Below are 56,683 nucleotides of genomic sequence, written 5' to 3'. Positions count from 1 at the left end.
ACGAGGCGGCGGGCGCCGAGCCCGTCTTCTTCGTGTGGAGCAGCGGGCTCCTGGAGACCCTGCGGGGCAACCTGCCGCAGATCCTGAACGAGAGCGTCTTCCGCACGCTGCTCAACAGGGTCACGCGTTACGCCACCGGCACCGTCTTCCGGGAGCCGGGACAGCGAGCCCTCGGGGCGGTGACCACCCCTTCCCCGAGGGCCGTAGCAGCCGAACTCGCCCAAGTACGAGCGGGGCAGGAGCCTTACGCGCGGCTGACCGCCCCGCATGAGGTGCCCCCGCTGAACGAGGTCGAGCAGAGGCAGATCGCCGCCGAGCTCTCGGCGGACACCGAACTGGCCGAGCGCACACGGGAGATCGTGAACTCGGTGACGCCCCAGGCCGGGGCCGAACCCACAGAGCCGGTCGCCGCGGCGCGAGACATCATCGGGGGGCGTGCCGCGGCGGCCACACTGATGTCACCGGACGTCGTGGCCGACCTCGCGGACAGGGCGGGCACGGGGGAACGTGCCCTGGTGAGCACCGCGTTGATCGTGCGCAAGACCGTGCGGGTCGTGGCGGCCGTCGTAGGCCGCTTCCGGCAGCGCAACGACCACGGGCTCTATCCGACGGTCGTCGAGGAGATCCTCCGCGAGTTCTACCTCGCCAACGTGGGCGCCGCGATCTGGGGCGCGATGAAGCGGCAGACCGCGGACACCTTCGCCGCAGCGGACGACGAGGTCCGCGCCGGACGGTACTTCCTGGACCGGTTCGCCGAGCTGCTCGCCGCCGGCACCCGCCCCCAGGTGACCGTCGTCGGCCACAGCGCGGGCGCCGTGTTCATCAGCAACCTCCTCGACGACCTCGTGCGCAGGCGCGCCGCGGAGAACGACCCCCTGCCCGCCGACTTCCGGCTGCGTGACGTGGTCCTCCTCGCGCCGGCCTGCACGGTGGCGCAGCTCGCGCCGGTCGTCCGCCGACAGGCCGAACTCTTCGACCGGTTCCGGATGTTCACCATGACCGACAGGGCGGAGCAGGCCGACCACCTCGTGCCGTTCCTGTACCCGAGGTCGCTGCTGTACTTCATCTCCGGAGTCCTGGAGCGCGGGCCGTCCGGGCAGTCCGTGGTCACGCCGATCGCGGGCATGCAGCGCTGGTACCTCGACTCCGCCGCCCCGGGACCCGGCTCCGACGACCTGCGGGGCTTCCTGCGGGCGGACTCCGCGCGCACGGTCTGGTCGCCGGGCCTGGACGCGGGGGCGCGCAGCCACACCGCGTTCGACGACGACCCGCAGGTCCTCGCGAGCGTGGCGGCGATGCTCGCGGACTGACGGCGCGAGGACTGAACGTAGGGGGAGAGTCCGATGAACGACCTGCACTACGCCGTGGTCGTAGGCATCAACCGTTATCCGGCCATCAGTGACCTTCAGGCCGCGCGGGGTGATGCGGTCCGGTTCCGGGACTGGCTCGTCGACCCCGAGGGAGGCGATGTGCCCGAAGGCAACGTCACGCTGGTCACCGCCACCGAGGAGCAGGAGCGCGTCGCCGACTTCATGAGCGCCGTACCGACCAGAGAGAACGTCGATCTGGCGCTCTACCGGGCGAACATCGCGGTCCAGCTGGCGATACAGGACCGGCCCGAGGAGGAGTGGGAGGCCGCGAGGCAGCGGACCCGTCTCTACTTCTTCCTCGCGGGGCACGGATTCCTGACGCCCCCGAACAGCACCGCCCTCCTGATGGCCAACGCCGCCTTCGACCTGCTCGGCAACCACCTCGCCGTGGGCCAGTACCTGGACTGGTACGAGTCGTCGTCGCCGTTCCGCGAGATCGTCTGCTTCGCGGACTGCTGCCGTACGAGCAGCGGCAACGGCTCCATGTTCCCCTTCGGGCCGCCCTTCACCTCGACAGCGGGGGCGCTGGAGAAGGTCGACTGCTTCGTCGGGTACGCCACCTCGCAAGGCGACCCGGCCTACGAGGAACAGAACGCCGAACCCGACCTGGCGCGCGGGCACTTCACGACCGCGCTCCTCGACGGCCTCGGCGGTCGCAGCGCCAACCGCAAGGGGCTCATCACCTCCGACAGCCTCGCGGACTACGTCGTACGGCATGTGGAGGACCGCACCAGGCACCTGCTGGTCCCGCAGCAGCCCAGGTTCGTCAAGGGCAGCGCTCCGATGGTCTTCGCCCGTGACGTGGAGAACGGCATGCCAGCCGTCACGCTGCGCTTCCCTGACGGATTCCGGGGCTGGGTGCAGCTGCGCGGCGGCGACCCCGACGAGCCACCGCTCAGGCTGCTCGTCGACGCCACGGAACGCGTCGAGAAGCTCGCCCCGGGCCTGTACCGGGCGACGCCGGAGAGCTTGACGGCGGACGACTTCCAGAACCGTGGATTCTTCGAGGTAATGACAGGCGGTGGGAATGGTGTCCAGCTCTGAAGAGCGGCGGCGCGTCCGGGAGGAGGCGGCGAAGGAGCGGCGGCGCGCCCGGGAGGAGACCGCGAAGCGCGTGCCGTTCGTCGTCATACCGGACACCCCGTCGGTCCTCGTCACCGTCACGGACTCCGCGTTCCACGAGGTGGCGCACGCGATGGGCACCATCGACACGACGCTGCCGCCCGGCATCTACCGCATCGAGCAGCGGTTCGGCGGCGAGGTGGAGAGCCGGTTCGTCGAGGTCGGCACCGAACCCTTCGTCGAGCGGCTCGCGCTGCCCCGCATGCCCACGGCCACACCGGTCGAGGGCACCCCCACGACCTGCGAGGACCACCGCGCCGCCGCGATGCGCTGGAGCGCGGAGGCGACGCACGGCGGGGGCCCGCCGACCCTGATGGTGCTCATCCGCAACCTGCGCCGGGGCTGGCAGCTCGACCCGTTCGCCCTGGAGGTCGCCGACGAGCACGGCGTGCCCGTGGACGGCGGCGCCGGGGGCTGGGAGCCCTCCGGAGGACAGGAGTGGTCGGCCTGGAGCGGCGAACTGCCGCCCGGCGGCTACCGGTTGAGGACACGCAGGCAGCCCGCCGACGGGTTGCGCCTCGCGCAGGCGCTGCACGTCCTTGACGGGTGGACGACCTTGGTGTTCGTGAGCAACGGACCGCAGGGCCCGCAGCCGCAGTTCGCCTCGATCCAGATGGTGCCCCAGGGCATCGGGTGGCAGCCGGCGGACCGCACCCTGGACCTCGCCCTGGAGGCCGCGCTCTCGGGGCTGCGGCAGGGGATCGACCTCGTGTCGACGCGGCAGCTGCACGGCCTGCTCGACGCACGGAGCGTCAACCCCTTCCTCGGCATCATCGGGGCCCATGCCCTGCTGCTGCACCCGACCCCCGATCTGGGGCGGATCCGCGGCATCCTGGACCGACTCGTCAAGTACGCCCCCGACCAGCCGGACATCGCCGCGCTGCGCACCCTGCTCGGTGAGCCGGTGCCGCCGGTCGCGTCACCGCCCATGCTCGCGGCCTCCTGCCGCCTCCTGGTCCGGGCGGACTCGGCCGACCCGGGCATCCTCCAGGACGGTTCGGTGGCCGAGAGCGCGGCGGAACACATGGTCGGGCGCGGCGTGTGGACGACCTGGCTTGAGCAGGAGCCCCGGCCGGGCATCGCGGCGCGGGGCGGCCTCGTCGCGCCGGTGGCGGGGGACGTCCTCGCGGCGAGGCGGTCCCGGCTCGTCGATCCGGTCGACAGGGTCCAGCGCTACGTGTGGGAGATCGCGAGTGTCGAGGACAAGAGCGTGGACGACGTACTGAGCAGCATGGAGGCCAAGGACCTGTCACGGATGACCGGCCTGCCGCACAAGGCGGTCGACAGGGCGATCGAGGAGCTCAGGAGGCCGCGAGGGGAGTGATGCAGGGGGAATGAAGGGGGGAAAGGGGGAACGCGGTGACGGCCCCGGGAGGCATCGCCTGCCGGGGCCGTCACCGTTACCGGCGTCCCCGTACCGCGCTCGGCACCCCCGTGACCGTGCGTGGCGGAACGTCGGTGGCCTGCCGACCGCGTCCCCCAACACGGCCGGCAGGGGTGGGTGGTACGACCTGCGGCCCGTGCGCCCCCGAGCGCGCACGGACAGACAGGCCGTCGGTGACGTGGTGGCGCGTCACCCGTTCTTGAGGAACCCTCGCTGCGGTCCCGTTCACCATGGCTGCCCCGCCTCCCCGTCGTGTCCGTCCGTCAGGTCAGCGCGCGCCGCACCATCGTGCGGAACTGCTCCGAGGGTTCGATGCCGAGCTCCGTGCGGAGCAGCCTGCGGAACGCCTTGAAGTGCCGTACCGCCTCCGCGAGGTTGTTCTCGGCGAGGTGCACCGTCACGACCGCACGGTGCGCGCTCTCGCGCAGCGGATCGATCCTGGTGCTCTCCAGGGCGGCCTCCAGGGCGGGGGCGTACTGCTCGCGCACGACGAGCCGCGCCGAAAGGGCTTCGAGCGCGTGCAGCCGCAGCTGATGCAACCGCTCGCGCTCGAACACCACCCAGTCCTGATGCCAGCCGGGCAGCAGCTCCCCCATGCCCATCAGTGAGGAGCACGCGGCCCCGGTCCCCTCAGCCGGGGCCGCGAGTATGCGATGTGCCGTGGTGGTGAAGTCCTGGATGTCCATCCGTACGCGCCGGCTGAGCGCGAGCACCCCGGGCCGGGGGCCGCCGACGGCCGAACTCGCCGCGTTGAGGCGCCAGATGGCGGTACGGAGGCAGGCCCGCGCACGCTCCTCGATGACGTCGGGCCACAGGGTCCCCGCGAGCACCGAACGTGTCGCGGGGCCGCGGAGCCCGAGGAGGGCGAGCAACTGCTGCCCGCTGGCGGACAGGTCGACCTGCCCGCCGCCGTCACCTTCGCCGCGGCTGAGGTGAAACCCCCCGAGCAGCCGCAGACGCAGGGCCGGTGGAGCGTCGCCGCATACCGCCGGACATTCCGTGACAGCCATCTGTGCACCCCCACTTGTGCATCACATCCCCTGACCAGCCAAGAAACTACGCCGGACAGCGGCAGGGGTGCCTCAGGGAACCGCCCAGGGATAACCCCGGTGTGCCAGGGCCCGGGCCTGGGGGCCTGCGACGGCCTACGACGACGTGCGCCGGTCCTGGGGGGCGAAGTGGTGCACGAGCCCGATGCGCGAGGTGATGCCGAGCTTCGTATAGGTGTGGCCCAGGTGGTACTCGATGGTCTTGACGCTCAGTGCGAGCGCGGTGGCGATCTGCCGGTTGGTGAAGCCCTGCGACGCCAGGCGCGCGACGGCGAGCTCCTGCGGGGTGAGCCCTTCGGCGGCGGAGTCCACGTCCGCCGGGTCGTGCGCGGGCCGCGGGGGCGCCGCACGCCCGCAGGCGTCCAACTCCCGTTCGCACCGCGCGAGATAGGGCCCGGCGTCCAGTTCGCGCATTGTCGTGTACGCCGCCTGCAGCTGCGCCACGGCTACCGAGCGGCGGCCGATCCTGCGCAGGAACGCCCCGTGGTCCAGCTGGACGCGGGCGCGGCCGAACGGGGACGGGATCTGCGCCGCCTGGTCGTGCGCGCGCAGGAACGACGCCTGGGCCCGGTCCGTCTCCCGGCGCGCGGCGTGCAGATTGCCCCGCACCCGGGCCGCGGCGGACAGCGCCGCGTGCTGCCCGCGTGCCTGCGCCCGCTCCTCGTAGGGCAGAAGGACCGCCTGAGCCTCGTCGAGATCGCCGAGCTGGATCAACGCGTCGACCAGGAGCTCACGCCAGGACACCACGCCCGGTTCGTTCACCCCGTCGTGCGAGGCGAAGTCCAGGAGCGGCCGCAGCGCATCCACCACCCGCTCGGGCTCCGCGCGGGCCTCGGCGAAGGCCCCGTGCGCCGACGCCGCGTAAGCGTAGGCCAGCGCGCTCTCGTCGCAGCCGGGCGCGTCCAGGGCGAGCCGCAGGTGCACCGACGCGCGGTCCCAGCTGCCGCGTGCCGAGAGGATCCAGCTGGCGATGGCGTGCGTGACGGGCTTCAGCCACGACTGCTCGGTGTCGTCGGCGATCGAGGCGGACGCCTCGGCGTGGATCAGTGCCTCGTCCCAGTCGCCGAGCCGGTGCAGGGTCTGGGCGAGCGCGGAGGCCGAGAGCAGCCGCAACGGCACCGTCCCCCTGCGGCAGTTGGCCACGGCACCCAGCAAGTCGGCGCGTGCGCCGAGGAGATCGTCCGACCACAGCCTCAACTGGCCGCGTGCCAGCAGCAGATCGATGTTCGCGGGCGGCACGAGGAGCGGATCGGGAAGGTCACCGGCGAGTTCGATGCCCTTCTTGGCGCACCCGCTGAGGCCCAGCGCGAGAAGGTGGTTGAAGCGCAGCATCCGGCTCGGCCCCTGGAGGGTGGAGAGCCGCTGGGCGCGCTCCGCCCACTGGGCGGCGTCGGAGGAACGCCCCCGCATCACGGCGGCGTAGCTCAGCTGCTCCGCCGCCCGCGCCGCGAGCGAGGGGTTGCTCTCGTGGTCGCACTGGTTCCAGGCGTCGACGAGCAGCGTCTGCGCCTGCTCCATGCGGCCCTGGACGCGGGCCACATATCCGCGTACGTACCCGCGCAGCGCCGGGTCCGCGCCGGCCGGAAGCCCCGCGGCGAGCTCGGCCGACTCGTGCACACGGCCGTCCAGCAGCAGCGCCTCGACCGCCTCGACGGCGAGCCGGTCGCGCTCCAGGTCGGTCGTCGCCACGCGGGAAGCGTGCCGCAGGTGGGTGCCGGCCACCGCCCACTGTCCGGTGGCGGCCTCGCGCCTCGCGCAGGCGGCGAGGGCGGCGGCGAGATGCTCGTCGGGGCCCGTGGCGGCGAGCACGCGGTGGCGCAGACTCGCGTATTCGTCGTCGACCAGGGCGGCGGCCCGCGTGTGCAGATCGGCGCGGTGCGCGGGGCCGATGTCCTGGTAGACGGCGGCATGGACGAGGGGGTGCGGGAAGGCGATCTCGGGTGCGGCCCCCGGCTGCGTCTCCTTCAACAGGCCTGCCTTGACGGCCCGTTCGAGCGCGGGCAGCGGTGCGGTGACGCGGGCGAGCGAGGCGGCCACGCTCAGCGGGCAGGAGAGCCCGAGCACGCTGACCGCCTGGACGAGCCGCAGCGCCTGGGGCCCGCACTCCGCGAGGTTGGCGAGCACCAGCATGGCGTACGAACGCGGCGCGGGCAGTGGTGTGGTGACGTCCCGCAGGACGTGCGCGGGCACTTGGTCCAGGAGGGCGCGGGCATGCAGTGGGTTGCCGTGCGTGTGGTCACGCAGGCGTACGGAAGCGGAGTGCGGGAGCCGGTCGCTGCCCATCTGCGCGCTGAGGGAGCCCAGTTCGTCCGGGGTCAGCCCGTGCAACGGGATGCGCCGGGTGCGGACGTCGGCGAGCAGCCTGCGGATGCCGTCCGGCAGTTGGGGCGCCTGCGGGTCCCGCGCCGTCACGATCGCGAGGACCTTGTCGACGCGCAGCCGCCGCAGCGCGAACGTCAGCGCGTTCAGCGACGCGGAGTCGGCCCAGTGGGCGTCGTCGAGCACCAGGATGACGGGGCCCTTGTCCTGCAGCTCGCTCAGCAGGTCGAGCAGACCGAAGCCGGCCGCGAGCGGCGGCAGGGTGCCGGGCGCCGAGCGGGGCGTGCGGACCAGCACACCCAGGCAGTCGGGCAGCGGGATCGGACTCTGCCCGACGAACTGGGCGAGCACCCCGCAGGGCAGCACGCTCTCGTTCTCCTCGCCGCTGGCCTGGAGCACACAGGCGTCGCCCGCCGTGTCCAGGAACCTGCGCACCAGCGCGGACTTGCCGATGCCGCCGGGCCCGTCGATCAGGACGAGCCGCGGCGCACCCTCGCGCGCGTGGCGGAACTCCTCCTGGAGCGCCGCGAGTTCGCGCGTACGACCGGAGAACGCCTCATGGGGCGCCGGTGCGTGGACATGGCCGTTCAGTATGTCGCCGGACGTCATCACCGCCCCCACATGTCGGCACCCGGTACGGGCGCCATGACTGTGACGGTGACCCGTGCCGGGCGCATGGCCCTGAACGTCCACAATGCTGCCGGAACTGTTCTCGGTACAAGCGGTTTCCCCACTCCCGAGGAGCCGGTTCACGCGAGGCGGCATCAGGCGCCACAGGAGTCATCACCTGCCGCGCAAGGGTGTTCTCCGGCTTCCGCGGACGCGGCGTCCGGGGGCGGTTCGAGCAGCGCGAGCAGTTCCAGCCAGCCGTGAAACGGCGTGCAGTGGCCCGTGTCCCCATCCTCGCAGCCCGTATCCACCACATTGCCGTGCACGCCCCCGGGGGAGCGGAACACCTCGATGACGTAGCGCACAACGTCCTCCCGAGGGCCGGTACAGGCCCCGAACCGTGACACATCGCGACAGCGCCACGGTATGAACCCCGGTCGGGGCCGCGCTTCGGGGAGTCACCTAGGGATGACCCCAGTCCCCAACCCTTGGCCAAGGCTGCCGCGGCAAGTGGGCTGGGCCGTGGGGCTCAGACCATCCGGTGGTACTGCTGGGGCGTGGCGACCTCGCCGCCGAGGTCGTTGGCGGCGTGGCGCGCCCACGAGGGGTTGCGCAGGAGTTCGCGGCCCAGGAGCACGGCGTCCGCCTCGGAGTTGGCGAGGATCTTCTCGGCCTGCCCGGGGTCGGTGATCATGCCGACGGCCGCCACGGGGAGCGACGTCTCCGCCTTCACCCGCGCCGCGAACGGGACCTGGTAGCCGGGGCCCGCCTCGATGCGCGCCCTCGGGGCGTTGCCTCCGGTGGAGACGTCCAGGAGGTCGACGCCGTGGGCGTGCAGTTCCTTCGCGAGGCGGACGGTGTCGTCGGCCGTCCAGCCCTCGCGCTCGTCCTCGGGGTTCTCCGTCAGCCAGTCGGTCGCGGAGATCCGGAAGAAGAGGGGCAGCTCCTCGGGCCATACGGCGCGGACGGCGTCGACGACTTCGAGGGCGAGCCGGGAGCGGTTCTCGAAGGAGCCGCCGTACTCGTCCGTGCGGTGATTGGAGAACGGCGAGAGGAACTCGCCGATGAGGTAGCCGTGGGCGCCGTGGATCTCGACCACCTGGAAGCCGGCGTCAAGCGCGCGCCGTGCCGCGGCCGCGAACTGGCCGACGACGTCGCGGATCTCCTCCGTGCTGAGTTCGTGCGGCAGGTGGTGGCCCTCGTCGAAGGGGAGCGCGCTGGGCGCGAGCGGCTGCCAGCCGTGGTCTTCCTGGCCGACGGGCCCGCCGCCCTTCCAGGGGCGGTCGGTGGACGCCTTGCGGCCCGCGTGGGCGAGCTGGATCCCCGGGGTGGTGCCGTGGGTCTTCAGGAAGCCGGTGACGCGGCGGAGCGCCTCGACCTGCGTGTCGTTCCATATCCCGAGGTCCGCGGGGCTGATGCGGCCCTCGGGGCTCACGGCCGTCGCCTCGACGAGGATCAGGCCGGTGCCGCCGGCGGCGCGCGCCGCGTAGTGGGCGAAGTGCCAGTCGTTCGCCACACCCGCGTTCGGCCCGAACACCTCGGCCGAGTACTGGCACATCGGCGCCATCCACACACGGTTGGGGATGGTCAGCGATCGCAGGGTGTAGGGCTCGAACAGCGCGCTCACGGCGGACTCCATTCGTCACGGACGTCGGTACGGCTCGTACGATAAACCTCGTAGTACGGCAGATGTCAAACTACGATGCCTCTCGTACTATGGAGGCCTTCGGGAAGACGTGAAGCCCCGACGTGAAGCCCGACGTGAGCCCCGACGAAGTGGAGCCGTCATGACGACCGCCGCACCGATCAGCAGCCGTGCGCTCGACCATCCGACGCCTGCGGAGATCCGCCTCGAGGGTGTGCTGCACGCGCTGTCGGACCCGATGCGCCTGCGGGTCGTGCGGCAACTGGCCGGGTGCGAGCCGGGCCTCGACGGACTCTCGTGCTCACAGATCGACCTGCCCGTCACGAAGTCCACGAGCACCCACCACTTCAGGGTGCTGCGCGAGAGCGGCGTGATCCAACAGATCTACCGCGGCACGGCAAAGCTGAACGGCTTGCGCCGCGAGGACCTGGACGCGCTGTTCCCGGGGCTCCTCGACAGTGTCCTCGCGGCGGCGAAGGCTCAGGCGGAGCGCACGAGCGCCCCTTAAGGGGCGCGGGGAACCGCGCGACAAGCCCCCACGCCCCGCAGTCAAGTCACTACGTGTCCGGCGCGGCCTCAGCGCGTGCCGCCGCGAGGAGCCCGGGCCAGTCGGCGATTTTCACCGGGCCACGGCCCAGCGCGGCGCCAAGCGCCGCCTCCGCCCGCTCGATCGCCTGCCAGCCCCGCCACTCGACGGGATGCAGCCCCGCCTCGCGCAGCGCCGGCAGCGGATCCTCGGGCACTCCCTTCCGTACGAGGGCGGGGGCATCCTCCAGGAGGGACAGCACCGTCTCCTTGGCGCACGGGCGGTTGGTCCCGATGACGCCCGTCGGCCCCCGCTTGATCCAGCCGGCCACGTACTCACCGGGGGAGGGGGCACCCTCGCGCAGCACCCGCCCCGCCGCGTGCGGCACCGTGCCGAGCCCGGGGTCGAACGGCAGCCCCTCGATGGGCACCCCGCGGTAGCCGACCGAGCGCAGGACCAGCTGCCCCGCGATGTCCTCGTACTGCTTGGAACCCGTCACCCCGCCGAGGCCGTCCGGCAGCGTCCGCTCGAACTGCACCCCGCCGACGCGCCCCGCGGCCTCCGTCACCGCCACCGGACGCAGGAAGAAGCGGAGCCGGATGCTGCGCGGCAGATTCCGCGCGGGGCGCTCGGCCCAGCCGCGCATCACCTCGACGTTGCGGCGGCCGACCGCGGGCAGGCCGGAGGGGTCGGCGTACGCGGGGTCGAGCGCCAACTCCGCGGGATCCACGATCACTTCGGTGTCCGGGAGCGAGCCGAGCTCGCGCAGCTCCTTGGTGGTGAAGCGCGCCTGCGAAGGGCCGCGCCGCCCCACCATGTGGACCTCGCGCACCCGGCTCTCGGCAAGCACGCCGAGCGCCGCCTCCGGCATGTCGGTGGGCTGCAGCTCGGCCACGCCGCGCGCCAGCATCCGGGCGACGTCCACCGCGACGTTCCCGACGCCGATGACCACGGCGGACTCCACGCCCCCGATGAATCCGTCGGCCGTCGCGTCCGGGTGCGCGCTGTACCAGGACACGAACTCCGTGGCCGAATGGCTTCCCGGCAGGTCCTCGCCCGGCACCCCCAGCTTGCGGTCCGCCGCCGCGCCCACGCAGTAGACCACCGCGTGGTAGAGGTCGAGCAGCCGCGCGGTGGGGAGGCCGCCGGGGCCGATCTCGATGCCGCCGAGGAAGCGGACGCTGTCGTGTTCGAGGACCGTGCGCAGGTTGTTCTGGAGGGACTTGATCTTCTCGTGGTCGGGCGCGACGCCGTAACGGACGAGGCCGTACGGGCAGGGGAGCCGGTCGATGACGTCGACGCGCACCCCCGGCACTAGGTCCTGCTGGACGAGGGACTGCGCGGTGTAGACCCCGCTCGGGCCCGATCCGACGACGGCGACCTGCAGCACGGCGGTGCTCCTTCCGCGAGGCGGCCTCGGGGGATGTCTTCAGCATCGCACCCCCGTGCGTGAAGGGGGAGACTCGGTGAGGGGCGCGTTGATCCGGGCGCCCCGCTCAGGAGCCGTCCGCCGCGCGGGCCCTGCGTGCCGTTCGTGACCTAATGCGATCGCACGGCTACCTTTTGATTGTGCTTGAGAGCCCCTTTCTTGGCGTTTCTGATCACTATCGACCGAATGCTGATGGCTCGCCCTCCTTCTCACCCCCAGCACCGCCTTCGTTCCATGTACGGCTGACCTTCGGTGACGGGGCCGCCATCGACGCGCGGGCCGTGGTGTCGGAGGGGCGGATCACCCTGGAGGGGCTGCACGCCCAGCCGCCGCACGCGGATGACGGCGCGACCGCGCCGGCCCGCCGCGACGCCCTGCGCCCGCAGGACCGGCCCGCCGTACGCCGCGCCCGCCCGTCCTGGCCGCGCGGACGCGAGGGGCGGCTGATGGTGGCTCAGGAGTACCGCGCGGCGCAGACCGAGGGGCGGGACCCCGTCCTCGCGGTGATGCAGGCGACCGGCCGCAGCCGCCGCCGGTCCCTCAAGCTCATCGCCTCCGCCCGGGACGCGGGAGCGCTGCCACCGCGCCACAACCGCCGCTAGGCACATGGTTGTGGCCGCTGGTTGTGGCCGCGCGACGCCGTGGTTTGACCTGCGGACCCCTCGCCGGTTTGGATGCCGCAGGTCAAAGTGAGTGTGTTCGAGCGCGCGGCAAGGGGTGGCACCGGGTATGGAGGCCAGGCGGTCCCTCGGGCGGCAGTTCGGATGGCTGTGGGCGGCCTACACGATCAGTGTGTTCGGCACGCGGCTCGCGTTCGACGCGTTCCCCCTGATCGCGATCCTGGCCCTGGACGCCGGTCCGACGGAGGTGTCGGTCCTCGCGGCGGCGGGGTTCGCGGTGGGCGCGGTGGTGGCGGTGCCGCTCGGGCCGTGGGTGGAGTTCCGCCGCAAGCGGTCGGTGATGATCGCGATGGACCTGGTCCGGTGCGCGGCGCTGCTCAGCGTCCCCGCCGCGTACGCGCTCGGTCTGCTCGGCTTCGGCCAGCTCCTGGCCGTGGCGGTCGTGGTCGGCGCGGCCGACATCGCCTTCAGCGCGGCGAGCGGTGCGTGCCTCAAGGCGCTCGTACGGAAGGAGGACCTGCTCGCCGCCAACGGCCGCCTGGAGTCCACGAGTTGGACCGCCCTGGTGATCGGGCCGCCGCTGGGCGGGGCCGTGATCGGGCTCTTCGGTCCGGTGATCACGGTGCTGGCCGACGCGGTCAGCTATCTGCTCTCGGCCCTGGGGGTCCGCGCGATCGGCGGCAAGGAGCCGCACCCCGTGCGCACCGTGCCGGCACCCCGCTTCCGGGCAGGTGATCTGCTCGACGGATGGCGCTACATCCTGGCGGGCCCTGCGCTGCGCCCGCTGTTCTTCAACACGGTTCTGAACAACGGCCTGATCATGGCGACCTCGCCCCTCCTGATCGTCCTGATGGTCGGCGAACTCGGCTTCGCGCCCTGGCAGTACGGCCTGGCGTTCGCCGTGCCCTGCGTCGGCGGCCTGATCGGCTCGCGGCTTGCCCGGCCGCTCGTCGAGCGGTTCGGGCGGCACAGGGTCCTGCTCACCGCAGGGACGCTGCGGGCGTGCTGGCTCCTCGGCCTCGCCTTCGTCGGCCCCGGTGTCGCCGGGCTCGTCCTCGTCATCGTCGTCGAGTTCGGCCTGATCACCTGCTCGGGCGTGTTCAACCCGGTGTTCGCGACCTACCGCCTCGACCACACCCCGGCGGACCGCGTCGCCCGCACCCTGTCCGCTTGGTCGGTCACCAGCAAGCTCTCCATCGCTGCCATGACCGCTCTGTGGGGCCTGCTGGCCGGCGTCACAGGACCGCGTACCGCGGTCGGGGTCGCCGGCGTCCTGATCCTTGCCACCCCCCTGCTGCTGCCGCGAAGGGACCACGAGCCGCACGACGAGCGGGACGCCGCGCGGACCGGCGGCTGACGCCCCGCGCCTCACATCTCGCGCATCCGGCTGATCTCCGTCGTCTGCTGCGCGATCACGTCGTTGGCCATCTCCTCGACCTGGATGTTGTTGCCGTCGGAGAGCACATCCGTGGCCATCGTGACCGCGCCGTTGTGGTGCGTGATCATCAGCTTCAGGAAGAGCTCGTCGAACGTCTTGCCCTTCGCGGCGCGCAGCTGCTTCAGCTGCCCCTCGGTGGCCATGCCCGGCATCGTCCCGTGGTCGTGAGCTGGCTGCTTCTTCGCACCGCCGTGGTTCTTCAACCAGCCCTTCATCGCGCCGATTTCGGGGCGCTGCGCGGCCGAGATGCGGTCGGCGAGGCGCTTGACCTTCGCGGAATCGGCGCGCTTCGGGGCGAGTTCGGTCATCTTCAGGGCCTGGCCGTGGTGCGTGATCATCATCTGGGTGTAGGTGAAGTCCGCCGAGTTGGGGGTGTTGTCGTCGGTTCTCTTCTTGGCCGCGTCCTCGGCGGACATCGTCGCGGCGCTCTCGCCCGGTTTGCCGGGAGCGATCACCGAAGGTCCGGGCGCGGTCTTCTTGTCCGGCTGTGAACCGGCGTCGGAGCCTCCTGAGTCGCAGGCGCCGAGCGCCAGAACGGCGGCCGTGAGGAACACGGTTGCGGCGGGCGTACGGCGGTGGTGCACGGCTGCCTCCTGTGGCGTGCGGGGGAGTTGAGGACCGTCCTAGCACGCTTACGCGCGGTAGTGATCAAAAACTTTCATTACAGATGTGTTGCCACCTGTTGATCTGTGCATGATGAGCACGATACTGCGGGGTGTCCGTGAACCGTTCAATTACGAACGGCTACTAGGGAGGACGCAGTGACCCTGAACAACCCCCGAACACGGCGCAGACGCTTCGGCGTCGGCGCGGCCGCGCTCGGTCTGATTGCCGCGCTGTTCAGCGCGGCGCCCGCCGGAGCGACGCCCGACCCGGGCGACTCGCCGGCCGCACCCAAGAGCGTTTCGAAGAGCGATGCCGCCGATGCGAAGGCGGACATCAAGAGCGGGAAGATACCCGCGCCCGACGAGATCGTGCACTCGGACAACATCAAGCACCTCGCCAACATCCCCAAGGACGCGCTGCCGGGCACCAACTCCGACCTCGCGTTCCAGGGGAAGTACGCCTTCGCGGGCAACTACGACGGCTTCCGCATCTTCGACATCAGCAACCCGAAGAAGCCGCGGACCGTCTCCCAAGTCCTGTGTCCCGGCTCGCAGAACGACATCTCCGTCTCCGGGAACCTGCTCTTCCTCTCCACCGACTCCTCGCGCAGCGACAACTCCTGCAGCAGCACCTCGCAGCCCGCGACGGAGAAGTCCTCGTGGGAGGGCATGAAGGTCTTCGACATCAGCGACAAGTCGAACCCGAAGTACGTCTCCGCCGTCGAGACCGCCTGCGGCTCGCACACGCACACCCTGGTGCCGGAGAAGCGGAACGTCTACGTGTACGTCTCCTCGTACTCTCCGAGCGCGACGTTCCCGGACTGCCAGCCCCCGCACGACGGCATCTCCATCATCAAGGTGCCCCGCAAGGCCCCGCAGAAGGCCGCGGTCGTCGACTTCCCCGTCCTCTTCCCGGGTGAAGGCCCCGACGGCGGCGGAAACCCGGGCGGGCCCACCAACCCGGGCGTCTCCAAGACCACCGGCTGCCACGACATCACCGTGCTGCCCTCCAAGGACTTGGCCGCGGGCGCCTGCATGGGCGACGGGATCCTCTTCTCCATCAAGAACCCCGAGAAGCCCAAGGTCATCGACCAGGTCCAGGACAACAAGAACTTCGCGTTCTGGCACTCGGCGACCTTCAACCAGAAGGCCGACAAGATCGTCTTCACCGACGAGCTGGGTGGCGGCGGCGCCGCCACCTGTGACGAGGCCACCGGACCGGAGCGCGGCGCCAACGGCATCTACGACGTCAAGGGCAAGGGTGATCACCGCAAGCTCGTCTTCAAGAGCTACTACAAGATCCCGCGCCACCAGGCCGCAACCGAGAACTGCGTGGCCCACAACGGCTCGCTGATCCCGGTCAAGGGCAAGGACCTGATGGTCCAGGCCTGGTACCAGGGCGGCGTCTCCGTCTGGGACTTCACCAACTCCTCGAAGCCGAAGGAGATCGGCTACTTCGAGCGCGGTCCCCTCAGCACCGACGCGATCCAGACCGGCGGCTCCTGGTCGGCGTACTACTACAACGGCTATGTCTACTCGAACGACATCGCCAAGGGCTTCGACGTCCTGAAGATCGACGACAAGCGGACGGATCCCGCCGAGCGGGTCCGCGTCCGTGAGCTCAATGTCCAGACCCAGCCGGACTACTTCGACTGAGTGGACCGATGGGCTGATCGCTGAGTCGACCGCTGACTCGGCTAATGGGTCGGCTGCTGAGTCGGCTGCTGAGGTGACCGCGTCTCCTGCGCGGCCTGATCGGCGACTCGCGCGTGTGTCCCGCCGGGCGGCTCCTCGCCCGGCGGGACTCCGAGCTCCCACGCGAGCCCGTACCGCTGGAACAGCTCGGCACGCAGCGCGCACAGCGGCATCGGCGCCCCCGGAAGCAGCACCGCGAAGACCGCGCCCATCAGCAGCGCGCGCAGCAGCGGATAGTCGGTGTCCACGTCGGGCGACCCATGGCGTACGACGGTGTCGCGGAGCAGTTGGGCTAGGTGCTGCTGCTCAGGGCAGCGCACGAACCCGTCCGCCTGGAGGATCCCCGCCATGTGTGTGCGCATGAGGACGGGCTGGTCCCTGGCCAGGCCCAGGATCGCGTCGATGGCACGGGCCAGGAGTTCATCGCCGTCCGTCGACCGCGGCTCCCGTTCGAGCGCGGCTTCCAGCGTGCGGTGCATCAACCGGTGCACGGCAGACTGCAGGAGCTGACGCTTGCCGGGGAAGTAGTACGACACCAGGCCTCGGGCCGAGCCCGCGCGGTCCGCGATGTCGCCGAGTGTCGTCGCCTCGTAGCCGCGCTCGCTCACCAGCTCGACCGTGGCCTGCAGGAGCCGTTCCCTGGAACGCCTTCGCAACTCTTCATTGACCGATGCGCTACGCGGGGACATCCTGTAACTCCTGCGTTGACTGGCTGGGAGCCAGTATACTCAGCGTGTCTCGGGCCCAGACCCTCAGTGGTCGTCTCGTGGTCCGGTGCGACCTGGGGCAGGCAGCACCGCGGGGGAGTGTTGCCTGCTCACAGGTGCCGATCGGCCGAACCGTCCTTACAGTGGGCCGGGGGGCCGAGGAGGCGTACTGAGATGGATCAAGAGCAGATTCTGTCCCGGATCGCGTCGATGGTCGACGACGAGCGGACGCTGCGGGACTCCCTGGCGTCGGGAGCGATCGACGAGGCGACGGAGCGTGCGAGGCTCGGCGTGATCGAGCGTGAACTCGACCAGTGCTGGGACCTGCTGCGCCAGCGGCGCGCGAAGGCGGAGTTCGGCGAGAACCCTGACGAGGCGCGGGTGCGGCCTGCCGCCGAGGTCGAGGGCTACCGGTCATGAGAGGGCTACCGGTCATGAGCCGCGCCGCGCCGCGAGCGTAGGCCGAGGAGCCGCAGGTCGAAGACCCGGGGCGGCCCGCGCACGCACTCCGCGGCGTGCAGACACCGCCGCCCGTCGAAGGTGACGGTGATGTCCTGTCCTCGGCGGGGTCGACGGGGTCGACGGGGTCGACGGCACGCTCGTGATCCGTGGTGACCTGCGGATCACTGTGGCGGGGCGGACGGCGGGGCTGGGCGGGAGACGCGCGTGATGCTGTGCGGCTGCGGCTGCGGCTGCCGCACGAGCGAGCCTCTCAGCCCCGGTCGACGAGGCCGAGGACGGGGCGCAGTCCGGCCGGCCGCTGGTCCACGGGCAGGTGGTCCACGAAGTGGACGGCGCAGCCGAGCGCGGTGGCGCCGCCGTCCGCGTGCCGTTCGTCGCCGACCATCAGCGCGTCCGCCGGATCGACGCCGAGCGCGACGCAGGCGCGCGCGAACAGGCGGGGGTCCGGCTTCTGGATCTCGTGCTCGTACGACAGGGCGTACGTGTCGACGTACGGGTCCAGGCCGTGGTCGCGGAAGACGGGCCGCAGATCCCAGCCGATGTTGCTGACCACGGCGACGCGGACGCCCCGCTCACGGAGCCCGCCGAGCACCTCCGCCGCGTCGGCGTAGGGGGACCAGGCCTCCGGCCGCATGTGGCGTTCGTACAGGGCGTCGTGCAGGAGCGGATCGGGCAGAGTGACCTCGCGCGAAAGGGCGGTGAACGCGGCGCGGTGCTGTGCGGCGCTGCGGTCGCGCTGGGCCCACAGCTCGGCCAGGCGCTCGGGAACGACGTCGGGCCGCGCCCCGCCAGGCAGCGCCCCGGCGCGCTCCAGACCGGCCGCCAGCCGCTCGAACTCGGCTGCGGGGAGCGGGAGTCGGGCCTCGTGGAGCACCGCCCGCAGCCAGGCACTGGTGGACTCGATGCGGAACAGAGTCCCGGAGAAGTCGAAGAGCGCGCCCTTGATCGCCATGCCAGGGATCCTCCGGGACTGCACGAGGGGCGGTCAAGTGCGCTGGGCGGCGGGGGCGTTGAGCGGCACGGGGTGCGCGGGCGGCGGCCCGCCGGGCGTCAACCGCGGAGGATTCCGGACTGCCGACGCGCGCTGACCCAGCCGTGGGTCGTGCCGGTCCCGGCGTGAGGGTCGCCGTCAGTGCGTCGAGCAGCCAGTCTCCGGGGAGGCTTGATGGCCGGGGCGCGCCGTTTCGCAGCTGGGTCGTGCCCGTTGAGCGGTGCTGGTCGCGCCATTGTCCGGGCGTGTGTCGCGACCGAGGGGTGGGGCGAGCGGGCTCGTTACGTGATTTCGGCCGGGCGGGGGCCGGGGGCGGCGTACGTCGTGGTCCTGTGGGGCGCCGTCCCTGTGTCCAGCAGCTGTGTTCAGCAGACGGCCGGTGCAGGCGTCTGAGGGGTGGGGTGCGTGCCGATTCAGGTGTGGGTGGGCGGCGGCGGTGGTGATGGGCTGTGCGCTGCGGTCGATGGGCTGGGAGCGACCTCGTTACGTGGTTTTGGGGCGGGGCCGGGACAGTGGTGGGTCGTACGGCATGGTCGTGTGGGGCGCTGTTCGTGTGCTCAGCGGCCGTGTTCAGCAGGCGGACGGTGACGGTGTCTCATGGGCTGTGCGCCACGGCCGGTCGGCTGGGAGCGGGCTCGTTACGTGGGCTCCGTTGGGCGGGGGGTCGGGCGGTACGCGTACGTGGCGATTGCCAGGGTGACCATCAGGGCGCCCAGGAGCCAGCCGCCTACGACGTCCGACGGCCAGTGCACGCCGTTCCAGACTCGGGTCACGCCGACCCCGACGACGGAGACCACGGCGATCGTCACGCCCGTGCGCCATAGGGTGGGCCCGACGCCGTACACGCGCAGCAGCCACAGGAGCAGCCCGCAGACGACCGTCGCCGTCATGGCGTGTCCCGAGGGGAACGCCGCGTAGTGCGCGGAGTCCACCGGGTCCGGCCACGTCGGGCGCGGCTTGTCGACCGCCGCCTTGAGGCCCTGTTGCACCACGGTGCCCACCACGCAGGTGACCGCGAGCCACAGGGCCAGCCCGTACGCCCCGCGGAAGGCGAGCCACACCACGGCCACGGAGATCAGCGCGCGCATCGTCCACGGGTCCCACACCCAGTCGGTCAGGATGCGGCTTGCCTGGGTGGCGCCGTCGTGCGCGACGGCCCACCGGTGCGTGGTGCGCGCGATGTCTCCGTCGAGGGTGCCAAGGGGGCCCCATTCCAGCTCGACCAGGAGGATCAGCAGGAGCGAGGGGACGCACAGGAGCGCGGCGACGAGCGGGGCGCGGGGCCTGCGCGGACGGGGCGGACCGGGCGGCGAGTCGAGGGGTGCGGCGGGGTGCATAGGGAGATCCTCGCCGACGGGTGGCGCCGGGGGCCATCCCGGGGCGTGGTCCCGCGGGGTCGGACCCGGCAGCCGCGGCCTCCGGCGGCAGACCACTACCCCAGCGCGCGCAGCCCCGGCACGAACGTCACCAGGAGCGGGACCACCGGCACCAGTGCCGCGGCAGCCGTCAGCCGCAGCCGCCTCCCCGCGGTGAGCCGAGGCCGCGCGGACAGCAACCGGTGCACCCGCTGCGGTACGTGAGCCTGCGGGGTGGGGCAGGGGCCGAACACGCCCCGGTCTTCGTTCAGCTCGACCAGCGCGAGGGCGATCGTCAGGCGCCCGAAGCGCCGCGAAGCCACGTCGTCGGCGGCCAGCTCGACCAGGCGGTGCATCTCGTCCCGGAACGCGGCGAAGACAGGTACCTGCGGGAACCCCGTGGCCAGCGCGCCCGAGCAGTGCAGGAGCCAGTCGTGCCGTGCCTGCGCATGCCCCTGCTCATGGGCGAGCACGGCATCCAGCTGACGGCCCTTCAGGCGCCGCAACGCGGCGGTGGTGATGACCAGTTGGGGTGCGGCCCCCGGCAGCCACCAGGCGTCGGGGCGCTCGCCCTCCAGGACGACGAGACGGTCGGCGCCGGGCTCCTCGCCGGGCAACAGCGGTGCGCGCAGGAGGAGTTCGGCACGCCCCTTGCGGCGCCTCGCCCGAGCCCGGGCGATCTCCCGGGTCAGCATCGCGGCGGTCCATACGCCGCCCAGGGCCAGCGCCACGGCGGTCGCGGGCGCCCAGTAGCCGCCCGCCCCGAGCGCGTACGCGTCGACCACGTCGTGCGGCGCGGGCGCGAAGACGTGGCCGCGCACGGCCTGCCACGCGGCGGCGGCGCTCAAGGTCATCGACAGGGCGCAGCACATGAGCACACCCGCCACGACGCACTGCCACGCCCACAGCGCGACCACCGGTTCGCGCTCCGGCCAGTCGGCGCGTGCGAGGAGGCGCGGGGCGACGACGGCGGTGAGGGCGCCCAGCAGCAACAGCGCAACGGGGAGCAACATGTGTCAAGACTATGAGGGCGGCGCTGTCGGAGGGTATGGCCTATCGCCTCAAGTGACGCACGCCACGGCCGATCGCGGGATATCGCCCGTTAAGGCCTCGCCTCTTACGGCCTCGCGCCCTCTGCGGCGCCCCTTACGGCCTCGCGTCCTCTGCCTCGTGGGGCCGTGGTGTTCTACAGCGTCAGCAGCATCGCGATCATGGCGATCCCCATGGACAGTCTGCACGCCATCGCCAGCTCGGTGCGGTCGGCCCACCCTGTGACCGTCCCGCCGCCCCCCTCCGCCATCGCGAGCGTCGGTACGGGCAGGAGGCGGGCCCCCGACCACAGCACGTATCCCGCGAAGTACAGCAACAGGGCACCGGTGAGCATCGGGGTGCCCCCGCCGCCGTGGCCCGCGTGCGCGGTGGGGGTCGCGGCCATGGCCACTGCCATGTAGACCATGGCGCAGGCGCCGACCAGGTGATGCAGGTGATGCAGGTGATGTAGATGGTGGCGATGGTGCCGGTGATGGTGCCGGTTCCGGCGGGCGGCCCAGAGGGTGTGAAGCGCCGCCGCGCCGAACACGGCCGCGTACCCCAGCCAGGCCCACCGTGGCGGGGTCAGGACGGCGGCGGGCAGGGCCATCAACGCCATCCCGAACCCCATGAGCGCCTCTCCGCCGGCCGTCCGGCGCTGTGCCTCGATCCTGCTGCGCATCCGCAGCAGGCAGTAGGACCCGGTCGCCGCGCACAGCGCGACGAGCAGCCAGCCGGCCTGCGCCGGTCCGTGCACCGCACACCTCCCCGATCGACGGTGTCGTGTCGTCGGGTCGATGCCCTCGCGCAGGGCGTCGTACGCGAGCGCACGGGTGTACGTGGGGAGCGCGGGGGGAGCGGGGGGTGGTTCCGGGGTGGTTCCCCAGGGAAATCGTAAATCGTTTCTGAGTAAAACACTTGCTAATGTTCTAGGTATGAGCAGTGCACCGGTGGGCAGTACGCCGCCACCTTCCCCCAGCCCCTCCAGCCCCTCCAGCCCCTCCAGCCCCTCCAGCTCATCCAGCCCCTCCGGGCCCACCCGTGTCCGTGTCCGTCGACTCCCGCTCGCCGGTGTGCTGCGCCCGGGTAAGCCGTCCGACATCTGGTTCAAGCCCGCGTCGAGCGTGGTCGTCGCCACCGCGATACCGAATCTGACGCTCCTCGCGATCGGCCGCCTGGACCTCGTCATGTACACGATGGCCGGATCGTTCTGCGCCCTCTACACCCACAACCTCCCCTACGCCGCGCGGGCCCGCGCCCTCGCCGGTGTCGTCCTCGGGATGCTCGCCAGCGTCGGCATCGCCATGGTCGCCGCCTCGCTCACCACGTCGGCGGCGGTGCTCGTCGCGGTCGGGGCGCTGCTCGCCGCCGCACAGAAGACGCTCTGCGACGCGACCCGCATCGGCCCGCCCGGCCACCTCATCTTCACGTTCATCAGCTCCGCGACGCTGTTCGCGCCGCAGGCCATCGGGCAGGTCCCCGGTCACCTCGCCCTGACGCTCGGCGCGGGCGCGGTGGCCTGGCTGGTCGGCATGGCCCCCGCGCTGGTGCGCCCGCACGGCCCTGAGCGCCGGGCCACCGCGCGGGCCCTGCGAGCGGCGGCCGCGTACGCCGAGGCGGCGGGCCCCGGCCGTGAGCGCGCCCGGCCGGCGGCGGCAGCGGCCGTCCACGCGGCCTGGCAGTCACTGCTCGCCACCGGTGCCCGCACGGCGGCGCGGCGCGCCCTGGAGCGCCTGGTCATCCACGCCGAGGAGGCCCTGGCCGCGCCATCGGCGGCGGACCCCGCCCAGCTGCGCGCCTGGGCGGCGGGACTGCGCGGTACGGGCGCTGTGCCCCGCCCCGGCGGCGTACGCCCCGAAGCGGAGGACGAACTCCTCGGAGTAGAGGCCGAGTTGGCGGCGGAGCTCTCGCTCTGGCGGCGCCTGGGCCCCGGATCGCCGCTGCTGCCCATCGCGCTGCGCACGGCCGTCGGCTGCGCGCTCGCGGGGTACGTGTCGTTGGCCCTCGGCGTCGGCCGCCCCTACTGGGCGCTGGTCACGGCCGCGTCCCTCTACCAGGCCAACGTCACGCTCACCTGGAACAGGGGAGTGCAGCGCGTGGTCGGCAACCTCGTCGGGGTGCTCGCCTTTGCCGCGATCGCCCCGCTGGCCCACCTCAGCCAGGCCGCGCTGATCGTCTGCTGCCTGGCGCTCGCCTTCGGGGCGGAGGCGCTGATGGCCCGCAACTACTGGCTGGGCAGCGTGTGCGTCACGCCCATGGCGCTCCTGGTCACGGAGTTCGCGCGGTTCCAGCAGCCCGGAGAGCTGATCCTCGACCGGGTCGTGGACACGTTCGTGGGCGCGCTGCTCGGCATCGTCGCGGCGATCGCCGTCACCAACCGGCGCGCCGCCGACCACATCGAACTGGCCATCGACGCCACGGACCGGGCCCGCGCCCGCGCCGAACAGGCCCTGACGGCCACCCCAGCCAACCTGCGCCCGGCGCGCCGCGACCTGACCGCCGCGCTGGTCGACCTCCGCGCCACCCATGACGCGGCGGCGGGCGAATGGTGGCAGCGCGCCCTGCCGGAGCAACGGGTACTGGCCGCCGAGCAGGCCGGACACCGTACGCTCGCGGCGACGGTACGCGGCATGGAGCACGGCGAGCGCGTACGGGTGTGACGATCCGGGCGACACGAGGACAGGGGCGCATGAGGAACGGAAGCGAACGGGCCACGGCGGAAGAAGCCGTGTCCCGTGCGGAAGATGCCGACACAGCCGGCGCCGACCCCACGTCACGAGGCGACGCCTCGGCACCGGGCAGCGGCGCCTCTGCGTCGGGCGGTGCTGGTCCTGTGCCGGGCAGTGGCGTCGCTGCGTCGGGTGGGGCCGGGTCTGCGGCGGGTGGTGGCGTCTCCGCGTCGGGACCCGCCGCGTCTGAGCCAGGTCGTGCCGTCTCCGCTTCCGGCAGTGGGGTCTCCGCGTCGGGTGGTGCTGGGCCTGCGCTGGGTGGTGCCGCCTCCGCCACGGGGAGCGCCGCGCCCGCCACGAGCAGTGCCGTCTCCGCGGCGGGCAGCGCGGGGCTCACGCCGGGCAGTGCCACGGTTACGACGAGCAGCGCTGTCTCCGTCTCGGGTGGTGCCGGGCCTGCGTCTGGCAGTGCCGTCTCCGCAGCGGGCGGTGCCGGTCCTGCGACGGGTGGTGCAGCCTCCGCGATGGGGAGCGCCGGGCCGAGCAGCGCCCTCTCCGCGTCGGGCAGTGGCGTCTCTGCGTCCGGCGGCGGCGCCTCCGCGTCGGGTGGTGCCTGGCCTGCGGGAGGTGGCGCCGCGCCCGCTACGAGCAGTGCCGTCTCTGCGGCGGGTAGCGCCGGGCTCACGCCGGGCAGTGCCTCCTCTACGTCGAGCAGCGCTGGCTCCGTTTCGGGCGGCGGCGGGCCTGCGACGGGCCGCACCGTCGCTGGGTCGGGAGGTGCCGGTCCTGCGTCGGGCAGTGGAGTCTCCGTGTCGGGTGGTGCCGGGCCTGCAACGGGGGGTGCCGCCTCCGCCACGGGCAGCGCCGCGCCCGCGGCAGGCGCCGCTCCGCACGCGCCCCGTGACACCGTCGCCGCTGTCGTGCGCCAGTGGCAGGCTGTGCGGCCGGATATCGATACCGGGCCTATGGAGGTCATCGGCCGCATCAATCGCTGTGCTGCCCTCCTGCAACAGGCCGAGGACGCCCCGCTGCGCCGCGTCGGTCTGACCCGGCCCGAGTTCGACCTCCTCGGCGCGCTGCGTCGCACCGGACATGAACTGACCCCCGGTGAACTGGCCCGCGAGACCTTCTCGTCGGGTGCCGCCGTCACCAAGCGCCTCAAGCAGCTCCAGGAACGCGGCCTGGTCGACCGGCGCGCCGACACTCGTGACCGCCGTGTCTCGCACGTCGGCCTGACCGACGCGGGCCGTGACCTGGTCGACTCGATCCTGCCCGATCAGCTCGCGTACGAGACCGTCGTCCTCGCGGGGCTCGACGAGGACGGGCAGAGTCAACTCAGCGCCCTGCTCGGGGATTTGCTGGGGCAGCTGGAGGGGCGTCTCGGTCTCTCACCCGGCTTCCGCGGCTGAGCCGGGGCTGAGCCGCGCCTTCCGGGGCTGAGCGGGGCGAGCCGGGTTCGAGGGGGACGCTGCGTCAGAGGGAGACGCTCCGTCAGTGGTCCTCCATCGACGCCGCCAGCAAATCCCTTGCCCCGGGCTCCACATGCTCCGCGTAGTACTCATGCAGGGCCGTCCGGCCAAGGCGGGCGGCGAGTGGGGCGTTGCCTGCCGCGATCGCCGTCAGGACCTCGCGGTGATGGGCTATGGAGCGCTCCATCCAGGCCGTGGTGTCCGCGACGCCCGCGATCTTCTTCTCGATGACCTCCACCACCGCCTCGTGCACGGCACGTGCGCACAGGCCCAGGAGGGAATTGCCGCTCGCCTCGGCGATCGCGCGATGGAAGAGCGCGTCCGCCTCGCTGAACGCGTGCAGGGACGCCGGGCCGCCCAGGCTGAGGGATTCCATGCGGGTGATCTGCTCCCGCATCCGGGCGAGGTCGTCCTCGCCGTGCAGACGTGCCGCCAGGCGGTTGCTCTCCGCGTCCAACACCATGCGGAACTGCACCAGTTCGCCGAGCGTCGCCACGCTGGAGCGGGTCAGGCGGCCCAGGGCCTGGCTGAGGTTGTCGGGGGAGACGCCGAGGACCTCGGCGCCCAGCGGGTCGCCGGGGCGGGAGCGGATCAGGCCCGCCGACTGCAGGACCCGCAGTGCCTCGCGGACCGTGGACCGGCCCACGCCGAAGCGGTTGACCAGCTCGCGCTCGGCGGGCAGCCGGGAGCCGGGCGGCAGATCACCGCTGAGGATGCGCTCCTCGATCTGCTCGGCCACCCGCTGGTAGGCGCGGACCGGTGTGACCGGCCGGAACAGGTCGGCGTCGTCGGCGGCCATCGGCCCGCCCCCCTCCACGGTGCGTAATTGCTACGCGAGTGCTACGCGAGTGATACGCGGTGTCGGCGCGGGAAAACCAAGATCTGGTGGTTGACCCGGCCCTGAACGTGCAGGCAGAGTACGGGAATTCAACTGGTCTGACCAGTCGACTGGCCTCTCGGCTGACCGACTTGGAGGTTCCATGCACACCAGCTCAAGCACGTCCGTCCCCGTCCCCGTCCCTGACATCGACTCCGCCGCCGTCGTCGCCTTCACCCAGGATCTGGTCCGGCTGCGTACCGTCAACGCGGCCGGTGCCACCGACGTGGAGCGGCCCGCGGCCGAACTCGTCGCCCGCCTCTTCACCGAGTTCGGCTGGGCGTACGACGTGGTGGAGGTCGCGCCGGGACGGCCCAACACCGTCGCCGTCATCGAGGGCGGGGGAGGCGAAGGGCCGACCCTGATGTTCGAGGGGCACATCGACGTCGTCACGGAGGGGGACCCGGCGGACTGGAGCTTCGATCCCTACGGCGCGGAGATCCGGGACGGCAGGCTCTGGGGGCGCGGCTCCGCCGACATGAAGTCCGGTGTCGCGGCGATGATCTACGGGGTGCGGGCCCTGCAACTGTCCGGCCCCTTCCCGGGCCGTGTCGTCCTCGGCGTGCTGTGCGACGAGGAAGGGCTGATGCTCGGCGCGAAGGCGTTCGCAGCGACCCCGCTCGCGCGTGAGGTGGACGGAGTCATCGTCTGCGAGCCGGAGGGGTACGAGGTGTGCACCTCCGCCCGCGGCGGCATCCGGCTCCGGCTCGATCTCGACGGGGTGATGGCCCACGGCGCCATGCCGCAGGAGGCCAGGAGCCCGATCGTCGCGGGGGCCCGCATCGTCGAGGCACTCGCCCGCGTGCAGGACTGGGCCCAGGAGCGGTACGGCACCCACCCGCACGCCGGAAGCGTGACGGTCACGCCGACCGTCCTGCACGGTGGGGACCCGGACCAGCTCAACGTCATCCCCGCGCACGGGCTCGTCGGCATCGACGTACGCACGATCCCTGGCACCGACCACGCCGAACTCATCGAGCGGATCAGGGAGTTCGCGATCGAGGCGGCCGGGACCGTGGGGGTCGGCGTCGGCCTCACCGTGGTCGACGACCGGCCCGCCATCGAGATCCCCGAGGACCACCCCGTGGTCACCGCCCTCGTCGACGGACACCGTCAAGTGCATGGCAGCCCACCGCCGTTCGGGGCCGTGCCCGGCACCACGGACGGGACCATCCTCACCCGCGACGCCGGTCTGCCGACCGTCGTCTACGGACCCGGCGGGAAGTGGATCGCGCACCAGAAGGACGAGTTCGTCGAGGTGCGCGAGATCGTCGAGTACACGCGCGTGTACGCCGCGGCGGCGCGCTCCTTCCTGAACGGCGCGACCGGAGGTGCGCGATGACCCGCCCCGAGACGTGTCCCGAAGGGCTGCCCGTCGGAGACGGCTGGGTGGCCGCGCCCGCCAGTGGGCCCGTCCGCTTTCCGTACGACGGCAGCGAGATCGGCACGGCGCCGATCGGCGACGAAGACCTCGCGGTACGGGCCGTCGAACATGCCGCGGCGCTGCGGGCGGGGGTCGGCAGGCTGACCGCCGGGACGCGGCGGCAGGTCCTCGCGGGGGTCGCGGCAGCGCTGGACGACGCGGCGCCGGAACTGGTGGACCTGCTCGTCCTGGAGACCGGGAAGCCGCGGGTCGACTGCGAGGTCGAGATGCGGCGGTCCGTGGCGACCTGGCAGTCCGCCGCCGACGAGGTGGCCCGTTTGCACGGTGAGACCGTGCCGCTTGACCTCCAGCCGTCCGGGGAGGGCCTCTTCGGCTTCTGGACGCGCAAGCCTGTCGGCGTCGTGGTCGGCATCGCGGGCTTCAACTACCCGGTCCTTCTCGCCTCCCACAAGATCGCACCGGCGCTCGCCGCGGGCTGCCCGGTGATCGTCAAGCCCGCACCGGCGACACCGCTCGCCACGCTGCGGCTCGTCCATCTCGTACGGGAACAGCTCGCGGCGGCCGGTGCGCCCGTCGGAGCGGTGCAACTCGTCACGGGGGACGCGGAGGTCGGCCGTACGCTCACCACGCACCCGGGGGTCGCCGCGGTCTCCTTCACCGGGTCAGCGGCCGTCGGCCACCGCATCGCGCGGGACGCGGCGCCCCGCAAGGTGGTCCTCGAACTCGGCTCCAACGCGGCGCTCGTCGTGGCCGCGGACGCCGATCTCGACGCGGCGGCCGAGGCGGTGGTGCGGGGCGGGTTCTACGCCTCGGGGCAGGCCTGCATCTCCGTACAGCGGGTCATCGTCGTGGCCGCGGTCGCGGACGCGTTCGAGAAGCGGCTCGCGGACCGGCTGCCGGACGTGGTGGTCGGCGACCCGCGGGACCCCGGGACACGCGTCTCGGCGCTCATCGACGGGACGGCGACGGAGCGGGTGCTCGACTGGGTCGGACGGGCGCGGGCGGCGGGCGCGCGGCTTGTGGCCGGGGGAGTGCGCGACGCGGGCGGCCGGTGCGTGGCCCCCACCCTGCTCGCGGAGGTCCCCGACGGCGAACCCGCCTGGGACGAGGAGATCTTCGGCCCGGTCGTCTGCCTGCGCACCGTGCCGGACCTGGACGCCGCGTACGACCTCGTCAACGCGAGCCGCTACGGCCTGCACGCGGCCGTCTTCACCCGGGGCCTGCGGGCGGCGCTGGAGGCCGTGGACCGTCTGGAGGTCGGCGGCGTCGTGGTCAACGAAGTCCCCGGCTACCGCAGCGACATCGCCCCGTACGGCGGCGTCAAGGACTCGGGCATCGGCCGCGAGGGCCCCAGGTTCGCGATCGAGGAGCTGACGGTGACACGGATGGCGGTCGTCAGGCCCTAGGCGAGGACCGGGCCTCTGCGCGGCTGCCTCACTCGCGCCACGGGCCGCACGGAGCCGCCTCCGGTCCGCACGGAGCCGCCTACGGTACGGGCGGAGTTGCCTCCGGCCCGCACGGAGCCGCCTCCGGCCCGCACGGAGCCGCCTCCGGCCCGCACGGAGTTGCCTCCGGGCCGCACGGAGCCGCCTCCGGCCCGCACGGAGTTGCCTCCGGCCCGGACGAAGCCGCCTCCGGCCCGGACGAAGCCGCCTCCGGACCGGGCGGAGCCGCACCCCTGCCGAGCGCCCGGCCCCAGCTCACCCCCAGCCCGCCCCCCCCAGCAGACAACCCACGACAACCGACCTCGACCCTGACCCCGACCCCGGCCCCGACCCCCGCCAAGAGAGGCAGCATCACCATGGACTACGGCAACCTGTTCCGGCTCGACGGCCGCCGCGTCGCGGTCGTGGGCGGCGCGAGCGGCATCGGCCGCGAGGCCGCCCGCGCGCTGGTAGCCCAGGGCGCGCACGTCATCGTCGCCGACCGGGACGCGGAGGGGGCGGCGGAGACTGCCGAGCTCGCGGTGGGCGGGGGCGGCGAGGGAGCTCCCGGCCATGCGCCCGCCCCCGCCCCCGGCACCGCCGTCGCCCACCCCCTCGACGTCCTCGACCCCGACGCCGTCCGAGCCGCCGTCGCCGCGTGGGAGCCGCTCGACGGGCTCGTGGTCACCGTCGGGGTCAACGTGCGCAAGCGCCTCGCCGACTACAGCCTCGACGAGTTCGACCGCGTCATCTCGCTGAACCTGCGCTCCTACCTCACGCTCATCCAGGCCGTCGCCCCCGGTATGGCCGAGCGCGGCCGGGGGAGCGTGGTCGGCTTCGCCTCGATGCGGGCCTTCCAGGTGGAGCCGGGGCAGGGGCCGTACGCCGCGTCCAAGGCGGGCCTGATCCAATTGCTGCGGACCGCGGCCGCGGAATGGGGGCCGCGGGGCGTGCGGTTCAACGCTGTCGCGCCCGGCGTCGTCCGTACTCCGCTCACCGATCAGATCGCCGCAGACCCCGCATGGTTCGATGCCTACGCCCAGGCCTCCGCGCTCAAGCGGTGGGCCCGCGCCGACGAAATCGCGGGCGCCGTCGCCTATCTCGTGTCGGACGCGTCCACCTTCGTCACCGGCACCGTGCTCACAGTCGACGGCGGCTGGACCGCGGTCGACGGGCGTTACGACCCCACGGTGTGACTCTCCCCGCCCCTCCGATGTGACCTCCCCAAGGAGCCCCCGCATGCCCCCCACAGCCGAAGCCAGCGGCGAGCAGGGTCCACCGAACCCCGCAGCCTCGCCCCTGGACGGCCTCCCCACCCTCCGCGGCGTGGCCCGGCCCTCCCTCTGGCTGCTCCTCGTCCCCGTGCTCCTCTACGGCTCCGCCCCGTTCGTGGCCAACCGCATCGAGCCGCGCATCCTCGGCATCCCCTTCCTCCTGGCCTGGGTCATCGCCGCCACCGTGATCAGCCCTCTGGTCATCTGGCTCGCCGCCCGGCTCGACCCGGCGTACCGCACGAACGCCGTGGAGCCGATCCCGGCCGACGACTTCGCAGCCCCCGCCACCGAAGGAGGCCGCCGATGAACGGCTCAGCGGCCGGCGCCACCACCATCTTCGGGCTCGCCATGGTCGCGACCATCCTGATCGGCGTATGGAGCGCCCGCGGCCGGTCCAAGGGCCTCGCCGAGTGGTCCGTCTCCAGCCGCGGGCTCGGTGTCCTGTTCATCTGGCTGCTCATGGCCGGCGAGACGTACACGAGCTTCTCGTTCCTCGGCACCGCGGGATGGTCGTACTCCTTCGGCGCACCGATCCTCTACCTGGTCGCCTATCTGACCGTCGGTTTCGCCGTCGCGTACGTCGTCGGTCCCGCCCTGTGGACGTACGCGTCCCGGCACGGACTCATCTCCATCGCGGACATCGCCGAATTCCGGTTCCGCTCAAGGCCGGTGGGGATTCTCGTCGCTGTCGTCGCGACGGTCTTCATCGTTCCCTACATCCAGGTGCAGATTCAGGGCATGGGCGTCGTCGTGAACGCGATGACGTACGGCAGTGTCGACCTCAAGGTCGCCGCCGTCATCTCCTTCGTCGTCGCGGAGGTGTTCATCCTCGTGTCGGGCCTGCGCGGCTCGGCGTGGGTGAGCGCGCTCAAGGACATGCTGGTGATCGTCGCCGTCGTGTTCCTCGCCGTGTACATCCCGATGCACTACCTCGGCGGTTTCGGCGACTTCATGCAGCGCATGGTGACGGAGAAGCCCGAGTGGCTGACCTTCCCCGGGCACGAGTCGGGCGGGCGCAACGCCATGTGGTTCCTGAGCACCGTGGTGCTCAACGCCGTGACGATCACCATCTTCCCGACCACCGTCGCCGGCTACCTCAGCGCGAAGAGCCCGAACGCGCTGCGCCGCAACGCGCTGCTCCTGCCCTGGTACCAACTGCTCCTGTTCGTACCGATGGTGGTCGGTGCCACGGCCCTGTTCGTGATGCCGACCCTGGGCAATCCCGACCTGGCGCTCTTCAGCCTCGTCACCGATTCACTGCCCTCGCCCGTCGTCGCGCTCATCGGCGTCGCGGGCGCCCTGTCGGCGATCGTGCCGATGAGCGTCTTCATGCTCTCCATCGGCACGTTGTGGGGCCGCACGGTCCTCGGCGGCGGCAACGGCGCCGACCCGCGGGCGCGCCGCCGCGCGCCGGGTGCGTCCGGCGACACGAACGACATGCGGGCCAAGCGGCTCTCCCAACTGGTCTGCGTCGTCGCGGGGTTGATCGCCCTCGCGGGCAGTCTCTTCTACCCCAACACCCTGGTGGAGCTCTCCGTCCTGTCGTACGAGGGCCTCGCGCAGCTGGTGCCTGTCGTGCTCCTCGCCTTGTTCTGGCGGCGGTTGACCGCGCGGGCCGCCGTCGCCGGGATGCTCACCGGGCTCGTCGTGATGACCGCGCTGTGGGCCACCGACAACGACCCGTACCACGGTGTGAACGGTGGCATCATCGCCCTCGCGGCCAACCTCGTCGTGCTGCTCGCTGTCGTCCGGCTAGCGCCTGGCCCGGGGCCGGCCGCGGTCTCCGTCGCCAACCCCGCGGTGCCGGACGAGAGTTCGGCGCAAGCCACCGTGAAGGAGACCCGATGACGGACAGAGACAGCTTCGAGGTGCCGGGCCTCCAGGAGCCCGTGGAGATCCGGATCGACCAGTGGGGCGTCCCGCACCTGTACGCGGCGTCCCAGGACGACCTCTTCCTGGCCCAGGGCTTCAACGCCGCCCGCGACCGCCTCTTCCAGCTCGACCTGTGGCGGCGACGCGGACTCGGGTTGCTCGCCGAGGTGTTGGGGGAGCGGTACGCCGAACACGACCGCGCGGCACGGCTGTTCCTCTACCGCGGCGACATGGCCGAGGAATGGCGCGCGTACGGCGACGACACCGAGCGGGTGACGACGGCCTTCGTCAACGGCATCAACGCGTACGTGTCGCTGTGCCGCGCGGATGCGACGCAACTCCCGCCGGAATTCGCCCTCCTGGCATACGAACCGGCGTACTGGCAGCCCTCCGATGTGGCCCGCGTCCGGAGCCACGGCCTGCAGTACAACCTCCGCGACGAGGTCGCCCGGGCCCTCACCCTGCGCGATCACGGCCCCGAGGCGGAGGAACTGCGCCGCCGGCGCGAGCCCGCCCCGCACCGGCTGCGCGTCCCCGAAGGCCTCGACCTGTCGGTCATCCCGTCCGACGTCCTGCGCGTGTACGAGATGGCCACCACGCCCCCGTGGGCGGCGGACGCGGCGCCCCGCCAGGGCCTGGACGGCTCCAACAACTGGGTCATCGCCCCGTCCCGTACGGCCACCGGCCGCCCCCTCCTGGCCAACGACCCGCACCGCGGGATCGCCCTGCCCGCGCTGCGCTACCTCGCGCATCTCTCGGCGCCGGGCATCGACGCCATCGGAGCGGGCGAACCGGCCCTGCCCGGCATCTCCATCGGCCACAACGGCCACGTCGCCTTCGGCCTGACGATCTTCCCGATCGACCAGGAGGACCTGTACGTCTACCGCACGAACCCGGCGAACCCGCACGAGTACTGGTACGAGGACCGCTGGGAGCCCATGACACACGTCGGGGAATCGATCCCGGTGCGCGACGCGGACCCGGTCCAGGCGGACCTGTGGTTCACCCGCCACGGCCCGGTCATCCGCGAACTCCCCGAGCGGAACGCGGCGTTCGCGGTCCGCGCGGCCTGGCTTGGCCCCGGCATGGCCCCGTACCTGGGCAGCATGGACTACATGCGGGCTGCGAGCCCCGACGCGTTCGTCGCGGCGATGGCCCGCTGGGGAGCGCCCGGCGAGAACCAGGTCTACGCGTCCCCCGACGGCACGATCGGCTGGCGCCCCGCCGGACGTGTCCCCGTCCGCCCCGGCTGGGACGGCACACTCCCGGTGCCGGGCGACGGCCGCTACGAGTGGGACGGCTTCCTCGACGTCGAGGAACTGCCCTCGGTCCGCGACCCGGCCCAGGGCTGGTTCGCCACGGCCAACCAACTGAACCTGCCGCCCACGTACCCGAACGCGGAGAAGACGGTGACGTACGACTGGTACGCACCGACCCGCCACGACCGCATCACACAGGAACTGAACGCGCACGCGGCCTGGACGGTAGAGGACTGCGTACGACTGCAGACGGACTACGTGAGCCTGCCGGGTCGGCGGGTACAGCGACTGCTCGCGGCGTTGGTGAACGTCGAAGCCCTGCCCCCCGACGATGTGCTGTCCGGCGCCAACGCGCCTGAGGCCCCGGGTACTGACGTCGGCGATCGCGGCCCCGCGACGGCCTCCGACCGCCCCACTGCTTGCGGCGGCGGGGTGGGCGGGGTGGGTGATGGCGTGCCCGCGGGTGCGACGGAGGGTGTCGGCGGCGGTGTCGGGGCCGTGGCGGGCGTGACGGCCTCCGGTCGCGCCGCCGCTTGCGGCGGCGGGGTGGGCGGGCTCGGTGATGGCGTGGCCGCGGGCGCGTCCGTTACCGGCTGCGCCCCGGGTCCCGGCGACCGCCTCCCCGCTGCCCTCTCCCTCCTCCGTGACTGGGACGCCCGGCTCACCGCCGACTCACCCGCCGCCGCGCTCTTCGAGGTCTGGTACCGGCGGCATCTGCGGCCCGCCCTCTTGGCGCGGGCCCTCGACGGCGTTGTGGGCGAGGAGCAGCGGGAGCGGGCGCTGGCGCGGGTTCTTCCCGTCGAGGACGCCGCGGCGGATCCCCGCGTCGACATGGAGCTCCTCGACGGTGACCCGGACCCCGAGCTGCTGCTCGGCACGCTCACCGCGGCAGTCGACGAACTCGCCGGCCTCCTGGGGGCCGATCCGGACGCCTGGTCGTGGGGCGCCCTTCACCACGCTCACCCGCACCACGCCATCGCCGCCCTGCTCGACGGGCCCGCCCCGGAGTGGGCCTCCGTGGGGCCCGTTCCGCGCGGCGGCAGCGGGGACACCGTGGGAGCTGCCGCCTACGGGGCCGGGTTCCGGCAGACCGCGGGGGCCACCTTCCGGGTCGTCGTGGACGTCGGTTCGTGGGACGACTCCGTGGCGATGAACTCGCCGGGACAGTCCGGCGTTCCGGGCAGCCCGCACTACGACGACCTGTTCGCGAGCTGGGCCGCCGACGGTTCCTTCCCGCTCCTCTACTCCCGCGAGGCGGTGGAGAAGCACACGCGGCGGACCATCACGCTGCGGCCGTCCGCCGCGACGGCTCAGGCCGCCGATCCGAAGGGCAGGTAGTCCACTTCGTATCCGAAGTAACCGGGGCCGGTCAGTGCGAGGCCGGCCGGAGTGATCCAGCGCGGATCGCAGCGGGCGGCGATGACGCTCACGCGCTGGCCGTAGCGCAGGCCCTCCGTGGTCACCGGGTCACCGGTCTCGCTGTCCAGGACACAGATCAGGTCGGGCGTGGTCGCCACCGTCACCCCGTCGCGCGTGGCGAGCAAGTGCTCGTTCTGGAAGCCGAGTTCGAGCACCCGGCCCGCGTCATCCCGCGTGCCGTCGACGCGGGCGTGGCCGCGCGCGAAGCCGCCCTCCGTGCGACGGATCACGTCGGCCACCTTGCCCGTCAGGAGGGGGATGCCGTCCAGCAGCGACCGCGCCGCCGCCACCGGATCGCCGTGCGCGGCGCGCGCCTCCCGCACCACCGCGCCGAGCCGCCCGGCGAGCGTCAGCGTCGCCGGGACCAGACCGTCGGCCAGCTGATCGCCGCGCAGTACCGTGTCCGCGCAACTGATCTGGCAGCCGAGCTCCACACAGACCGCGCGGGCGATCCGCTCGGCGGCGTGATTGTCGACGGCGTCGACGATGACGGTGTTGCCCTTGTCGTCGGCAAGCGCCATCGGAGAGTTGCTGATCCCGGCGAGGCCGGGCAGCACCATCTGCGCCTCGGGGAACGCCCGCCCCATGGCGTCCCCGTCCACGAGGGGAAGCCCGGCCCCCGCGGCGCACGCGATCGGCAGCATCGAGTTGACCCCGCCGACCTCCAGCGGCGTGAGGTGCGTGGCCCGTCGCCCGAGGCGTCGCTCCAGGGCGCGCAGCGCGGCCAGGCACTCCCGCCCGTTGGGCACACGCTCCAGGAGGACGGTGGGCGCGCCCATCCCGGAGATGGGGACCACGGTCGCGTCGGCGTCGACCTCGCCGATGTGGGCGACCCGCACCGGACCGTGCGCGCGGATCGCCTCACGGGCGAGCAGTTTGCCGATGTAGGGGTCGCCGCCGCCACCCGCGCCGAGTATCCCGGCGCCCCGGGCGATGTCGTCGAGGTTGTCGAGGGTGATCTCACGCACGGGACATCGCCCCGTAGCCGGGCGCGGTGGCCTCACCGAGACGCCGCAGGTCCAGATCGCCCACGGCCTTGACGCGGATGCGCGTCGCACCGCCGGGCAGATAGGCGAGCGGCACCTCCTCGATGTTGACGACGCGTACGCTGCCGGGCCGCGCCCCGGCGTCCAGCGCACGCCCGACGGCCTCTTCGCGGGCCCCGGCGAGCACCGCGTCCCGGTGTCCCTCGGGAACCCGGAAGACCCGGTCGACCTCGCCGCCGACCTGAGCGATCGCCGCACCCACCGCGTTGGCCACGTCGAAGTGGCCCGGCCTGCGCACATCGGTGAAGCCGGGCAGCACCTCGGGCACGAGGATGGAACCGCCACCCACGGCGACCACGGGCAGCACCGCCGCCGAGATGCGCATCCGGTCGACGCCTTCGGCGAGCCGCTCGGCGACGCGGCCAAGGGCGCGCCCGGTGAACTCGCCCCCCAGATGGGCGACATGAGAGCTGTCCCCGATGTCCGCGCGTCCCGCCGCCACCGCGAGGTCCGTCGCCGTGAGCCGCGTGCCGCCGAAGACGAGCGCCTCCTCCGTGAGCAGGTAGCCCACCGACCGAGGCCCCGTCTCACCGTCGCGCGACACCAAGGACCCTCCACCGATGCCGAGCGAAAGGACGTCAGGGATACGGAAGTTGGTGCGGATCCCCGCAGCCTCGCTCTCGCCCGCTACCTCGCGCGGAAAGCCCCCGGTCAGCACGCCGATGTCGGCCGTCGTGCCGCCCACGTCGACGACCGCGCAGTCCCCGAGCTGGGAGAGGAGCGCCGCGCCCCGCATCGAATTGGTCGGCCCCGAAGCGAACGTCGCGACCGGGTACGCCCGCGCGAAGTCGACGTCCATCAGCGTTCCGTCGTTCTGCGACAGGAAGAACGGCGCCGTGAGCGACATCTCGGCCAGCGCCTTGCCGAACGACTCGACGATGACCGTGGCCAGGTCCCGCAGCGATGCGTTGATGATCGTGGCGTTCTCCCGCGCGAGCAGCCCGACCCGGCCCAGATCGTGCGAGAGCGAGAAGTGCACGCCCTCGCCGAGCTCCTCCCGCAGAATCTCGGCGGCGCGCCACTCGTCCGCCTCCGCGACCGGCGAGAAGACCGACGACACGGCGACCGAGGTGAGACCGCGCGCGGCGATGTCGGCGGCTGTCCTCCTCAGCTCGTCAGGGTCGAGCGGCGACAGTGGCCGTCCGTCGAACTCCCTTCCGCCGTGGCAGAGATAGCCGTGCCCGCCGACGGCGGCCCGCTGTCGCGCGGGCCAGTCCGCCATGGGCGGCAGGGCGGCGGTGGCGGGCAGGCCGAGACGCACGGCGGCCACGGGAGTGAGCCGGGCGCCCTCGACGAGCGCGTTGAGGAAGTGCGTGGTGCCGATCATCACCGCGGTGACGGATTCGACGGGTGGTGCCAGGCCCTGGATCGCCGCGGTGACGCCGGAGGTGATGTCCGGGGTGGTCGGTGACTTGGTGGCCGCGAGCACGCGGTCGTCGTACCCGAGGAGGACGGCGTCGGTGTTGGTCCCACCGACATCGATGCCGATACGCATGGTGGTGGAGTCCTTCGTGTGGCGACGGGCGAGTGATGCGTAGTACGGACGTGGAGTGCGCCGTGATCAACCAGGTGGCGAGAAGGCGGTTTCCGGGCCGTCCCTCGGTCATCTGACGGCGGCACCGACCTTGAGACGAGGGCCGCGGCATTCCGGAGCCCGGCACGTTGCGGCGGCGCCTACCCCACCACTGGTAGTCGCCCGCCGCCCGCACGACCAGAGAGGCAGCGATGTGCCCGGCGTGCGCGCGCGATCCGATGCCGCTCACGCGCGGAGGCCGGTGCTCGCTGCCTGCGAGCACCGGCCTCCGATCGAACTCTCCGACTGGCTACGGGAACAGCGGCTTCTCCGGGGCCATCGAACGCACCGCCGCCTCCGACGTCATCCGTGCGTGGATCTCCTCCGGCGAGAGATAGACGTCCGTCTTCTCGAAGTCCGCCAGTGTGGCGGGCCGCCCGGACTGGAACCCGGTGCGTACGTAGTCGTCGCCGGCGAGCGCGTTGAGGCCCCAGTTCGCGGCCGTACGGAAGCGCGCGGTGACGGTGCGCAGCGCCCCCAAGTGGTAGCCGCGCGCGACGATCTGAGCGGGCAGGCCGCTCAACTGCACGCCCAGCGGCTTCGATACGGCCTGGATGCCGCCGAGGTCCACGACCAGGCCCATGTCCTTGTGCCGGTAGGCGGTCAGCGGCGCGCCCCGCAGTGCCGCGGTGACGTTCTTCGCGGCGGCCCACCCCTGGCGCATCGCGTGCTGCGCGGTCGGCGGGCAGATCGCGCCGCCGCCCTTGGCGAGGTCGGGGACGGCCGCCGCGTCGCCGAGCGCGAACACGCCGTCCATGCCGGGAACGGTCAGCTCCGGGTCGACGACCAGGCGGCCCTTGTTGGTCTCGGCCCCCAGCGTGGCGATGAGCGGGCTCGGCGCGACACCGGCTGTCCAGATCAGCGTCCGGCAGGGCAGCGCGCGCCCGTCGGTGAGAGTGACGGTGTCCTCGGTCACCTTCTCCACCGTCACGCCGAGCGACACCTCAAGGCCACGACGCCGCACGATGTCGAGGGCCTTCTCCCCGAGCCGGTCGCCCAGTTCAGGCATCAGCTTCGGTGCCACATCGACCAGATGCCACTTGATCTGCGAGGGGTCGAGCCCCGGGTACCGCTTGACGGCGGCGCTCGTCAGACGGTGCAGATACGCCGCCGTCTCCGTCCCCGCGTATCCGCCGCCGACGACCACGAACTGCAGCCGGGACTCACGCTCGGCCCGGTCGGAGCTCGCCGCCGCCAGGTCGAGCTGCGAGATCACGTGGTCGCGGATCCAGGCGGCCTCGGCCAGCGTCTTCACGCCGACGGCGTGCTGGTCGACTCCGGGAATGTCGAACTGCCGGGTCACGCTGCCCGGCGTCAGGACGAGATAGTCGTAGCGCTCCACGACCTCCTCGCCGTTGATCTTCCGTACGATCACGGCCTTCGCGTTCGGGTCCACGCCGATGGCCCCGCCCGGCACGATCGCCGTACGGCGCAGCATGCGGCGCAGCGGCACAGCGACCGACTGCGGGGTCAGCACGCCCGACGCGACATGGGGAAGCAGGGGCAGATACAGCTGATGGTCCTGCGGGCTGATGAGCCGTACTTCGGCGTCCTGTGCCTTGAGCGTCCGCTCCAGCTTGTGCGCGCACTCCATACCGGCGAAGCCACCGCCGATGATCAGAATCCGGGGACGTTGCATACGAGATCGCTCCAGGGTTGGGCGAGGGGTCCGGTCAATCCTCCGACGAGGGGCCGCCCGGCGCACGTCGGGTGCGCCGGGCGAGGAACCCGAGTACCCCCGAACCGCCGGACGATTGCACCCGAACCGTCGGATCAGCCACCTGCCCCGGCGAGCCGGAGATAGTCCCACGGATCGTGCGCGTTGAGGACGGTGAACTCGTCCGTCCGGGTGGCGACCTCCCGCAGCCGCCCCTGATTGGCGACCCGCAGCTCGGCGTCCACCTGGGCGTCCAGCTGGATGATGTCCATCAGGGGATGCGAGTGCGGGGCTTCCCGCGCGATCTCGCGGTGGTAGAAGTACGCGTCCCCGGCATGCACGAGCCACCGCCCGCGATCGCGCACCGCCACGGCGGCGTGCCCCGCACTGTGCCCGCCGAGCGGGACGATCAGGAACTCATCGCCAAGACCCGCCAGTTGGCGGACCCCGGAGAATCCGGCCCACTCCTCGCCGGCGTTCTCCTCGTACGTCTCCCAGCGCGGGCCGTGCGCCCAGTGCGCGGGCCGGTAGCGACGGCTGGGGGCCTCCGCGAGGGCCGCGGTGAGTTCGGCGGCCATGAGGTGGACGCGTGCCTCGGGGAAGTCGGGGAGGCCACCGCTGTGATCGACGTCCAGGTGGGTGAGCGCGATGTGCCGTACGTCGGATGCCGCGTACCCCAGCCGTTCGACCTGGGTGAGAGCGGTCTCGGCGAAATCCAGTTCGGGAGCGGCGAGTTCGGTCCACTCCGGATCGAGGGATTCGAGCGGCCTGCGCACATCGCCCCGCCCGAGCCCGCTCTCGACGAGCACGAGCCCGTCCGCGTCGGTCTCCACCAACAGGCAGTGGCACACGGCGTGCAGCGGTGGCGGCCCGTCGTAGGTGGGCTCGATCTTCATCATGGACCCGCAGTTGAGGTGATGGACCTTCACGCGTTCCTCCCCGTTCCCTTGTCCGGGTGCGCAGCACTCTCCAGGCTTCGCGCGACGACCGAGCCGACGCGCCGGGCCACCGACGAGACGACCGCGGTGTCACGACGCACCTGTGCGAGGAGAAGAGCCCCCTGCAACGACGACATCACGAGCTCGGCGAGCTCATCGGCCTCCTCGTCGGCGGCGCCCCACCCCCGAAACGCCTCCGCGAGCCCTGACAGCCAAGAGCCGTAGGTGACCTGACAGACATCGCTGATGGGTCCCTCGCCCCCGGCCTGCTCGAGCGCGACGGTGGCGACGGGGCAGCCGTCCCGGAAGCCGGACTCGCGCAGCCCTCGCGCGAGCAGCTCACCGACCCCGAGAACGGCTTCCTCCGCCCCGCCCGCGGAGCCCACGACGGAGGCCATGCGCGCCCCCATCTCGCCCCCGGCGAGCGCCACGGCCTCGGCGGCCAACTGCTCCTTGCCCTGCGGGAAGTGGAAGTACAGCGACCCCTTGGGGGCACCACTCTCGGCGAGCACTTGATTGAGTCCCGTCGCGCCGTAGCCCTGCCGCTGGAACAGATCGGCTGCGGTGCGCAGGATGCGGGCGCGGGTCTCACCGCGTGTCTTGGTCACACACGAGACTCTAGACCGACCGGTCTAGAGATAACAAGAGGTCAGGGGAGGGCAGTGTCTTCCGTCAGATCCCGGGCCGGTACCGGATGGGATGGTCCTCCGGCACTTCGACGACGACGATCTTGACGCCGTCGGGGTCCGCGATCCACATCTCGACAAGACCCCAGGGCTCCTTCACCGGCTCCCGCACCACCTCGACGCCCCGCGCGAGCAGCTCCGCGTGCGCCGCCCGCACGTCCGCCACCTGGAGCCAGAGCTGGAGGCCGGGCGAGGGCGGACGCTCCGAGCGGCCCGAGACCTCGAGGTGGCCGCCGCCCAGGAAGTAGACCGTGCCGCGGTCGGGGCCCGTGCCGAACTCGCGGTAGACGGCTAGGCCCAGCGCGTCGCCGTAGAACGCCCGTGAGCGCTCGGGGTCGGTGGGACGGAGAAGGATCCTGCTGCTCAGTACATGCACCATGCGGCCGCACCTTAGTGGGGGGATCGGCGGGGGGCTACGCTCGACCGTGCCTCGCCCACGCCGCGCCCGACAGCGGTGGGCCAGAGAGATCGGAGAACCCGCCCCATGAACACGGCCCCGAGCCCCAGCACGAGCGACCTCACCTTCCGTGACGCCACCGACGCGGACGTCGACGTACTCGTCTCGCTGATCCAGTCGGCGTACCGCGGCGACTCGAGCCGGGCGGGCTGGACCACGGAGGCGGACATCCTGGAGGGGCAGCGGACCGACCCGCAGGGCGTCGTCGACGTCATCAAGGCCCCTGCGAGCAAGCTGCTCACGGTCGAGCGCGACGGCGAGATCGTCGCCTGCTGCCAGCTGGAACACCGCGGGGAGCACGCCTACTTCGGGATGTTCGCGGTGAGCCCGGCGCTCCAGGGCGCGGGTCTCGGCAAGGTGATCATGGCGGAGGCCGAGCGGATCGTCCACGAGGCGTGGGGCGTGCGGGAGCTGCACATGACCGTGATCTCCGTACGCGACGACCTCATCGCCTGGTACGAGCGGCGCGGCTACCGCCGTACGGGAAAGATGACTCCCTTCCCGTACGGCGACGAGCGGTTCGGCATTCCGCAGCGGGACGACCTGCAGTTCGAGCTGCTGGTCAAGCCGCTGGTCTGAGCAGGGACACGGTCAGGCCGTGAAGCGGCCCGTCCGCTTGATCTCCGGATAGTCCGTGGTCGCTCCGTCCAGCTGCAGCGCGCGCACGAGCCGCAGATCGTCCTGCGTGTTCACGACCCAGCCGATGATCCGCAGGTCTGCCTTCTTGGCCCGCTCGACGATCTCCAGCGTCAGACGCCTGATGTTCAGGACGAGGGTGGTGGCACCGACCGCCGTGGCGCGCTCCACGACGTCGGTGCCGTAGCGGCTCGCGACGAGCGCGGTGCGTACGCCCGGTACGAGCCGCGCGATCTCGGCGATCGCCTCGTCGTGGAAGGAGATCACCTCGACGCGGCCCACCAGATCGCGCCGGTGCATCACCTCGGAGAGGGCGCGGGCGGCGGCCACATCCTTGATCTCGGCCTGCAGCGGCGCCTTCACCGCGTCCAGGACCTCTTCGAAGACGGGGATGCGCTCACCGCGCCCCGCGTCGAGCTCCCGCAGCTCGGCCAGGGTCTTCTCGGCGATCGGTCCCTTGCCGTCGGTCGTACGGGCCACGTCGGCGTCGTGCATGACGACGAGGGCGCCGTCCTTGCTCAGATGCAGATCGAGCTCGATGAGATCGAGGCCCGCGGCTTGCGCGGCGATGAAGGACCGAAGGGTGTTCTCGGGTTCGACACCCATGACCCCGCGGTGACCGATGGTGAGGAAGTTCAAGGTTCACTCGCTTCCGTCGACGGCGGCTCGATGGCCACGCGGCGAGGACAGTGGGTGCCACGCGGCAAGGTCGCAGCCTAACGGCCCGCCTCCGCGAAGGAACCGCCCGTACGGGGGTGCCCGGCAGGATCGGAGTCGTCCCCTCTGCTTCCCACGATCCCGAGCAGGAGCCCGGTGATGACGGCGGCGACAAGGACGGCGCGGGTGGTCACAGGTGCACTGCTCCGTACGGCGGGGTCGGCTGACCCCGCCCGTCCTACCGGCCGCGGCCCCCGCGCCGCGAGCCACGTCACCCGTGGGTGGGCGAGTCCTCGGGGGGTTGACCGGAGGGAGCGGAGGCGCCCGTTTCCGTGCGCTCGGTGGGCGTCGGCGTCGCCATTTCCGTGAGATCGGCGAGCATCGCCTCCGCGAGCCCGATCTCCGCCTCGAGCCGCCGCCCGCTCCAGCGGAGCGCGATCAGCGGATGTGTCCACGCCGCCTCCCCCTCCGCGCGGGCGAGCGCGTCGTGCACCTCCTTCAGCTCGCCCCGCGTGTGCGCGATGTGCTCGGTCACCAGGGCCCGCAGATGATCCGGCGCCGCGAGGTGCCCGAGCCAGACCCGCAGGAGCAGCGGGTGCTTCAGGACGGCAGGACCCGCGTCCCCGCCGCCCCCCGCCCATCCGATCAGCGCCGCACGGCCCTCGGCGGTGATGGCGTACGACCGCTTCGCGCGGGGCTCCTCGGGTCCCGAGCGCCGCGACGTCGCGTACCCGAACGCTTCGAGGCGCCGCAGCTCGGCGTAGATCTGGCTGATGGCGGGGGACCAGTAGAAGTGGCGCAGCGAAGCGTCCGCCCACTTCTTCAGCTCGTATCCCGTCCGCTCCCCGGGGAAGGAGAGCAGGCCGAGCACGGCCCATGCGGTCGGCGGCAGCTCGGAGGGCCGCTGCGGTGAGGTCGGACGGAGGGCTGCCATATGACTGATTGAAGTGAACGTCACAGTCCCGGCGCAAGATGTGCGCGGTGCGAAGAGCGTGCGGGGGTATAGGGGGTGCATGAGTGATCTACCGACCTCGCACATCCGCAGACTGCTCGGTGCCACCGACCGCCTGGCGTTCCACCGCGTGGCCTCCCGCTCCTGGCCGGCGGCGCAGCCCGTCCTGCCGCGGCTGAGCCGGAGCGCTGACCACGGGCTGCTGTGGTTCGGCATCGCCGCGGGGATGTGGGCGGTCGGCGGTGCGCGCGGCAGGCGTGCGGCGGTGCGCGGCGTCGCCTCGCTGGCCCTCGCGTCGGCCACGGTCAACACCCTGGGCAAGAGTGCGGTGCGCCGCTCCCGGCCGCTTCTCGACACCGTGCCGGTCATCCGGCACCTCTCGCAGCAGCCGATCACCAGCTCCTTCCCCTCCGGGCACTCGGCGTCGGCGGCGGCGTTCGCCACGGGCGTGGCCCTGGAGTCGCGGGGGATGGGCGCGGCCGTGGCCCCGGTCGCGGCGTCGGTGGCCTTCTCCCGCGTCTACACCGGCGTGCACTACCCCAGCGACGTCCTGGTCGGCGCGGCCCTCGGCGTGGGCGCCGCCTACGCGGTGCGCGGCATGGTGCCCTCCAGGGCGCAGATGCCGCCGCCCGCGCGGTCCCGGACGGACGCGCCCGCGCTGCCTGACGGTGACGGCCTAGTCGTGGTGGTCAACCCATCCTCCGGAGCCCAGCCCCAACTCATGGACCCGGTCCGGCAGTTGAAGACGGCCCTGCCCCGGGCAGAGGTGGTCCTCTACGAGGAGGAAGCGGGGCCGCTGCCCAAGGTCCTCGAGGAAGCGGCCAGGGACGCGGCCCGGCGCGGCGGTGTCTTCGGCGTGTGCGGGGGAGACGGCACGGTGAACGCCGCCGTGACAGCGGCCCTGCGCTTCGACGTGCCGCTGATGGTGCTGCCCGGCGGAACGTTCAACCACTTCGCCGCGGACCTGGGCGTCGACACGGTCGCGGACGCCTGCGCCGCCCTCGCCGAGGGCAGTGCCGTACGGGCCGACGTCGGCCGCATCAAGCCCCTGGCCGGGGTCGGTCCCGCCGGCAGGACGCACTCCGAGCCGGTGTACTTCCTGAACACGTTCAGCCTCGGCGCCTACCCCGAGCTCGTACGCATCAGGGAGGAATGGTCCCCGAAGGTCGGCGGTCCGCCCGCCACGCTGCTCGGCGTCGCCCAGATCGTGCACACGGGGCGGCCGCTGCGCGCGGTGGTGAACGGCAAGGCCCGCTCGATGTGGCTGCTCTTCGCGGGCAACGGCGCCTACCGCAGCACCGGCATCGCCCCCGTGCGCAGGCACGACCTGGCCGACGGGCTGCTCGACGTCCGCATCGCGAGCGGCGGCCGCTTCGCGCGCACCCGGCTGCTGGCCGCGGCGGTGGCCGGCCAGCTGACCAAGACCCGCCTGTACGCGTCCGCCAAGGCCCAGCGCCTGGTCATCTCCGGCCTGCCCGAGGGCACCCAGATGGCGTACGACGGCGAACTCGCCCCGGCGCCCGCCGCGCTGCTCCTCGACAAGCTCCCCGAGGCGCTCACCGTGTACCGGCCGACCCTCGACTGACCGCGGACCTGACCGGGGATCTGACCGCGGGGCGGCCACGGAAGGCGTTACGCCAAGCGGAGCACTCGGAGTGCGCGCGGGGCCCGTCGCCAGTGTGCTGGCCTTCATGGGCTACCACATAGACAGCCCGCGTGAAGCGGGCAGCACACGACGCGACGTACTGAGCGTCGCCGCGGTCCTCCTGGCCGGCGGCGCCTTCACGGTGGCGGGACCCGCGCCGCACGCCGCCGCCGAGACCGACGGCGGCTGCGGCATCGGCTACGACGGGGAGTTCGAGGAAGCCCTCGCCGAGGCCGACGAGGCGGTCCCCGAGAACCGCGCGCTCGCCCCGGAGGGACCCCGCGGCAAGTTCACCCTGCCGATCCGCCGGCGCTTCCGCGTCTCCGCCCGCTACGGAATCCGCGGCAACTGGCTCGCCGGACACCACACCGGCATCGACCTCGCCGTTCCGACGGGAACCCCGGTGCACGCCGTCGGCGGGGGCACGGTGGTCCTCGCGGCCTGGTCCGGGGCGTACGGCAAGGCGGTGACGGTGCGGCTGCGGGACGGCCATTACGCCGTGTACGCGCACCTCTCCCGCATCTCGGTGCGCCGGGGGTCCCGCGTCGGCACGGGCGACAGGATCGGCCGCAGCGGGGCCACGGGCCGGGCCACCGGACCCCATCTCCACCTGGAGATCAGGGCCCGGCGCGGCTACGGCTCCGACGTCAATCCGGTCCGGTACCTCGCGAGACGGGGCGCCCGGCTGCTGTGAGGGCGCGTGCCGCCTAGCCCACGCTGCTGCGTCCCGCGACCGCGGTGGAGGTCGTCGTGGTGTGGGCCAGGCGCGCGGTCCGGGTGGGGACGTCGACCGTGTAGGTGTCGACCGTCATGGCGCGCTCGGAGACCTTCAGGACCATGAATCCCACGTCGGAGAAGTTCTGCCAGGCGGCGGGGTGGTCGAAGTGGGCCCTGCCGTCACCGGACTTGGCGGCTGCCCCGCAGACGATCTGGCGGGTGCCCGCCGTGCGGGTCGTGGGCTCCAGGATCTGGAGGGTGTGGTCGTGCCCGGACAGGATCAGGTCGGCCCTGCCGCACACCACCTCTTCGTACAGCTCCTTGAGGTGGATGCCGCTCGTGTAGTGGCCGATGACGAACCCGTCGTACGAACCGGCGCTGCCGTGCTTCCCGTTGTTCAGATAGGGGTGGTGGCCGAGCACCACCTTCCAGCGGGCCCGGGACGCGGCGAGCGCGGAGTCCAGCCACTGGCGCTGGGCGCGCATGTAGGGGCCGTCCCACCGGTAGTGGCGCGAGGTCTGGGCCACCGTGGAGGCGACGGGGTTGGTGTCGAGGGCGAAGAACTCCACCACCGGGTCGCCGTCTCCCGGGGCGTCGGAGGACGGCAGGGCGACGTTGTAGTAGCGGCTCGGCATGTACCAGCGCGGTGACGTGGCCGCGTAGGAGACCTCGCGGTCGCCGCGCGAGGGGTCACCGCCGCTGCCCGGGATCAGGCCCGAGCAGTCGTGGTTGCCGAGGACCATCAGCCAGGGGACGTCGATGCCGGTGTTGGGCGTCTCGAACTTCTCCCGGAACTCGGAGTCGTGGTCGGACTCGGGCCCGTTCTCATAGATGTTGTCGCCCAGGCCGACGGCCAGCGAGATCCCCTCGTCACGGCACACCCGCCGGGCGGCCTCGGTCACGGCCAGCTGCTCCTCGCCGCCGGTGCCCGCGTCGCCGGTCACCAGGACGGCGAACTCCCCTTTGCGGTTCGGCGCGTCGGGGAAGGGGAACTTGGCGGCGCCCTGCGCCGCCGTGGCCCGCGGGGCGCCGAACGGCAGCACGGCGAGCGCGGCCCCGGCGGCGGCGCCGCCGAGCAGCGTCCGCCGGTGCAGCGTGAGGGCCTGCGGCCCCCACGTGGCGGCGAGGTCCCGGGCGAGCGGCGCGTCGGCCCGCAGCCACTGCTGCTCGGTCAAGTCCGCCCGGGGCGGTATCAGTTCGTCATCGCACATCCGAGCGTTCTCCCACAGCGGTGCGGACAGAGGAAGACGATCAGGCGAATTACCGGTGGAGATTACGGTGGGCAGGTCCCACGCGCGAGGGGCAGCAGGCCGTCCACCGGATGCTCGCCGACGCGGACGTGATGGTGGAGAACTTCCGTCCCGGCAGTTCCCTGGCCGACGTCTTCGACTACCGCACCCTCGCGAGCGCTACCCCCGCCTGGTCCTGCTCCACATCTCGGCGTTCGGCGACACGGGACCGCTGCGCGACGAGCCCGGATACGACATGGTCGCCCAGGCGAGCGCGGGCCTGATGTCGCTCACGGGCGAACCGGAGGGACCGCCCGTCAAGGCCGGGTACGCGATGGGCGACCTGGGGCCGCTCTCTTCGGCCTCATAGGCGTCACATCCGCCCTCGTCGAGCGTGAGCGCACAGGCCGCGGCCAGTACGTCACGACCTCCCTGTACGAGTCGCAGCTAGCCCTGCACATCAACTGAGCCACCGGCTACTTCGCCACGGGCGAGCGGCCCACCCGCCTCGGATCCGGCCACCCCAGCCTCGTCCCGTACCAGGCCTACCCGGCATCCGACGGGCACTTCGTGATCGCCGTCGGCAGCGACGGACTCTTCCGCCGCCTGAGCGAGTCGCTCGGCCACCCGGAGTGGGCCGACGACCCGCGCTTCGCCACGAACCGTGCCCGCGTCACTCACCGCAGAGCCCTCAACGCCAAGCTGGAGGCGGTACTCGTCGACGAGACGGTGGCCCACTGGTGCGCGCTGCTCAAGCCGTGCGGCGTCCCCGTCGCCCCCATCCGCACCCAGCCTTCCCCGTCAGCTTCCGCGGCGAGCGCCCGCCGTACGCACCGCCCCGCCCACCCTCGGTCTGCACAGCAGGGACGTACTCGCCGAACTCGGCTACGACGACGCGGACATCGACCGCCTGCTCGGCCACGCGTGAGGGCCCCGCTGAACCTCAGCGGCCGAGCCGGTGCAGCGCGGCGCCCACCAGCGTCCGTACGCCAGGCAGCAGGACCGCGAGGTCCGGGGCGAACAGAGGGCTGTGGTTGCCCGGCACCCCGGTGATCTTCTCGCCGAGTTCCTGCCCGGGGGCGGCCTGCCACGCGGCCTGCGGCGTGGAGGGCACGAACCAGAAGTCGTAGGGCACCCCGGTGGGCACCAGGAGGGAGAAGTCCTCGCTGCCCATCGCGGGCCCGAAGTCGAACACGCTCTGCGCGCCGAACAGTTCGCGATGCAGGTCGGCGATCTCCGCGTCGAGCGCCGCGTCGTTGATCGTGGCCGGGAAGCTCGCGCCGATGCTCACCTCGGGCGGCACGGGGCACCCGGCGGCCTGGCACTCGCCCTCGACGATGCGGCGGACGGCGGACAGGACCCGCTCGCGCACCGTCGCGTCCTGCGTACGGAGGTTCAGCCCGAGCCGGGCCTCCGCGGGGATGATGTTGGGACGCTGCCCGGCGTTGAACTGCCCCGTCGTCAGGACCACCGCATCCGACGCGGCCACTTCACGGGAGACGACGGTCTGCAGCCGCGTGACGATGTACGCGGCCGTCACCACCGGATCGACGGTGGCCTCGGGCCGTGAACCGTGGCCGCCGACCCCCGGCACCACGATGTGCACGTCGTCGGCGGCCGACATGATCAGCCCCGGGGTGTGGGAGACAAGGCCGACGGGGCCGGGGGCGACGTGCTGGCCGAAGACGGCGTCGGGGCGGGGGAACCGTTCGTGCAGCCCGTCGGAGACCATCGCCCTCGCTCCGCCGCCCGCTTCCTCGGCGGGCTGCCCGATCACCACGAGGGTGCCCGACCAGGTCTCACGGCCGGCGGAGAGGGCCTCGGCGGCGAACGTCAGCCAGGTGACGTGCATGTCGTGACCGCAGGCGTGCATCACACCGTCGACGGTGGAGGCGTACGCGAGGCCTGTGGTCTCCGTGACCGGCAGCGCGTCCATGTCGCCGCGCAGCCACACCACGGGCCCGTCACCGTTCTCCAGGACGCCCACGACGCCGGTGCCGCCGACTCCGGTGGTCACCGCGTACCCGGCGCCGCGCAGCCGTTCGGCGAGGATCCCGGCCGTGCGGTGCTCCTGGAAGGAGAGCTCGGGGTGGCGGTGCAGGTCCTGATAGAACTCCTCGAGGTCTCGCGTCTTCAACCCCGAGGTGAGGTCCAGGGCCAGGCTCGCTGCGGTGGCTGCCGTGGGCATGCGGCTCCTTGCGTTCGAGGTGTTCGAGGCGCGGTGTCCGAGGTACGAGATCACCCTCTGAGTCACCCTCGCACAGCGTGTGCCGCCCGGCAGAGGCCGCCTCGGAAGGTGCCTCAGGTGACAGAGTGCAAAAATCGTGCCATACCCCTCAGGAGGAGTGTGGTCAGTGTGTCCCGGAACCGCCGTCTGATCCTGGCCTCGCCGGCCGAGGTCTGGAATCTGCTGTCCGACGGCCACCGGTACGGGGAGTGGGTGACGGGAACCCAGGAGGTTCTCGCGGCGGACCCGCACTGGCCGGCGGTGGGCGCCCGCCTGAAGGTCCGGGTCGGCGTCGGTCCTCTGGTCCTCGACGACTCCCGCGTCGTCCGCATCAGCGAGCCGCAGAGCCGTCTGCAGCTGGAGGCGAAGGCGGGCCCCTTCGGCGCGGCCCGCATCGCCATCAACCTGATCCCCTGGGGCGAGCACACCCTCGTCATCCTCGACTGGCACCCGCTCCGGGGCCCCGGCACCCGGATGCATGGCCTCCCCGTGGACTACGTCGTCGCGATCCGCAACGGCATGATGCTGACGAAGCTGGCGCGGATCGCGGTGGGCGAGCACGGCAGGGCCATCTGACCGCCACGGAAGCGGCTCGGCTCAGGGACTGCCAGGACCCGTAGGCGCGGAACAGCTCGGTGGTCTCGTCGTCCAGGCCGAGGTCGGCGAGGCGCTCCAGCGCCTTGACCGGGGTGATCATGGGGTAGTTCGTGCCGAACAGCACCTTCCCGCGGCCCCGCCCGCGCAGGTAGTCGACCAGTTCGCGCGGGTAGCGGTGGGCGGTGTAGGCGCTGGTGTCGATGGAGATGTTCGCGTGCTTGTCGGCCGCCGCGATCATCTCCGTGGTCCACGGGTAGCCGATGTGCCCGCACACGATGGACAGTTCGGGGAAGTCGAGCGCGACCTGGAACGGGATGCCGAGTTCGACGCAGGCCGCCGCGTACAAGGGGTAGTACAGCCGGTCGGTGGGCGGGAGTTGCCACAGCCACGGCACGATCCGCAGGGCCACGAAACCGAGTTCCTCCACCGCGCGGCGCAGTTCCCGCACGGCCTGGACCGGCCGGGTGAGGTCGACGCCGACCATCGCGGCCACGGTGGGGGCAGGGGGCAGGGGGCAGGGGGCAGGGGGCAGGGAGCAAAGGGGCGTCAGAGGTCAGAGGTCAGGGTGACTGCGGGCGCTGCAGCCCCCGGAGGAGGAGCTCGATCAGGCGGCGGGGGTCGTAGCGGCTGGGGTCGCTGTCGTGTCCGATGCAGAGGTTGCCGATGCCGCGCATGAGTTCGTAGGCGCGGGTACCGGGCTCGATCTCGCCGGCTTCGGCCGCCGCGTCGAGCAACTGCTCGCAGACGGGCACCAGGCGGTCGAGGAAGTACGTGTGCAGCGCCTCGAAGCCGCTGCTGTCCGACCGCATCGCGTTGGCGAGCCCGTGCTTCGTGACCAGGAAATCGACGAAGAGATCGACCCACTGGTGCAGTGCCGCCAGCGGGGAGCCGGCGCCCGCGAGCAGGGTTGGGCCGGCCTCCGCGCACGCCTCGACCTGATGGCGGTAGACGGCGACGACGAGATCCGCACGGGTGGGGAAGTGGCGGTAGATCGTTCCGACCCCGACGCCGGCTCTGGCCGCGATCTCGCGGATCGGCGCGTCGACGCCGGAGGTGACGAACACCGCGGCGGCGGCGGTGAGAAGCGTCTGTTCGTTGCGCTGCGCGTCGGCCCGCTTGCTGCGGGCCTGCACCTCTCCGGAGCGGCTTGCGGCGGGCATGCGCCCCCCTTCCAGTGGTCGTTGACAAAGCGGAACAGTGTTCCGTATCGTAAGTGGAACAGTGTTCCGCTTTCAGGGTATCTGAAGGCGGGGCGCTTCTGACCGCCTCCCTGACTGCCGGTCGTACGAGACCGGCAGCAAAGGCCATCGAAGGGAAATGCGCATCATGAGTGCATCGACTTCCACAGCCGACATCTTCAGCTCATCCAGTCCCGTCCTCTCGGTCAGCCCCGTGCTCCTGCCGGCTCCCGACCGGGCCGTGGACCTGGAGGTGCGGGTCTCCGCGCCCGTGACGGGAAGCGATCTGCCGGTCATCCTCCTCTCGCACGGTCAGGGCTTCTCGAACCATCTCTCCTCACTGAACGGCTATGCCCCCCTCGCCGACTTCTGGGCGGCACACGGCTTCGTCGTGATCCAGCCGACCCATCTGAGCTCACGGACGCTGAGCCTGGATCCCGAGACCCCCGGGGCGCCCCTGTACTGGCGGTCGCGGGCCGAGGACATGAAGCGCGTACTCGACCGGCTCGACGAGATCGAGTCCGCGGTCCCGCAGCTCCGCGGGCGCATGGACCGAAGCAAGACAGCCGTGGCCGGGCACTCGATGGGCGGGCACACCGCGAGCCTGCTGCTCGGCGCGCGGCTCACCGATCCGGACGACGGGAAGGAAGTGAACCTGGCCGACCCCCGCATCAAGGCAGGCATCCTGCTCGCCGCCCCCGGCAGGGGCGGTGACGCCCTCACCGAGAACGTGGCCAAGAGCTTCCCCGCCTTCTTGACCACGGACTTCTCCGAGATGACGACGCCGACGCTCGTGGTCGCGGGCGACAAGGACGAATCCGCCCACATGACGGTCGCGGGCGCGGACTGGCACGCCGATCCGTACGTCCTCTCCCCGGGCCCCAAGTCCCTGCTCACCCTCTTCGGCGCGGAGCACGGCCTCGGCGGCATCTCCGGATACGACGTCGCCGAGACCACGGACGAGGACCCCGAGCGCGTGTCCGCGGTCCAGCGCCTCACCTGCGCCTACCTCCGCAGCGAACTCCACCCCGGGGACTCCGCCTGGCAGACCGAGCGCGACGCGCTGGCGGCCGCGTCCGATCCGCTGGGGCGAATCGAGTCCAAGTAAGTTCAGCGGACGACGTCGAAGACGTTCTTCTGGAGGCCGTTGGCGTAAGCCTCGTGCTCTACGAGCTTCAGCTTCTGGGCATCCTTGTCCGTGTCGCTGAACAGGCGCTTGCCCGCGCCCAGCAGCAGCGGGAAGACGAGCAGGTGGTAGCGGTCGATCAGACCGGCGTCCGAGAGGTTCCGGTTCAGGGTGGCGCTGCCGTGCATGATGATCGGGCCCCCCTCGGTCTTCTTCAGCTCGGCGACCTCGTCCAGGGAGCGCAGGATCGTCTGCTCGCCCCAGTTGGAGACCAGCTTGTCCTCGGTGAGGATGCTGGAGACGACGTACTTCGGCATCTTCTTGTACTCGGCGAACTCCTCCATGCCCGGCCAGACAGGGCTGAACGCCTCGTAACTGACCCGGCCGAACAGCATCGCGGTGGCTTCCTCCTGCTCCCGGCCCTTGATCTCGTAGGCCTCAGGGAGGAACTCCACGTCCTTGAAGGTCCAGCCGGAGTTCCGGTAGCCGGGCTCGCCGCCCGGGGCCTCCACGACTCCGTCGAGGGAGACGAAGGCAGTGCTGATCAACGTACGCATCTCAATATCTCCTGGTGATGTCTCGCCGGTCGCCGCTTCATCATCGCGGTTACGGGGGTACTGACCGCCCTACACGCCGAAACTCATCGGCCACCCTCCTACAGGGGCTCCGCGGCCCGGAGAAGCCGTGCGGGGAGGTAGGGGGACGAGACGTGGATCGTCCAGCCGCGTCGGCGCGCATGGCAGGCCAGGGCCAGGATGTTGAGGTTCACCGCGGCATCGGGGTCCTCTGCCCGGTTCGCCACGCGGTAGTAATCGCGGTGCGTTTCGAGCGCGTCGAGGAGCGCGAGGTTGAAGCTCTCCTCGTCGCCCTCGACGAGCTGGGACAAGAGGATGGACGGAGGCGGCGCGAAGCCCCCGCGGGCGCACTTCTCCAGATCCGCGACGGCGCGGTCGGTGGCGGGCTCGGGGTCCACGCCGCGCAAGTAGTCGTGGAGAGCCTGGTAGTACGACGCGTAGGCGGAGCGGTCGGAGAGCAGCGCCGGATCGACGAGGACCAGCGGGGCGAGGTCTTCGCGTGTACCCGTGATCAGAGCGAAGCTGACGGCGGTGAGCCAGCGCCAGGCGCCCGTGCTGTACCGGTCACGCGGGTCGTCGCCGCGGGCACGGAAGGCCTCGGCCCCCTGCCGCGAAGCCAGGGTGAGGTTCTCCAACTGCTCGTCGGTGACATCGGGCGTCAGCGTGGAGCGGAACCGGAACAGCAACTCCTGGTCGTTCATCGCCTCCGACCAGTCCGCGGCGGAGACCGGCTCCTCGCGGTTCAGGTCGAGGATCTCCTTGGTGTCCCTCTCCAGTTCAGCCACGTACGCGTCGGTGAACGTCAGTGGATTCCCGGGACGCTCGAACTCGACGGGCCCGGCGGCGAGTTGAGCCACCGCGTCAGGGCGCCGGTTGCGGCCGTACGCCCCTACTCGTGGCCCCGCTTCCTCAAACCCCGTGACCAGCGCCCGCGGAAGGTAATCCGTCTCGACCGGCACCTGCCACCCCTCACGGCGGTGGGCGAGCGCGGCCAGCGTCAGGGGGAGCAGCGGGAGCAGGGCCTCCGTACTGTTGCTGCGCGCGGCCCCGCGGCTGTGGTCGGTCAGCAGGGTGATCAGCGCCGCGGCGAACGCCTCCTGGTCACCTGCGGCCAGGGCACGCAGGCCGCGCAGCGCCGTGCTCTCGGGCTTGTCCGGCAACCCCGCGTCGAGTTCACGGTCCAGGTCCTGGATCCGGGCGAGCGCGGCGTCGATGGCGGCCAGCTTCTCCTCCCTCGACGGCGGATAACTCGCGTCGTCGTCCCCGGTGTCCCCGGCGACGTACGCCATCAGCCCCTGGACGAGCTCGGCGGCCGGGCGCCCCGCCGCGCCTTGCAGGGGCGCCTCGCGGGCGAAGTGGAAGGCCTCGCCGTGCCATTCGGCCCGTTCGGCGAGGACGGCCAGACAGAAGGCGTCGATCCAGTCGTACGCCGAGACGGTCTCGGGAGCTCCCTCGGACTCGGCGTCGTACGTCATCCCGAAGTTCACGTAGTTCAGGAAGACCTGGAAGGAAGCCACCGGGAAGTACGCGGCGTACGCGACTTTGCCCGCCGCGGCCTCGGCGGCATCGCCCAGGACGGCCTTGGCCTCAGGGGTGTGCAGGTCCGGTGTCTCGACGGAAAGCGCGCCCAGGTAGTCGAGGAACTCCTCGGCCAGCCGGCCCCACTCGTACCCGGTGACCGGGCCGGCCTTCGACATCGTGCGGACCTCGCGGCCGATCCGGTTGGTGAAGTCCTCACGCGCCGCCAGGACGGCGGCTTCGTCGATGTGGTGGCGTTCTATTCGCACGGACCTGCTCCCCGTAGATGATCTCGTGACCGCAGCCTAGAGCGTGCCGCGCGAGCGCCACATGCTGCGGTCGCGGGCGGCGGGCGAGGTGAAATGGTGACCACCGGCCGCCCCAGGGGTGAGCAGCGGATACGGTGCTCTGGTGACTGATGGGGAGGGGACGGTGCCCGGGACCGCGCTGCTGATCGCGGCCGCGCCGGTCGGCAAGGCCCGTATGGTGGACGCGGCTTCCGTGCTGCCGGTGCTCGCGGCGGTGTCGCCGGCGGTACTCGCCGGGACCGCGACCGCGAGCGTCGTGGAGCTCGCGGACCCGCTCGATCCGCAGACCGTGCTCACGCGGCTGCGTGCGGCCGCGATGGCGCCGGGGCCTTTGACGGTGTACCTGGTCGGGCAACTGCACCTCGATCGCCGTCAGCGACTGCAACATGTGGCCCTGGCGCGGACCACGGCGGCGACGGTGCGCTACACCGGATTCCCCTGGCACTGGATCGCCCAGGAGCTGCGGCTGCGCCCGCCCGGCAGGACGACCGTCATCGCCGATCTGCACGCCGACGCGGACAGTTGGCAGCAGCTGGCGCAGCGCCCCCTGGACGTGGGGCCGGGTGTGGCGCTGTACGGGCGGATCGCGCCGCCGCCCGGCCGGCGTGCCGTCGCGGCGCCCTCGTACATGAAGGCGCTGGCGACGGTCTTGCGCAGCGGGCACCGGCCACCGCTGCCGGACCTGCACCAACACGTCGCCGCCCAGACGGTGGAGGAGGGGGCGACCGACGTCGTACTGCTGTCCGCCGACCCTGCCGCCGCCTTCACCGCAGGCGGACTTGGGGGCATGCCTGGGGCCATGCCCAACAACCGTGCGCCGGTGCCCGTCCAACAGCAGGGCGTGCAGCCCTCCATGGCGCCGCGGACCGCGGGTGCGGACCCGCACGCGGCGATCACCAAGGCCGTGGAGGCGGGGCGGCACGGTGAGGCCGCGGCCATGGCGGCGGCCTGGGAGCAGGAGGCGCTGCGTACGTACGGGCCTTCGTCGCCCGAGGTCGTGCACTGGATGGAAGTCCGCGGACATCTGGCGATCTTTGCCAAGGACCCGGGACGCAGCTGCGAGATCTGGCTGGCCGTGGTCTCCACCAGGCTCACGGCAGGCCAAGCCCCCGACGCCCCCGATGTCGAGGCCGCCGCGGACCTGGCCCACCACCAGTGGGAGCAGGTCCGCGACCCGGACACCGTCCGCGAACTCGGCCCGGCCCTGGTCGCGTTGCGACGCCGCGTGCCGGGCCGTCAGCGCGGCACGGTGAACCTCGTCCAGCAGCGCCTGGTGCAGTTCCACACGCAGGTCGGCTGAGGTCCGGGCGGCTCGACGCGCGAGCGGACGGGCGTCCTAGCTCGGTGCGTTCGGTGTGCTGAGTGCGTTTGGTGTGCTCGATGCGTTCGGTGTGCTCGGTGCGCCGAACCACCTCGGCAGTTGGCCGAGCAGATCCCGCTGATCCTCACCGACCCACGCCACGTGACCGTCGGGCCGCAGCAGCACGGCGGGCACGTCCAGTTCCTCCAGTTCCTCGCTGACATCCACGACGTGATCGACCCGGTCGGCCCACCCGGCGACCGAGAGCCGCCCGGTCTGGTCGAGCAGCAGTCCGCGGCCTTCGTGCATCAGCCCATAGAGGCGCCCCTGCTTCAGCTCCACGTCCCGCAGCCGCCGGCCGAGCAGTTCGTGGCCCTCTCCGAAGTCGTAACGGACGTCGACCGCGGTGATCATCCCGGTCACGTACCGGTTCACCTCCTCGAAGTCCATCAGCTTGGAGAACAGCGCCCGCAGCGCGGTCGCACCCGGATCGGCCCCGAGCAGCGTGATCTGCGCGCGGGTGTTGTCGATGACGCGGGCGCCCACCGGGTGCCGTTCGGCGTGGTAGGTGTCGAGCAGGCCGTCCGGCGCCCAGCCGTCGACCGCCGCGGCCAGCTTCCATCCGAGGTTGAACGCGTCCTGCACGCCGAGGTTGAGCCCCTGCCCGCCGGTCGGCGGATGGATGTGCGCCGCGTCGCCCGCGAGGAACACCCGGCCGACGCGGTAGCGCTCGGCCTGCCGGGTGGCGTCGCCGAACCGGGAGAGCCAGCGCGGCGAGTGCACGCCGAAGTCGGTGCCCGCGTGGGCCCGCAGCTGCTGCTTGAAGTCGTCCAGGGTCGGTTCGGTCGCACGGTCCTCGACCACACCCTCGGCAGGCACGACCACGCGGCACACCCCGTCCTCGTTGGGCGGGGCGATGCCGAACCGCAGCTGGGTCTTGTGCACTTCCTTGACGGCGGCGGCGACCGTCTCCGGGTCCGCGGTCACCTCCATCTCGCCGAGGAGGGTCTCGACCCTGGCGGGCTCGCCGGGGAAGCCGACGCCGAGCAGCTTGCGCACGGCACTGCGGCCGCCGTCGCACCCGACGACGTAGCGCGAGCGCAGGTGCGTGCCGTCCGCCAGCTCGACGGTCACTCCGCCTCCGCTCCCGTCCCCGTCCTCGCTCCCGTCCTCGTCGTCGGTCTGACTCAGCCCGACCACTTCGCAGCCGCGCCGGATGTCGGTGCCGAGTTCGACCGCGCGCTCGTTGAGCAGCCGCTCGGTGACCGGCTGCGGGGTGGCGACCCCGTACGGGTGAGCCGTGTCCAGCTTGTCCGGCCACGGCTTGATGACGCCGCCGAACAGGCCTCCTGCCTGGAACTTCTCATTGACGGCGAGGAACCGGCCCAGCAGACCGCGCTGGTCCATCACCTCGACGCTGCGCGCGTGCAGGCCCTGCCCGCGGGACTGCGCGGTGGGCTTCTCCGCCTTCTCCAGGACGACGGTGCGCACACCGTGCAGCCGAAGCTCGCTCGCCAGCATCAAACCGGTCGGTCCGCCGCCGACCACGATCACGTCAATCATTGTTCTCATTCCGCTGGGTTCCGGCTCAGGCCGATGATTCTGCGGCAGGAACGGGGCCTTGCCGCAAGGCCCCCCTTGCGCTATAAGTTGAGAGTG

General features: G+C 72.0%; 50 protein-coding genes and 2 pseudogenes (1 of these 52 only partly in view). 23 read left to right on the top strand and 29 right to left on the bottom strand.

The window, feature by feature from the left end:
• The 3 genes in view from E5671_RS10005 to E5671_RS09995 are tightly spaced (at most 33 nt apart) and all read left to right on the top strand, a layout consistent with a single transcriptional unit that may run on beyond the window.
• Window positions 1-1,310: the 3' portion of a hypothetical protein gene (locus E5671_RS10005; protein ID WP_160503494.1), read on the top strand. It extends 187 nt beyond the left edge of the window; 1,310 of the gene's 1,497 nt are visible here — the last part of the coding sequence; its start codon lies beyond the left edge, outside the window; the stop codon is at window positions 1,308-1,310.
• A gap of 33 nt (window positions 1,311-1,343) precedes the next feature.
• Window positions 1,344-2,414 (top strand): caspase family protein, encoded by a 1,071-nt coding sequence (locus E5671_RS10000; RefSeq protein ID WP_160503493.1) that lies wholly within the window; start codon window positions 1,344-1,346, stop codon window positions 2,412-2,414.
• Window positions 2,398-3,816, top strand: coding sequence for a hypothetical protein (locus E5671_RS09995; protein ID WP_237330145.1), 1,419 nt, complete (start codon window positions 2,398-2,400; stop codon window positions 3,814-3,816). The genes E5671_RS10000 and E5671_RS09995 overlap by 17 nt, the downstream gene beginning before the upstream one ends.
• Before the next feature lie 323 nt (window positions 3,817-4,139).
• Here E5671_RS09995 and E5671_RS09990 read toward each other — a convergent pair whose 3' ends face one another.
• The 4 genes from E5671_RS09990 to E5671_RS09975 all read right to left on the bottom strand — a co-directional run bounded on the left by E5671_RS09990 (window position 4,140) and on the right by E5671_RS09975 (window position 9,480).
• On the bottom strand, window positions 4,140-4,886 hold the full coding sequence (locus E5671_RS09990; RefSeq protein WP_160503491.1) for an AfsR/SARP family transcriptional regulator: 747 nt from the start codon (window positions 4,884-4,886) through the stop codon (window positions 4,140-4,142).
• Window positions 4,887-5,021: 135 nt separating this feature from the next.
• Window positions 5,022-7,853, bottom strand: a complete 2,832-nt coding sequence (locus E5671_RS09985; protein ID WP_160503490.1) for a helix-turn-helix transcriptional regulator — start codon at window positions 7,851-7,853, stop codon at window positions 5,022-5,024.
• A gap of 155 nt (window positions 7,854-8,008) precedes the next feature.
• Window positions 8,009-8,218 (bottom strand): hypothetical protein, encoded by a 210-nt coding sequence (locus E5671_RS09980; RefSeq protein ID WP_160503489.1) that lies wholly within the window; start codon window positions 8,216-8,218, stop codon window positions 8,009-8,011.
• A 164-nt stretch (window positions 8,219-8,382) separates the two neighbouring features.
• The gene (locus tag E5671_RS09975; RefSeq protein WP_160503488.1) at window positions 8,383-9,480 is read right to left on the bottom strand and encodes an oxidoreductase; all 1,098 of its coding nucleotides are present in this window, start codon (window positions 9,478-9,480) and stop codon (window positions 8,383-8,385) included.
• Window positions 9,481-9,640: 160 nt separating this feature from the next.
• On the opposite strand from E5671_RS09975, the gene E5671_RS09970 reads away from it, so the two are divergent.
• On the top strand, window positions 9,641-10,006 hold the full coding sequence (locus E5671_RS09970) for an ArsR/SmtB family transcription factor (protein ID WP_160503487.1): 366 nt from the start codon (window positions 9,641-9,643) through the stop codon (window positions 10,004-10,006).
• A gap of 49 nt (window positions 10,007-10,055) precedes the next feature.
• Here the strand turns inward: E5671_RS09970 and E5671_RS09965 are convergent, their stop codons facing one another.
• Window positions 10,056-11,414 carry an FAD-dependent oxidoreductase gene (locus E5671_RS09965; RefSeq protein WP_160503486.1) on the bottom strand — a complete coding sequence of 453 codons (1,359 nt, stop codon included), beginning with the start codon at window positions 11,412-11,414 and terminating at the stop codon, window positions 10,056-10,058.
• A 152-nt stretch (window positions 11,415-11,566) separates the two neighbouring features.
• Here E5671_RS09965 and E5671_RS09960 point away from each other — a divergent pair, with 152 nt between their 5' ends.
• Window positions 11,567-12,055, top strand: coding sequence for a DUF6214 family protein (locus E5671_RS09960; protein WP_237330144.1), 489 nt, complete (start codon window positions 11,567-11,569; stop codon window positions 12,053-12,055).
• A gap of 127 nt (window positions 12,056-12,182) precedes the next feature.
• Window positions 12,183-13,430, top strand: a complete 1,248-nt coding sequence (locus E5671_RS09955; RefSeq protein ID WP_160503485.1) for an MFS transporter — start codon at window positions 12,183-12,185, stop codon at window positions 13,428-13,430.
• 11 nt (window positions 13,431-13,441) lie between these two features.
• Here the strand turns inward: E5671_RS09955 and E5671_RS09950 are convergent, their stop codons facing one another.
• On the bottom strand, window positions 13,442-14,095 hold the full coding sequence (locus E5671_RS09950) for a DUF305 domain-containing protein (protein ID WP_160503484.1): 654 nt from the start codon (window positions 14,093-14,095) through the stop codon (window positions 13,442-13,444).
• Window positions 14,096-14,272: 177 nt separating this feature from the next.
• Between E5671_RS09950 and E5671_RS09945 the strand changes: the two genes are divergently transcribed.
• The gene (locus tag E5671_RS09945; protein WP_160503483.1) at window positions 14,273-15,772 is read left to right on the top strand and encodes a hypothetical protein; all 1,500 of its coding nucleotides are present in this window, start codon (window positions 14,273-14,275) and stop codon (window positions 15,770-15,772) included.
• 41 nt (window positions 15,773-15,813) lie between these two features.
• On the opposite strand, the gene E5671_RS09940 is transcribed toward E5671_RS09945, so the two are convergent.
• The gene (locus E5671_RS09940; RefSeq protein WP_160503482.1) at window positions 15,814-16,500 is read right to left on the bottom strand and encodes a TetR/AcrR family transcriptional regulator; all 687 of its coding nucleotides are present in this window, start codon (window positions 16,498-16,500) and stop codon (window positions 15,814-15,816) included.
• A 192-nt stretch (window positions 16,501-16,692) separates the two neighbouring features.
• Here E5671_RS09940 and E5671_RS09935 point away from each other — a divergent pair, with 192 nt between their 5' ends.
• The gene (locus tag E5671_RS09935; protein ID WP_160503481.1) at window positions 16,693-16,938 is read left to right on the top strand and encodes a DUF2630 family protein; all 246 of its coding nucleotides are present in this window, start codon (window positions 16,693-16,695) and stop codon (window positions 16,936-16,938) included.
• Window positions 16,939-16,943: 5 nt separating this feature from the next.
• Here the strand turns inward: E5671_RS09935 and E5671_RS47750 are convergent, their stop codons facing one another.
• The 5 genes from E5671_RS47750 to E5671_RS09910 all read right to left on the bottom strand — a co-directional run bounded on the left by E5671_RS47750 (window position 16,944) and on the right by E5671_RS09910 (window position 21,112).
• Window positions 16,944-17,069 carry a (4Fe-4S)-binding protein gene (locus E5671_RS47750; RefSeq protein WP_160510092.1) on the bottom strand — a complete coding sequence of 42 codons (126 nt, stop codon included), beginning with the start codon at window positions 17,067-17,069 and terminating at the stop codon, window positions 16,944-16,946.
• A gap of 161 nt (window positions 17,070-17,230) precedes the next feature.
• Window positions 17,231-17,932: an HAD family hydrolase gene (locus tag E5671_RS09925; RefSeq protein ID WP_202121068.1), complete on the bottom strand. Its 702-nt coding sequence runs from the start codon at window positions 17,930-17,932 to the stop codon at window positions 17,231-17,233.
• Window positions 17,933-18,609: 677 nt separating this feature from the next.
• Entirely contained in the window at window positions 18,610-19,308 is a 699-nt protein-coding gene (locus tag E5671_RS09920) for a phosphatase PAP2 family protein (RefSeq protein ID WP_160503480.1), read from the bottom strand.
• A 95-nt stretch (window positions 19,309-19,403) separates the two neighbouring features.
• The gene (locus tag E5671_RS09915) at window positions 19,404-20,339 is read right to left on the bottom strand and encodes a M56 family metallopeptidase (RefSeq protein WP_160503479.1); all 936 of its coding nucleotides are present in this window, start codon (window positions 20,337-20,339) and stop codon (window positions 19,404-19,406) included.
• 173 nt (window positions 20,340-20,512) lie between these two features.
• Window positions 20,513-21,112 (bottom strand): DUF5134 domain-containing protein, encoded by a 600-nt coding sequence (locus tag E5671_RS09910; protein ID WP_160503478.1) that lies wholly within the window; start codon window positions 21,110-21,112, stop codon window positions 20,513-20,515.
• Between the two features lie 178 nt (window positions 21,113-21,290).
• Between E5671_RS09910 and E5671_RS09905 the strand changes: the two genes are divergently transcribed.
• Together E5671_RS09905 and E5671_RS09900 are read left to right on the top strand one after the other, a co-directional pair.
• Window positions 21,291-23,015 (top strand): FUSC family protein, encoded by a 1,725-nt coding sequence (locus E5671_RS09905; protein ID WP_160503477.1) that lies wholly within the window; start codon window positions 21,291-21,293, stop codon window positions 23,013-23,015.
• A 929-nt stretch (window positions 23,016-23,944) separates the two neighbouring features.
• Window positions 23,945-24,433: a MarR family winged helix-turn-helix transcriptional regulator gene (locus tag E5671_RS09900; protein ID WP_336606044.1), complete on the top strand. Its 489-nt coding sequence runs from the start codon at window positions 23,945-23,947 to the stop codon at window positions 24,431-24,433.
• A gap of 82 nt (window positions 24,434-24,515) precedes the next feature.
• Here E5671_RS09900 and E5671_RS09895 read toward each other — a convergent pair whose 3' ends face one another.
• A complete protein-coding gene (locus tag E5671_RS09895; RefSeq protein ID WP_160503475.1) occupies window positions 24,516-25,292 on the bottom strand; it encodes a FadR/GntR family transcriptional regulator in 777 nt (258 codons plus the stop codon).
• A gap of 181 nt (window positions 25,293-25,473) precedes the next feature.
• Here E5671_RS09895 and E5671_RS09890 point away from each other — a divergent pair, with 181 nt between their 5' ends.
• The 6 genes from E5671_RS09890 to E5671_RS09865 all read left to right on the top strand — a co-directional run bounded on the left by E5671_RS09890 (window position 25,474) and on the right by E5671_RS09865 (window position 33,921).
• Window positions 25,474-26,712 (top strand): M20 family metallopeptidase, encoded by a 1,239-nt coding sequence (locus E5671_RS09890; RefSeq protein WP_160503474.1) that lies wholly within the window; start codon window positions 25,474-25,476, stop codon window positions 26,710-26,712.
• Window positions 26,709-28,160: an aldehyde dehydrogenase family protein gene (locus E5671_RS09885; protein WP_160503473.1), complete on the top strand. Its 1,452-nt coding sequence runs from the start codon at window positions 26,709-26,711 to the stop codon at window positions 28,158-28,160. Before E5671_RS09890 ends, E5671_RS09885 begins: the two co-directional genes overlap by 4 nt.
• A gap of 395 nt (window positions 28,161-28,555) precedes the next feature.
• Complete coding sequence (locus E5671_RS09880) at window positions 28,556-29,374, top strand: SDR family NAD(P)-dependent oxidoreductase (RefSeq protein WP_160503472.1); 819 nt, start codon at window positions 28,556-28,558, stop codon at window positions 29,372-29,374.
• 43 nt (window positions 29,375-29,417) lie between these two features.
• Window positions 29,418-29,759 carry a DUF3311 domain-containing protein gene (locus E5671_RS09875; protein WP_160503471.1) on the top strand — a complete coding sequence of 114 codons (342 nt, stop codon included), beginning with the start codon at window positions 29,418-29,420 and terminating at the stop codon, window positions 29,757-29,759.
• On the top strand, window positions 29,756-31,300 hold the full coding sequence (locus tag E5671_RS09870) for a sodium:solute symporter family protein (RefSeq protein ID WP_160503470.1): 1,545 nt from the start codon (window positions 29,756-29,758) through the stop codon (window positions 31,298-31,300). The genes E5671_RS09875 and E5671_RS09870 overlap by 4 nt, the downstream gene beginning before the upstream one ends.
• Window positions 31,297-33,921 (top strand): penicillin acylase family protein, encoded by a 2,625-nt coding sequence (locus tag E5671_RS09865; protein WP_160503469.1) that lies wholly within the window; start codon window positions 31,297-31,299, stop codon window positions 33,919-33,921. The genes E5671_RS09870 and E5671_RS09865 overlap by 4 nt, the downstream gene beginning before the upstream one ends.
• Here E5671_RS09865 and E5671_RS09860 read toward each other — a convergent pair.
• The 6 genes from E5671_RS09860 to E5671_RS09835 all read right to left on the bottom strand — a co-directional run bounded on the left by E5671_RS09860 (window position 33,894) and on the right by E5671_RS09835 (window position 40,281).
• Window positions 33,894-34,970, bottom strand: a complete 1,077-nt coding sequence (locus tag E5671_RS09860; protein WP_160503468.1) for an S-methyl thiohydantoin desulfurase domain-containing protein — start codon at window positions 34,968-34,970, stop codon at window positions 33,894-33,896. The genes E5671_RS09865 and E5671_RS09860 overlap by 28 nt on opposite strands.
• Complete coding sequence (locus E5671_RS09855; RefSeq protein ID WP_160503467.1) at window positions 34,963-36,543, bottom strand: hydantoinase/oxoprolinase N-terminal domain-containing protein; 1,581 nt, start codon at window positions 36,541-36,543, stop codon at window positions 34,963-34,965. The genes E5671_RS09860 and E5671_RS09855 overlap by 8 nt, the downstream gene beginning before the upstream one ends.
• Before the next feature lie 328 nt (window positions 36,544-36,871).
• Entirely contained in the window at window positions 36,872-38,260 is a 1,389-nt protein-coding gene (locus tag E5671_RS09850) for an NAD(P)/FAD-dependent oxidoreductase (protein ID WP_160503466.1), read from the bottom strand.
• 134 nt (window positions 38,261-38,394) lie between these two features.
• On the bottom strand, window positions 38,395-39,207 hold the full coding sequence (locus E5671_RS09845; RefSeq protein WP_160503465.1) for an MBL fold metallo-hydrolase: 813 nt from the start codon (window positions 39,205-39,207) through the stop codon (window positions 38,395-38,397).
• A complete protein-coding gene (locus E5671_RS09840) occupies window positions 39,204-39,824 on the bottom strand; it encodes an LmrA/YxaF family transcription factor (RefSeq protein ID WP_202121067.1) in 621 nt (206 codons plus the stop codon). Before E5671_RS09840 ends, E5671_RS09845 begins: the two co-directional genes overlap by 4 nt.
• Window positions 39,825-39,888: 64 nt before the next feature.
• Window positions 39,889-40,281 (bottom strand): VOC family protein, encoded by a 393-nt coding sequence (locus E5671_RS09835; protein WP_160503464.1) that lies wholly within the window; start codon window positions 40,279-40,281, stop codon window positions 39,889-39,891.
• A 105-nt stretch (window positions 40,282-40,386) separates the two neighbouring features.
• Between E5671_RS09835 and E5671_RS09830 the strand changes: the two genes are divergently transcribed.
• Window positions 40,387-40,938 (top strand): GNAT family N-acetyltransferase, encoded by a 552-nt coding sequence (locus E5671_RS09830; RefSeq protein ID WP_160503463.1) that lies wholly within the window; start codon window positions 40,387-40,389, stop codon window positions 40,936-40,938.
• A gap of 12 nt (window positions 40,939-40,950) precedes the next feature.
• Here the strand turns inward: E5671_RS09830 and E5671_RS09825 are convergent, their stop codons facing one another.
• From E5671_RS09825 to E5671_RS09820, 3 genes are all read right to left on the bottom strand, one after another.
• The gene (locus tag E5671_RS09825; RefSeq protein ID WP_160503462.1) at window positions 40,951-41,634 is read right to left on the bottom strand and encodes a glycerophosphodiester phosphodiesterase; all 684 of its coding nucleotides are present in this window, start codon (window positions 41,632-41,634) and stop codon (window positions 40,951-40,953) included.
• 77 nt (window positions 41,635-41,711) lie between these two features.
• Window positions 41,712-41,846 carry a hypothetical protein gene (locus E5671_RS47005; protein ID WP_272902826.1) on the bottom strand — a complete coding sequence of 45 codons (135 nt, stop codon included), beginning with the start codon at window positions 41,844-41,846 and terminating at the stop codon, window positions 41,712-41,714.
• A gap of 77 nt (window positions 41,847-41,923) precedes the next feature.
• Window positions 41,924-42,586, bottom strand: coding sequence for a PadR family transcriptional regulator (locus tag E5671_RS09820; RefSeq protein ID WP_160503461.1), 663 nt, complete (start codon window positions 42,584-42,586; stop codon window positions 41,924-41,926).
• A gap of 79 nt (window positions 42,587-42,665) precedes the next feature.
• On the opposite strand from E5671_RS09820, the gene E5671_RS09815 reads away from it, so the two are divergent.
• Window positions 42,666-44,189: a bifunctional phosphatase PAP2/diacylglycerol kinase family protein gene (locus tag E5671_RS09815; protein ID WP_160503460.1), complete on the top strand. Its 1,524-nt coding sequence runs from the start codon at window positions 42,666-42,668 to the stop codon at window positions 44,187-44,189.
• A 70-nt stretch (window positions 44,190-44,259) separates the two neighbouring features.
• Complete coding sequence (locus tag E5671_RS47000) at window positions 44,260-44,943, top strand: M23 family metallopeptidase (RefSeq protein WP_336605721.1); 684 nt, start codon at window positions 44,260-44,262, stop codon at window positions 44,941-44,943.
• Between the two features lie 13 nt (window positions 44,944-44,956).
• Here E5671_RS47000 and E5671_RS09805 read toward each other — a convergent pair whose 3' ends face one another.
• Window positions 44,957-46,177, bottom strand: a complete 1,221-nt coding sequence (locus E5671_RS09805; protein ID WP_160503458.1) for a metallophosphoesterase — start codon at window positions 46,175-46,177, stop codon at window positions 44,957-44,959.
• Between E5671_RS09805 and E5671_RS47745 the strand changes: the two are divergent.
• A pseudogene (locus tag E5671_RS47745) lies at window positions 46,062-47,248 on the top strand (CaiB/BaiF CoA transferase family protein). The gene E5671_RS09805 and the pseudogene E5671_RS47745 overlap by 116 nt on opposite strands.
• On the opposite strand, the gene E5671_RS09795 reads toward E5671_RS47745, so the two are convergent.
• Complete coding sequence (locus E5671_RS09795) at window positions 47,139-48,383, bottom strand: amidohydrolase (RefSeq protein ID WP_160503457.1); 1,245 nt, start codon at window positions 48,381-48,383, stop codon at window positions 47,139-47,141. The pseudogene E5671_RS47745 and the gene E5671_RS09795 sit on opposite strands and share 110 nt — an antisense overlap.
• A 168-nt stretch (window positions 48,384-48,551) precedes the next feature.
• On the opposite strand from E5671_RS09795, the gene E5671_RS09790 reads away from it, so the two are divergent.
• A complete protein-coding gene (locus E5671_RS09790; RefSeq protein WP_336605720.1) occupies window positions 48,552-48,998 on the top strand; it encodes an SRPBCC family protein in 447 nt (148 codons plus the stop codon).
• Between the two features lie 79 nt (window positions 48,999-49,077).
• On the opposite strand, the pseudogene E5671_RS09785 reads toward E5671_RS09790, so the two are convergent.
• A pseudogene (locus E5671_RS09785) lies at window positions 49,078-49,503 on the bottom strand (amidohydrolase family protein); the annotation flags it as partial.
• Window positions 49,504-49,579: 76 nt separating this feature from the next.
• Window positions 49,580-50,179 carry a TetR/AcrR family transcriptional regulator gene (locus E5671_RS09780; protein WP_160503456.1) on the bottom strand — a complete coding sequence of 200 codons (600 nt, stop codon included), beginning with the start codon at window positions 50,177-50,179 and terminating at the stop codon, window positions 49,580-49,582.
• 166 nt (window positions 50,180-50,345) lie between these two features.
• On the opposite strand from E5671_RS09780, the gene E5671_RS09775 reads away from it, so the two are divergent.
• The gene (locus E5671_RS09775; protein ID WP_160503455.1) at window positions 50,346-51,305 is read left to right on the top strand and encodes an alpha/beta hydrolase family protein; all 960 of its coding nucleotides are present in this window, start codon (window positions 50,346-50,348) and stop codon (window positions 51,303-51,305) included.
• A gap of 2 nt (window positions 51,306-51,307) precedes the next feature.
• Here E5671_RS09775 and E5671_RS09770 read toward each other — a convergent pair whose 3' ends face one another.
• Complete coding sequence (locus E5671_RS09770; RefSeq protein WP_160503454.1) at window positions 51,308-51,880, bottom strand: dihydrofolate reductase family protein; 573 nt, start codon at window positions 51,878-51,880, stop codon at window positions 51,308-51,310.
• A 98-nt stretch (window positions 51,881-51,978) separates the two neighbouring features.
• Window positions 51,979-53,685 (bottom strand): immunity 49 family protein, encoded by a 1,707-nt coding sequence (locus E5671_RS09765; RefSeq protein ID WP_336605719.1) that lies wholly within the window; start codon window positions 53,683-53,685, stop codon window positions 51,979-51,981.
• A 163-nt stretch (window positions 53,686-53,848) separates the two neighbouring features.
• On the opposite strand from E5671_RS09765, the gene E5671_RS09760 reads away from it, so the two are divergent.
• A complete protein-coding gene (locus tag E5671_RS09760; RefSeq protein ID WP_160510087.1) occupies window positions 53,849-55,024 on the top strand; it encodes a hypothetical protein in 1,176 nt (391 codons plus the stop codon).
• A gap of 36 nt (window positions 55,025-55,060) precedes the next feature.
• On the opposite strand, the gene rox is transcribed toward E5671_RS09760, so the two are convergent.
• The gene (gene rox / locus E5671_RS09755; RefSeq protein ID WP_160503453.1) at window positions 55,061-56,587 is read right to left on the bottom strand and encodes a rifampin monooxygenase; all 1,527 of its coding nucleotides are present in this window, start codon (window positions 56,585-56,587) and stop codon (window positions 55,061-55,063) included.
• Window positions 56,588-56,683: the final 96 nt, after the last annotated feature.

It is taken from the genome of Streptomyces sp. BA2 (assembly GCF_009769735.1).
Taxonomy (GTDB): domain Bacteria; phylum Actinomycetota; class Actinomycetes; order Streptomycetales; family Streptomycetaceae; genus Streptomyces.
This window is presented reverse-complemented; position numbering and strand designations above follow the sequence as displayed.

Bases quoted from the DNA above. Each gene is read 5' to 3' on its own strand.
- E5671_RS09880 (WP_160503472.1), top strand. From the start codon at position 28,556: ATGGACTACGGCAACCTGTTCCGGCTCGACGGCCGCCGCGTCGCGGTC.
- E5671_RS09920 (WP_160503480.1), bottom strand. From the start codon at position 19,308: ATGCACCCCGCCGCACCCCTCGACTCGCCGCCCGGTCCGCCCCGTCCG.
- E5671_RS09815 (WP_160503460.1), top strand. From the start codon at position 42,666: ATGAGTGATCTACCGACCTCGCACATCCGCAGACTGCTCGGTGCCACC.
- E5671_RS09820 (WP_160503461.1), bottom strand. From the start codon at position 42,586: ATGGCAGCCCTCCGTCCGACCTCACCGCAGCGGCCCTCCGAGCTGCCG.
- E5671_RS09835 (WP_160503464.1), bottom strand. From the start codon at position 40,281: ATGGTGCATGTACTGAGCAGCAGGATCCTTCTCCGTCCCACCGACCCC.
- E5671_RS09780 (WP_160503456.1), bottom strand. From the start codon at position 50,179: ATGCCCGCCGCAAGCCGCTCCGGAGAGGTGCAGGCCCGCAGCAAGCGG.
- E5671_RS09955 (WP_160503485.1), top strand. From the start codon at position 12,183: ATGGAGGCCAGGCGGTCCCTCGGGCGGCAGTTCGGATGGCTGTGGGCG.
- E5671_RS09850 (WP_160503466.1), bottom strand. From the start codon at position 38,260: ATGCAACGTCCCCGGATTCTGATCATCGGCGGTGGCTTCGCCGGTATG.
- E5671_RS09890 (WP_160503474.1), top strand. From the start codon at position 25,474: ATGCACACCAGCTCAAGCACGTCCGTCCCCGTCCCCGTCCCTGACATC.
- rox (WP_160503453.1), bottom strand. From the start codon at position 56,587: ATGATTGACGTGATCGTGGTCGGCGGCGGACCGACCGGTTTGATGCTG.
- E5671_RS09925 (WP_202121068.1), bottom strand. From the start codon at position 17,932: ATGGCGATCAAGGGCGCGCTCTTCGACTTCTCCGGGACTCTGTTCCGC.
- E5671_RS09985 (WP_160503490.1), bottom strand. From the start codon at position 7,853: ATGACGTCCGGCGACATACTGAACGGCCATGTCCACGCACCGGCGCCC.
- E5671_RS09960 (WP_237330144.1), top strand. From the start codon at position 11,567: ATGCGATCGCACGGCTACCTTTTGATTGTGCTTGAGAGCCCCTTTCTT.
- E5671_RS09775 (WP_160503455.1), top strand. From the start codon at position 50,346: ATGAGTGCATCGACTTCCACAGCCGACATCTTCAGCTCATCCAGTCCC.
- E5671_RS09885 (WP_160503473.1), top strand. From the start codon at position 26,709: ATGACCCGCCCCGAGACGTGTCCCGAAGGGCTGCCCGTCGGAGACGGC.
- E5671_RS09990 (WP_160503491.1), bottom strand. From the start codon at position 4,886: ATGGCTGTCACGGAATGTCCGGCGGTATGCGGCGACGCTCCACCGGCC.
- E5671_RS09805 (WP_160503458.1), bottom strand. From the start codon at position 46,177: ATGTGCGATGACGAACTGATACCGCCCCGGGCGGACTTGACCGAGCAG.
- E5671_RS09795 (WP_160503457.1), bottom strand. From the start codon at position 48,383: ATGCCCACGGCAGCCACCGCAGCGAGCCTGGCCCTGGACCTCACCTCG.
- E5671_RS09905 (WP_160503477.1), top strand. From the start codon at position 21,291: ATGAGCAGTGCACCGGTGGGCAGTACGCCGCCACCTTCCCCCAGCCCC.
- E5671_RS10000 (WP_160503493.1), top strand. From the start codon at position 1,344: ATGAACGACCTGCACTACGCCGTGGTCGTAGGCATCAACCGTTATCCG.
- E5671_RS09865 (WP_160503469.1), top strand. From the start codon at position 31,297: ATGACGGACAGAGACAGCTTCGAGGTGCCGGGCCTCCAGGAGCCCGTG.
- E5671_RS09970 (WP_160503487.1), top strand. From the start codon at position 9,641: ATGACGACCGCCGCACCGATCAGCAGCCGTGCGCTCGACCATCCGACG.
- E5671_RS09875 (WP_160503471.1), top strand. From the start codon at position 29,418: ATGCCCCCCACAGCCGAAGCCAGCGGCGAGCAGGGTCCACCGAACCCC.
- E5671_RS09895 (WP_160503475.1), bottom strand. From the start codon at position 25,292: ATGGCCGCCGACGACGCCGACCTGTTCCGGCCGGTCACACCGGTCCGC.
- E5671_RS09915 (WP_160503479.1), bottom strand. From the start codon at position 20,339: ATGTTGCTCCCCGTTGCGCTGTTGCTGCTGGGCGCCCTCACCGCCGTC.
- E5671_RS09830 (WP_160503463.1), top strand. From the start codon at position 40,387: ATGAACACGGCCCCGAGCCCCAGCACGAGCGACCTCACCTTCCGTGAC.
- E5671_RS09940 (WP_160503482.1), bottom strand. From the start codon at position 16,500: ATGTCCCCGCGTAGCGCATCGGTCAATGAAGAGTTGCGAAGGCGTTCC.
- E5671_RS09855 (WP_160503467.1), bottom strand. From the start codon at position 36,543: ATGCGTATCGGCATCGATGTCGGTGGGACCAACACCGACGCCGTCCTC.
- E5671_RS09995 (WP_237330145.1), top strand. From the start codon at position 2,398: ATGGTGTCCAGCTCTGAAGAGCGGCGGCGCGTCCGGGAGGAGGCGGCG.
- E5671_RS09770 (WP_160503454.1), bottom strand. From the start codon at position 51,880: ATGCGTACGTTGATCAGCACTGCCTTCGTCTCCCTCGACGGAGTCGTG.
- E5671_RS09935 (WP_160503481.1), top strand. From the start codon at position 16,693: ATGGATCAAGAGCAGATTCTGTCCCGGATCGCGTCGATGGTCGACGAC.
- E5671_RS09870 (WP_160503470.1), top strand. From the start codon at position 29,756: ATGAACGGCTCAGCGGCCGGCGCCACCACCATCTTCGGGCTCGCCATG.